We start from the raw sequence: 57,671 nt of genomic DNA, 5'->3' as shown, positions 1-57,671 counted from the left end.
GGCCATGACACCCTTGTCCTCGAAGGCGGCCCTTCGGGCCCAGAAACGCGGTCGCATTAAGAGGTTTTGAGGCGGGATGCAAGCTGCCCGATCCCATTGGCCTCCTGGGACGTCAAGAGAAGAAGCCCGCGCTAATTCTTCACCATCCAGCGCCCCCGGACGCGCTGCAGCAGGTAGGTGGTCACCGGATAGCCATCGCTCGACGTTCGAGCGATCCGGCGCAGGGCCGCGAGCGCCTCCGGATCGGCTCCATCACCGAAGGCGACGATATCGCGCGCCGGCACCGCGACGACCAGGCCGTCGGGGAGATTCGGGATCGCGGACCAGACCTCGGGGAGCAGCAGCAGCGCTGCATTGTAGTCCGCCTCAAAGGACAGGGTCCTGACGGGCCCATGCTCCTCGATCTGCAAGCGCGCGACCCTGCGCCTCAGGTTTTCCCGCCCAACATTCATCATATCCTGGTCGCTGAGCCCGAAACGCTTTCCTTCACCGCTCATGACGTAGCGAGACGTATTCTTACGATCTTCAACGACGACGACCGAGATATCGCCCCCTAGATCCGCATGAACGAGTCCCGGCATAGGCTGCGATTGCCCACGGGCCTTTTCAGCGACAGCCACGACGAAGCTTCGGTTCTTGACGGTGAGTAACAGCGAGTTCTTGAACGCGGCGGCGTCGCGGTGAGGTACGCCACACCCAGCACAATCCGCCGTTTCAGCGTTCGATGAAGCCGGCCACATCACGAATATGGCAAACACCAAAATCAGCAAGCGCATCATGTCGAGCCCCCCAGCCCGCAAGCATGATGGCGCGGCAAGAACATAATGGCAACATATTTCGCTGACGCAACGTCAGGAAACGCCGAACACCCGCCGGTAGCGCTTCACCGTTTCGGGATCGCCCGAGACCTTCTCGGGATTGTCCGAGAGCTTCACGGCCGGGCGCCCGTTCGCCTTGGTGACCTTGCAGACCAGCGAGATCGGATCGAGCGCGCGCGAGCCGTCCGGCGAGCAGCCGACGAGGTCGTTGGTCAGGTCCGTGCCCCAGCCGAAGGCCATGCGGACCTTGCCGTCGAAATGGTGGTAGACGCGTTCGATCGCCTCGACATCGAGCCCGTCGGAGAAGACCAGCATCTTGTCGCGCGGATCGCGTCCATGCTCGCGCCACCAGGCCATGATCGTCTCGCCGGCCGGGATCGGCGGCGCGCTGTCGGGGCGGAAACCGGTCCAGTCGGCGACCCAGTCGGGCGCATGGCGCAGGAAGCTCTGCGAGCCGAAGGCGTCGGGCAGCGCGATCAGCAGGTTGCCTCCATAGACCTGGCGCCACTCGTCGAGCACGCGATAGGGCGCACGCAGCAGGTCCTCGTCCGTTTCGGCCAGCGCCGCCAGCACCATCGGCAGTTCATGCGCGTTGGTGCCGATGGCCTCCAGATCGGCATCCATCGCCAGCAATACGTTCGAGGTGCCGGTGAAGGCTGAGCCCAGACCTTCCTTCAGCGCTTCGACGCACCAGCGCTGCCAGAGATGGCCGTGGCGCCGGCGCGTGCCGAAATCGGAAAGTTTGAGGTTCGGCAGCTTCTGCAGCCGCTCGACCTTGTCCCACATCTTGGCCTTGGCGCGGGCATAGAGCACGTCGAGCGAGAAGCGCTTCTGGCCGAGCATGACGCGGCGCGCCCGGAGCTCGTTGATGATCGCCAGCGCCGGCACCTCCCACATCGTGCTGTGGGTCCAGGGGCCCTCGAAATGCAGTTCGTACTGGCCGTCGACCTTGCGCAGGTCGTAATCGGGCAACTGAAAATCGGCGAGCCAAGCCATGAAATCCGGCGAGAACATCTGGGTCTTGCCGTAGAAGCTGTTGCCCGACAGCCAGATCAGTTCGTTTTTGGTGAAACGCAGCGAGCGGGCATGGTCGAGTTGCGCCCGAAGCTCACCCTCGTCGACGATGTCCGCGAGCCGGATATGCTTCGAGCGGTTGATCAGCGAGAAGGTGACCTGCACGTCCGGGTGGAAGGCCCGGATCATCTGCAGCATCAGGAGCTTGTAGAAATCGGTGTCGAGCAGGCTGCGGATGATAGGGTCGAGCCGCCAGCCGTGATTGTAGGTCCGCGTCGCGATGTCGGTGAAAATCATATCGGCATCAAGTCCGGGGCCGGCTCACGGCGAAGGCGATGGAACGGCGCGGGCGCCGGGCGAAGGAAGACGCATCAGAACAGCGCCTTGAGCCAAGGCGCAAGCGCGGGCCACGCAGCCATGCCCAGCGACAGCACCATGAGCGCCGCCAGCAGCACGCCGAGCAGCGGCAGGACGGCCCGGAAAACCGCGCCCGCCGGCACGCGCATGATGCCGCTGACGACATAGACGAGGATGCCAAGCGGCGGCGTCAGCCCATGAATCATCAGGTTGACGACCAGCACCACGCCGAACTGGATCGGATCGAGTCCCGCCGCCACCGCGACCGGCAGCAGCAGCGGCGCCAGCAGCAGGATCGCCGCGCCGATATCGAGGAAGAGTCCGGCGACCAGCAACACGAGATTGGCGAGCAGCATTACCGCATAGGGCCCGGCGCCGAACGCGGTCACGAGCCCGGCCATCTGCTCGGAGACGCGATCGACCGCGAGCAGGAAAGCGAAGGGCGCGGACGCACCGATCAGCAGGCCGATCGCAGCCGCCTCCGCCGCCGATTTGCGCAAGGCGGCCAGCACGCCGCGCGCATTCAGGCTGCGCAGCGCGAGGCAGGCGATCACGGCATAGGCGACGGCGAGCGCCGACGCCTCCGTGACCGTCACCACGCCGAAACGGATGCCGACGACCACGACGATGCCGAGCCCGATCGCCGGAATGGCGCCGATCAGCGCCCTGCCCCGCTCGGCCATGCTCGCCTTGGGCGCGGCATCGACGACGCCACGGACGCTGAGATGAATGCCGATCGCCAGGGCCAGTGCCAGCACGCCGCCCGCCACGAAGCCGCCCACAAGCAACGAGCCGACGGAGAGATTGGTTGCGCTCGCCAGGATCAGGAAGGCGATCGAGGGCGGGATGATGTTGTCGAGCATCGAGACGCCCGCGACGATCGCCGCCGCATTGGCCGGCGGATAGCCCCGCGCCACCAGCGTCGGCGCCATCACCTTGGCCCCGAAGGCGGCGTTCGCGACCGAGGAGCCCGACGCTCCCGAGAACAGCACGCTCGCGACCAGCGCCGTCTGCGCGAGCCCCGCCCGCCAATGCCCGACCAATGTCGCGGCAAAGCGGATCAGGCGCTCGGCGAGCCCGCCTGCGGTCAGCAGTTCGCCGGCCAGCAGGAAGAACGGAATCGCCAGCAGCAGGAACTTCCCGACGCCGCCGACCATGGTCTGGACGATCGCCGGCTCCGGCATCAACCCGCCGAACGGCCCGGTCAGCGATACACCGGCCAGAAGCGCGAAGGGCAAGGGAGCACCAAGCAGTAGCCCCGCCCCCGCGACGAGCGCCGCGACCAGGCTCGGCGTCGGAAACAGATCGAAGGAGAGCTGCGCCAACCCGTAGAGACAGCCGCCGAGCATCAGCGTCGCCAACGCACCGGCCCAGCCGCGTTCGATTCCAGCTCGCAGGAACAGCGCCAGAATCGTCAGCCCGCCACCGCAGGCGAAGACGGCGAAGCGCAAGGCCTCCGGCAGGCCGAGCACGGTCGAGTGTCCGCCAACGAGCGCCGCGACATTGGCTCCTCCGGCCGCCAGCACCAGCGCGCCATAGAAAGCGATGGCATCGGCGAGCACGGCCGCAATCCGTCGTGGAATCGTCGGCAACAGTCGTACCAGCACATCGAGCCGCATCGCCAGCGTGCCGGTGACCGCGAGCGACGCACCGACCGCGATCAGCGCCAGATGCAGCCAGATCGCGAGTTCGTCCGACCAGACGAAGCCGCCGCCGAACAGATAACGCTGCAGGACGGCTGCCATGACCACGAGGAACAGCGCTGCCAGGATCGCCGCGCCGACGCATTCCAGCACCGTGCGGAAGGCAGCCTCCGCCCGTTCCGGGAAACGCCTCCCGCGCTCGCGATCCACCGGTTGGCTCATCCTGCCGTCATGCCCTGCCCGTATGCCCTGTTCCGGCCTCGTGCCCTTCCCGTCAAGCCGCACGAATTGACATCACCCTTGAATTGACCGCAGGAGCGGGGCTTGCCGCGTCGTCCCGGCCGGGATTGGATGGCGCCATCGATCAGCCTTTCCAGCCTTCCAGAAGATGCGCATGGCTTCCGAAACGACCTCTCCTTTAGCCGGCTTCGGCACCGCCCCCGCCACTCCCTACGACCTCGCCGTGATCGGCGGCGGCATCAATGGCGCAGGTATCGCCCGCGACGCAGCCGGGCGCGGCGCCTCGGTCGTCCTATTCGAGAAGGATGATCTCGCCAGCGCCACCTCCTCGCGTTCGACCAAGCTGATCCATGGTGGCCTGCGCTATCTCGAGCACTACAAGTTCCGGCTGGTGCGCGAGGCGCTGATGGAGCGCGAGCGGCTCTGGGCCATCGCGCCGCATATCATCCGCCCGCTCCGCTTCGTGCTGCCGCATCACAAGGGCCTGCGCCCCGCATGGCTGCTCCGGCTCGGCCTGTTCCTCTACGACCATATCGGCGGCCGCAAGCTCCTGCCGGCGACGCGCACGCTCGACCTTGCCCATGACGCCGTCGGCAAGCCACTCAAGGACGACAAGGCAAAGGCCTTCGAATATTCCGATTGCTGGGTCGAGGACGCGCGTCTCGTCGTGCTGAACGCGATGGATGCCGCCGTGCGTGGCGCCGCGATCCACACCCGCACCCGCGTCACCGCGGCGCGGCGCGAGAACGGCCTCTGGCAGCTCGACACGGACGGCCCCCACGGCCGCCAGATGACCTGGGCACGCACGCTCGTCAATGCCGCCGGCCCCTGGGTCGGCGATGTCCTGAACGGCGTGATCCACACCAATGCCAGGGCCGGCGTCCGCATGGTCCAGGGCAGCCATATCGTCGTGCCGAAACTGTACGAGCACGATCGCTGCTACATCTTCCAGAACGCCGACGGGCGCATCATCTTCGCGATTCCCTATGAGCAGGACTTCACGCTGATCGGCACGACCGACCGCGACTATCACGGCGACCCCGCCGAGGTCGTCGCGACACCGGACGAGATCGCCTATCTCTGTGCCGCCGCGAGCGAGTATTTCCGCCAGCCCGTCACGCCGGACTCGGTGGTCTGGACCTATTCGGGCGTGCGCCCGCTCTACGATGATGGCGCCTCGAAGGCGCAGGAAGCGACGCGCGACTACGTGCTGACGCTCGATGCGCCCGAGGGCGAAGCGCCGCTGCTCTCCGTCTTCGGCGGCAAGATCACGACCTATCGCCGCCTCGCCGAGGCCGCGATCGCCAGGCTCGCGCCGCTCGTGCCCTGGGCCGCCCGCGCCGAATGGACCGTTGCCGGCGCCCTGCCCGGCGGCGATTTCCCGGTTGGCGGCTTCGACAAGCTGGTCGGCGAGATCGCCGCCGCCCGTCCCTGGCTCGAACTTCGCACCGCAAAACGGCTCGCCCGCGCCTATGGCACCCGCGCCCGCGACATCCTCGGCGGTGCGAGGAACCTGACCGACCTCGGTCGGCATTTCGGCGCCGATCTCTACGAGCGCGAGGTTCGCTATCTGATGAAGGCGGAATGGGCGCGCCGGGCGCAGGACGTGCTCTGGCGCCGCGGCAAGCTGGGGCTACGGCTTTCCAAACCCGAGAGCGAGGCACTCGACGATTTCATGCAGCGAGAGGCGATAGCGGAGGCGGTCTAGCTCCGCTCAGGCGATCCAGGCCGGCGGCCGCACGACGATGATCTTGCCGGTGCCATCGACCTGTATGTACTTGCCGTTGCCGCCGCTCTTGACCTCGTCCCAACCGAGCCGGCCGTGCTTCGGGCCAAAATGGCCGGAGCCGTCATTGGCGCCGTTCGAATGGGCAATCAGCAACGCGTCCGGAATGACGTTGGTGTAGGACACCAGTGCGATATGGCCGGGCTTGCGGGTTTCCAGCATCTTGTCGGTCATCCAGACGACCATGTCGCCGGTCCTGACCTCGTCGAAATCCCAGATCAGGGCACTGGGCAGCCCGGGCGGCTTGCCCTTCTTGGCTGCGCCGACGAGGAACGGGCAGCTCGCCCCGCCAGAATACTTGTCGAGGCTGATCCGGCTCAGCTCGCTGTAATAGGCGACGACGAAGCCCGTGCAGTCGACGCCGAGGCTCTGGTCGGCCCAGGCCTGGATCGTGCTTTCCGTCGCCTTGCCGGTATCGAGCGCGAGATTGAGGATGTGCCCGCAATCGTCGGGACTGACCTTGCCCATGCTGGCGCGGTTGAACGCCTTCTTGTCGACGGAAAGCTTTCGCTTCGCCGCCTCCTGCATGACGAGGTTGCGCTTGGTCGCCCCGGCATCGGCATTGTGGATGCCGATCATGTATTTGTTGATCGACACCGTGGTGTCGCCCACCGGGACATTCCAGTAGCGGTCGACCCAATCCGCCGGCGATGGCGAGGCGTTGGCGACATCGGTCGGGTTGCTCGGATCCGGCACCATGGGCGTCTTCCTCGCTCGTGCATCGGCCCGAAAAGTGGAACGCGGTTTTCGGGAGAAGCCGATGCCAACTTAAGGATCGGGCAGGCGGCTCACGCCACCTGGTAGGCGAACTGACCGTCCTCAACCGCGACCTTCGCCTCTGTCAGCGGCTTCTTCTCCAGTTGCAGGTTAAGGATCGCACGCGAGAGCGCCGGCAGCATCGAGTTGGTGATGATGTTGTCGATCATGCGCCCGCCCGAATCCGGGTCGTTGCACTGGCCGACGATGTGCTCGACCACCGCGTCGTCATAGACGAACGCCGCCTTGTGGTTCTCGGCCAGGCGCTTGCCGATGCGCCCGAGCTGGAGCCTGACGATTCCCGCCAGCATGTCCGAGGACAGCGGATAATACGGGATCGTCACGAGCCGCCCGATCAGCGCCGGCGGGAAGACCTTGAGCAGTGCCGGCCGGAGCGACACCGCCATCGCCTCCGGATCAGGCTTGGCGGCGCCGTTCGCCGACATGCTCATGATCTCGTCGGTGCCGACATTCGAGGTCAGGATAATCAGCGTGTTCTTGAAATCGATGCGCCGGCCGGTGCCGTCCTCCATCTGGCCCTTGTCGAAAACCTGGAAGAACAGCTCATGGACATCCGGGTGCGCCTTCTCGACCTCGTCGAGCAGCACCACCGAATAGGGCTTGCGCCTGACCGCTTCGGTCAAGCGCCCGCCCTCGCCATAGCCGACATAGCCGGGAGGCGCCCCCTTCAGCGTCGAGACGGTATGCGCCTCCTGGAACTCGCTCATGTTGATGGTGATGACGTTCTGCTCGCCGCCATAGAGGGATTCCGCCAAGGCCAACGCCGTCTCGGTCTTGCCGACGCCGGACGGGCCGCAGAGCATGAACACGCCGATCGGCTTGTTGGGATTGTCGAGCCTGGCGCGGTTGGTCTCGATGCGCTTGGCGATCATGCCGATGCCGTGGCCCTGCCCGACGACGCGCTTGTTCAGCGTCTCGGCTAGGTTGAGCACGGTCTCGATCTCGTCCTTGACCATTCGGCCGACCGGGATGCCGGTCCAGTCCGAGACGACCGAGGCGACGGATTGCTCGTCGACATGGGCGTAGATCATCCGGTTGGCCGGATCGATCTCGCTCAGTGCCGCGAATTTGGCATTGAGTGCCGCGCGCGATTCTTCGGGATCTGCAGCGGACTCGGATGCAGGAGCCTCCGCTTCGGCCGGAGCCTCCTCCGTGCTCGCATCAGGCTGGGCGGCTGCTGCCTTCCCCTCCCCACCCGTCGCCTTCTCGCTGAGCTTCGTCCGCAGCGCCTTGATCTCCTCGACGATCGCGAGCTCGCCCGCCCAGGCGCCTTCGAGGCCTGAAAGCTTCTCCTGACGGTCACTGATTTCGGCTTCGATCTCGCCGAGGCGCTTGGTAGCGTCCGTGCCGAGATCGGCATCCGCCGTCAGCGCCGCCTTTTCCTGCTCCAGCGACGAGATGGCGACGCGGGCATCCTCGATCGCGGCCGGCGTCGCGCTCTGGCTGATGGCGACACGGGCGCAGGCCGTGTCGAGCAGGCTCACCGCCTTGTCGGGCAATTGCCGCGCCGGGATATAGCGATGCGACAGCGAGACCGCCGCAACGATCGCCGCGTCCGAGATGCGGACCTTGTGGTGCTTCTCCATCGGGCCGATCAGCCCGCGCAGCATGGTGCAGCAGCGCGCCACATCGGGCTCGTCGACCTGCACCGGCTGGAAGCGCCGGGTCAGCGCCGGGTCCTTCTCGAAATACTGGCGGTATTCCGACCAGGTCGTCGCCGCGATCGTGCGCAGCGTGCCGCGTGCCAGCGCCGGCTTCAGCAGGTTCGCGGCATCGCCCGTGCCGGCCTGCCCGCCGGCGCCGATCAGCGTATGCGCTTCGTCGATGAACAGGATCACCGGCGTCGGCGAGGACTGCACCTCGTCGATCACCGAGCGCAGTCGCTGCTCGAACTCACCCTTCATCGAGGCGCCCGCCTGCATCAGGCCGATATCGAGCGCGCAGACGCGTACACCCCGGAGCGGCGGCGGCACGTCGCCGGAAGCGACGCGCTGGGCGAAACCCTCCGCGATCGCGGTCTTGCCGACGCCGGCCTCGCCGGTGAGGATCGGGTTGTTCTGACGCCGGCGCATCAGCACGTCGATGACCTGCCGGATCTCGTCATCGCGGCCGAGGATCGGGTCCATCGTGCCGGAGCGGGCCTTGACGGTGAGGTCCTGCGAGAAGCGGTCGAGTGCGGTCGTGCCCTTCGCGCCCTCGGCCTGTTCGGCACCGGGCGTGCCTGCCGCACGCAGGCCCGAGCCGTCCATCGGCCGGAGGTTTTCTTCCTCGGAGCTTTCCCAGATCTTGCCGTAGCCTGCGGCCAGTTCCTCGACCGAGATCTTGGAGAATTCCTTGGAGAGCCCGGTCAGCACGCGGCGGAGTTCCGTCGATTTCAGTGCCGCGACCAGCAGGTGGCCGGTCCTGATCTGCGTCTCCCCGAAGAACAGGGTCGCGTAGTGCCAGCCACGGTCGAGGATATCGACGATGTGGTTGGCGATGCCCGGCATCTCCGTCTCGTTGCGGCGGAAGCCCTCGACCACGCCGCCGAGCTCCATCAGCATCTTGGCGCGGTCGAGCTTGTAATGGTCCGCGGTCAGGGTCAGGTCGTTCGACGTGCCCTGCAGGATCTGCAGCAGCCAATGCGCCAGTTCGACATTGCGGTTCCCCGCCCCCTTCGCCTGCCGGAGCGCCTGCAGGAAGGTGTCGTAGCCGACCCGGTTGAGCTTGCCTGTGACGGCTTCGAGGCTGATATCGGCCATGGTCGTCCCCTTCAATATCCGGTGGCCGCAGCGCGGCTTCGTTTCAGTCGCAGGCTTTCGGCGGGATGGAATCGGGCGTCGCGGCGTAGCGCGCCCTCCTCGACATTCCAGTTCGGCGCCATCCAGCTCGTCCAGCCGAGATGGCCGGACTGGCCGAGCCGGACCGGCTTGACCTCGCCGACCGGCAAGGCGAGTTCGACATCCCACTCGAACTGCTCGCCGAGATGGAAGAACACCGCATCGGCCAGAGGCTCGCAGCGGTCGCCATCCGGCAGGAAGCGCTCGAACTGTTCGAGATCGCGGGCGACGATCTTGACGCGGAACTTGTCCTCGACGCTGTAGACGCTGCCGCCCAGCAGAGCGTCGCTGCCGAGCGAGCAATGCGAGCCGCCGAGCCGTGTCCGGTCGGCCGGATCGAAGACCAGCCACATGCCGGTGAACTGCTCGATCTCGATGTCGGCCTTGAACAGGCCGGAGAGGAAGCGCCGCAGCCGCGAGGCCGATTTCGCCTGCGCGCCGATCAGGCCGGCATGGGCGAGCTTCTCGGCATCAGGCACCGAGTCGCGCTTGAGATAGGGCTTCGAGCCCACCCCGATCATGCTGCCGATATAGGCGGCGAAGCGGTCGAGATCGGGCCGGTCATGCTGCGCGACCGGCCGCGAATCCGCCCAGGCCCGGTAGAACAGTTGCAGGAAGCGGTGGTTGAAGATGTCGAGGAAGCGCGGGAACGCGTCGTCGCGCACCAGTGTCCAGTGATAGCTCTCCTCGGTCGTCGCCAGCGGCAGCGGCCCCTGCGGCCCGAGCAGGCCGAGGAACTTGACGAAGAGCCGCATCCGCCCCTGCCCGTCGCGATCGGCTGCCGCGATGCTCGATGCCGGGAAGTCGAGATAGGGCTGCTCGCCCAGCGCGACATATTCGTCGCGCCGGGAGGCGACGTCGCCGACGCGCGGTCGATCCAGGAAGCTGCGCTCCAGTCGGCGCATCGCCGCATAGAAATCGAAGCGCCAGGGCTCGGCCTCGAGCTGCGCCTGATAGTTCGGCGCCTTCTCCAGCGGGGTGGCGGCGTCCTCGCTCACAGGATGCGCCTCGCACCGGCGCGCGGCGGAAAGCGCATGACCTCGCCGCGCTCGACGGTGCGGATCACCGTCTGGGTGAAATGGTTCATCGCCGCGTATTCGGCGAAGAAGCGGTCGAGCACCGCCCCAAGCAGGAAGACGCCGGAGCCCTCGAAGGCCTTCTCGTCGAGCAGCACGGTGATTTCGAGCCCGCGCGCCGCGCCCGTCCCCGCCCGCTGCGGGAATCGGCGCACGACGGCGCGGCTGTCGACGCCCTTGATGCCACGGATGCGCCGCTCCGTAGCACTGTCGGCGAGATCGGCGAACAGCGACAGCAGCTCCCGCAGCGCCTCGCCGTTCTCGCCCGCGCCGCGCTGGACGAGGCCGAGATGGTTGAGGCTGATCAGGTTGACCAGCCGCCAGGTCACGACGCCGGTGCTCGCGGTCTCCGAACGCAGCTTGAGCTGGGAGACGACCGGCTCGCGCGGCGGCGTCGGCCCGGCCAGGCAGGCGATGTCGAGCGAAACATTGTCGATGAGGCGGAAATCGGCGCCGCCCTGCCCGGTCGGCAGATGCTCGGTCAGGTGCCGGTTCGAGCAGAGCGCCCGCACGCTGAGCTCGGCCACAGAGGCGGTATCCGAGACGCCCGCCGGCTCGACCAGCGAGATGAACATCTCCGTGCCCGTATAGTCGGAGGCCCTGCCCTGCCGGCGCTCGGCCGAGGAGCGGCGCCGCGGCAGACGGCGCTGCGTATAGTGCAGCCCCTGCGTCGGCGAGGCGCCCTCTGGCGAGGAATAGAGCGGGTGGACCGGCTGCTTCTCGCGTCCGCCGACATAATGCGCATGGACCGACAGGATGCTGTGCGGCTCGTAGTCGAGCGCGCGGCTGCGGTCCGGCACGACATGGAACTCGTGCTGGTTCGTCTTGACCGGAATACGGTCCGTCGTCTTCTCGAACAGGTTGATCGCCGGCGCCGCATAGAGCGCGAACATCTCCTTACGCACTGCGGCAGGGAGCCGCGTGTTCGACTCGTCGAAGACGAAGATGATGTCGACCGACTTGGCCTTGAGCTTCGGCATGATGCGGCCAAGCCCCTCCAGCCGGAAGCCGAGGAACTTGCGCGGAAACCAGAACAGTTCGCGCAGCAGGTCGAAGCCGCGGAAGACGCGGGTATCGGCCGGCAGCAGCGCCTCGTCCTCCTCGAACCCGATCTGTTCGATGCGGCAGTCATCCCCCGGCGTCACCACGGGATCGCCGAATTCGTCGAGATGGCGGAAATGGATGCCGACGCAGTTCGAGAACAATTGCTCGTAGAGCGCGACCGCGTCGGCTTCGCTGCCGAGCAGATGGAACGGCAACTCGCGGGTGCGGCAGCCGGCGAACCAGCTCGCCGGGTTCTTCAATGCTTGCGCCGCGGAAGGCTCCTGCTCCCGGTCGGCCATCATCCGATGCGTGAGCGAGATGCGCAGCCCGGACAACGCCCGCGGGCCGGTGCGCAGGCCGAGCGCCTGCAACGGCCCCGGCGCCGGGATATATTCGGCGGCGGTGATCTCGAAGGGCCAGAGCGTGACGTCGCCGCCGAGGCGATAGCGGCAGGCGACCCGGCGCTCGCGCTCCAGATAGGTCGCGTCGATATAGGAACCGCGCGCGATCCGCATGCCCTCGCGCAGCGCCGGATCGGAATAGGTCGGCACTATGCCGGCGAGCAACGCCGAGGGCGTCGGCGCCAGGTAATTCGGCAGCAGTTGCTCGATCAGGTTGTTGGTGAATTCCGGGAACTCGTGCTTGAGCTTGAGCTGGACGCGGGCGGCGAGGAAGGCCGCGCCCTCCAGCAAACCGCCGACCATCGGATCCATGCGCTCGCCGGCAAGCCCGCCGAGCCGCTCGGCGATGCCCGGATATTCCTCCGCGAACTCCTTGCTGTGCTCCATGAAGAGCCGGAGTTCCTGGTTGTAGAGGTCGAGAAACTCCTGGTTCATCGCGTCAGCGCCCCTTGATCGCGATCTTGCCGGTATCGAGTTCGAGATCGGCGACGAATTGGACCGGAATATTCAGCGGTTCGCAATTCAGATCGGCGCGCACGAGAAAACGGACCTTCAGCTCGGCCGGATCGAGGCTGTCGTCGCGCTCGACCGCGACCGACTTGCGGATCAGGCGCGGCTCATAGCCGACCAGCACATCGGCGAGATCCTCGCGGATGGCGTCGACGCGATGCTCGTCGATCGAGAGCCGCGTGAGATCCGGAAAGCCGTGATTGAGCACCGAGCGGCGCACATGCTCGAGCCCCGAGAGATCGAGGCAGGAGCCGAGATTGATGGTGTTGACGAGAGCATCGAGGTCGAGCGCGATCTCGCGGCGCAACTTCTGTTCGGTGATGGCTGCGCGGGGCGCGGCACGGCGGGGCGCGATCACGCGTTCACCGCCCTCGTCCCTCAGGTCGAGCGCGGTCTTCGCATCCTTCTCCAGATGCGCCTCCCGGAATGCGAACATCAAGGGCGGCCTGAGCCGCTTCTTCGAGACGGGATCGACCATGGTCTGCCACGCTGCCGGCAAGGTATCGGCTCCGGCGCGGTGCCGGAGCCGATACGCTTCGTCTTACTTGGCTTCCTTGGTCTTGATGTCATACGACATGGTCAGCGCCGCATCGAGCGAGCCATCGGCCTTCTGCGGCTTGTACTCGTATTTGATCTTGGCGTAGTTCAGCGAGAACTGGTCGGTCGGGATGCTCGACCCGCCGGCGGCATCGCCGGACTGGTAGCTCGACACCAGCAGGTCCTCCAGCGTCAGCGTGTAGTAGTCCTGCTGCTTGTCGCCCTGCTTGCGGACGAAGAGCACGGCCTTCTTGATGTGCTTGCCGGTGGCGCAGAACAGCGCCAGATTGGTCGAGGCCTTGCCGACCGAGGACGTGAAGTGGATGTCCTGGAAGCTCGCCTTGCCCGCGCCGCCGCCGGCGTTGGACGCATGCGAGCCCGCATTGTTGACGCCCCAGGAAAAGGAATCGACCTCGATCGTATCCTTGTGCTTGGAATCCTTGCTTTCGCCCTTGATACCGTCGATCTCGAGCAGGAAGTCGCTAGCCATTTTTACCTCCAGGGTAGGGATTGCTGGGGCGCGCGGATGCGGGCCCGCTGTGGACGCACTTCTTCTTTCGCGCCGCCCTCACACGGCCGGCGCGTCGAAGATCCTCGTTGTCGCCGTCACCTGCGGGTCAGGTGACGGTTACTGCTTGGGAGCTGGTAGTCGCGAGACCAGGCTCAGGCCGATATCCATGCCTTCGAGCTGGAAGTGCGGCCGCAGATAGAACTTGGCCGAGTAGTAGCCAGGGTTCTCCTCGTCCTCGAAGACATCGATGCGCGCATCGGAGAGCGGGCGCCGCGCCTTCGTCTCTTCGCTGGAATTGAGTGGATCGCCGTCGACATAGTCGGTGATCCACTCCTGCAGCCAGCGGCGCAGCGGCTCCTTTTCCTTGTAGGAGCCGATCTTGTCGCGAACCATGCACTTCAGGTAATGCGCGAAGCGCGAGACCGCGAACATGTAGGGCAGCCGCGACGACAGGTTGTCCGATGCGGTGGCTGCCACGCCGTCCGGCCCCGAGAAGGCCTTGGGCTTGTAGAGCGACTGGGCGCCGATGAAGGCAGCCTTGTCGGTGTTCTTGCGATGGATCAGCGGGATCAGGCCGGATTTCGCCAGCTCCGCCTCGCGCCGGTCGCTGATCGCGATCTCGGTCGGGCATTTCAGATCGACGCCGCCATCATCCGTCGGGAAGGTGTGGGTCGGCAGGTTCAGCACCTCGCCGCCCGACTGGACGCCGCGGATACGTGTGCACCAGCCATATTCCTTGAAGGCGCGGTTGATGTTGACCGCCATCGCATAGGCCGCGTTCATCCAGGCGTATTTCTCGCCCTTGTGCCCGTCGGTATCCTCCTCGAAGGCGAATTCCTCGACCGGCTCGGACTTGGCGCCATAGGGCACCCGGGCCAGGACGCGCGGCAGGCACAGGCCGACATAGCGGGAGTCGGCGGCGTCGCGCAGGCCCTTCCAGGCCGCGTAATCCGGCGTGTCGAAGACCTTGCCGAGATCGCGCGGGTTCGACAGCTCCGTCCAGGTATCCATGCCCATCAGCGTCGGATCGGCCCCGGCGAAGAAGGGCGCATGCGCCGCCGCCGCCACCTTCGACAGGTCGCGCAGGAGCTGCACGTCGGTCGGGACATGGCTGAAATGATAGTCGCCGACCAGGCAGCCGAAGGGCTGGCCGCCGAGCTGGCCGAATTCCTGCTCGTAGACCTGCTTGAACAGCGGGCTCTGGTCCCAGCGCGCGCCGGGATAGGTCTTGAGATTGCGGTAAAGCTCGCCCTTGGAGACATTCATCACCTTGATCTTCAACTGCGCATCCGTCTCCGAGTTGAAGACGAGATAGTTGAGACCGCGCCAGGCGCTTTCGATCTTCTGGTATTCGGGTGCGTGCAGCACCTCGTTCATCTGCTCGGTCAGCTTGGCGTCGAGCCGGGCGATCATCTCCTCGATCGTGTCGATGACGTCGCCCTTGATCAGGGTCTGGTCCGCCAGCGCCTGATTGACCAGGGTCGCGACCGCGTTCTCGACCTCTGTCGCCGCGCGTTCCGTCTTCGGCTTGAAACTCTGCTTCAGGATCGACGAGAAATCGTCGACTTCGCGCGTCTCGACTGCTGCCCCGCCGGGCTGTTGGGTTTGTGCTTCCGCTGCCATTGCCGCCTCGCTCGCTTAACCGCCTGCAGGCCCTGCCCCGTCCCAGGTGGACGGGATCGCTTTCGGATCGTCCGGAGCTTCGCTCCTGCGAAAGAGCGGCCTGCGCTCCTTCGCCTGCTGCTCCGGGAGCCGGGCCTGCGCCCTGCCCTCAGTTCGCCGTCTTGTCTTCGGAAGGCTCGGCCTTGCCGAGCTTGTCCTTCAGCGCCGCCATAAGCTGGGGGTCGGCCAGCAGCGCCTTGATCTGATCGCTGGCGGCCATCTTGCCGTCCATGTAGCGCAGGAGGTTGGCGAGCTGTTCGCGCGCCTCCAGGAGCTTCGCCGTCGCCGGAATCTGGCGGGCGATGGCGGCCGGATTGAAATCCTCGAATTTCGAGAACTTCAACGCCACCGAGAGCTTCTCGTTGCTGTCCTCGCCCAGCTTGTTGGGCACGTTGAAGGACACGGCCGGCTCGATCGCGGCCATGCGCTGATCGAAATTGTCCATGTCGAAGTCGAGGAACTTGCGCTGCGATATCTCGGACTTCTCGATCGCCGAGGCATTGCCCGAAAGATCGGCCATGACGCCCATGACGAAGGGCAACTCGACCTTCTGCTCCGCGTTGTACGGGTCCTCATAGGTGATGTGGACCCGAGGCGGCCTGTTGCGGCGGATGAACTTCTGTCCAGAATCTCCGGCCATGTGACGTGCCCCTCTGCATTCGTGCCACGCCGACGTAACGTGACATCCTATCCGTTTTCACCCGTCATCGATATAGTCGCGTGAGTGTGACGGGAGGTTCAAGGCGATGACGAAAAACTTCCCTAGCTGTCGCTCCCCGGCTCCGGCACGACATCTGGCAGGATGTTGCCGAGAAGCGACATGAAATCATGCTGCGCCAGCGCACAGGCCTTGTCCATCAGGAGCGGCGTCGGGTGCGACGGCTCGGCCTGGCGATAGAAGGCGGCGACCGCCCTCATCGCGTTGACCGCATCCGTGCGGCTGCCGATCACGATCGTCGAGGACACGGGGCTCGGCGCGGAAACGGCCTCTTCAGCGGCCTTCGCCACAACCTCCTCGCCATCGCTTCCGTCGGAAGCGTCCTCGCTCGCCTCGGCATCGCCGTCGTAGCCGTCCCCGGCCTCGTCCGTGCTGTCGCCGTAGCTGTCATCCGCGTCGCTCTCGGCTTCGTATTCGCTCTCCGCCTCGTAGCCGTCAGGCGCCGGCAGCCGCTCGAGCGGCAAACGGAACCGGCGCTGGTCGCCGATCTCGAAGACCGCCCTGTCGACCTGGTCGGGGAACATGATCTGGATGACCTCGATCAACGACTTTCCGATCAACTGCTGCGCCTGCCCGATCAGCAGGACGGCCGGGCTCGAAGGCTCGGTTTTGCGAAAGTAGCCGAGGCAGGCAGCCAGCGTATCCTTCACATGGAGGATGCTCGAAAGGCTGCCGGGACTGAAGGTTGCGGTGTTCGCTGCCGGGCCCTGCGGGCCGGTCGCAGCCGGCTCGGGCCCCGACGCCTGATGGCCGGGGACACGCCGCGCGACCGCGGCATCGAGGAAGGTGGCGATCTGGTCCAGCAATGTCGCCAGGCGCGGAAAGCCGAGGGGATGATCGACACCCACCTTCTCCAGCCAGATCGTCCGCAGGCGTGCGAGCGCATCGCGCGCCGCGTTCACCCGGCCGAGCACCGCGACCAGGTCGTCGGCCTCGACATCGCCCAGGGCCGCCTGGATCGCGCTCGCATCGGGATGCTGCTCGCCCTCGACCAGCTTGGTCTCACCGCTCGCAACAAGCTGGCTGCGGAACATGAACGGCCCGATGCGGCGGCTCACGAAGAGCGGCGCATGCTGCAGCGGCAGCACGACCGTCGCCAGTTCATCGAGCCCCTGCAGGGCGACTTCGCGCATCACGAAATCGCCATCCATCGCGCGGGGATGCATCTCCTCCCAATGGGCACCGAGGAGATCGGCCATGGCTGAGAGGCTGGCAGTGAATCCGGGGACGTCGCGATTGAGGATCGTCAGCTTCGCCGCGAGCACGAAGAGCCGGAGATCGCGCGAGCGCTCCAGCAGCTTGCCGAGTTCGGCGAAGGCGGCGGGAAATTCGATGCTCGTCCGGTCGAAGGCGATCTGCCGCCCGTCGTCGTCGCGGCGGAAATACGAGGCCGGCAGCGCGACCTCGAGCCGCGCCGTCGCATTCATGAAATCGAGATCGTCTTCGAGATCCGGCCCGCAGGGCTCGTCAGCCGAGACCGGCTTCGTCAGTTCGGCGAAATTCAGGTCCGCCATCGCTATCCCCGCTAGAGCATTTCCACGCTTCTTCGCAGCGCTGGAATGCTCCAAATCTCTGCATCATCGCATTTTCTTCACGCGAACCGGCATCCACTTCGCTCGAAAATGCTCAGACAGAAGCGGCGGCCCGGCCACGGCCGGGGTCGCCTCGGCCGTTTCTTGCTACGCGTCACTCGGTGCGCAGGCGGGTCTCGACCCGGCGGTTGTCGCCGGACAAGGGATCGGCCGCGATCGGCTTGCTCTGCCCATAGCCCTTGGCCACCAGATTGGAAGCCTTGACGCCATGCCCGCCGAGGTAGCGCACCACGGCCTGGGCACGACGCTGCGACAGGTTGAGATTGTAGGCGGCGCTGCCGGCGGCGTCCGTATGCCCCTCGACCATGAAGGTCTGCTTGGCGAGCTGCGGCGTCTTCAGGGCCTTGGCGAACTCGTCGAGATTGAGCCTGGCCTCGGGCTCCAGCTCGTCGGAATTGTACTTGAACTTCACGACGAGGTCGAAGGCGCTGACCGGCTTGGCCGGCTCGACCACCTGCCCGGCCTTGGCGCATTCGGCTTCCGTGCCGACGCACAACCCGCGCGTGATGGCGGGCTTGGGCGCAACCGCCGGCCCGAAATGCTTGACGATGTCGTCCGCCTTGTAGGTCTGCGCCCCTGCCCCGTTCGCCATGGTGAGAACCAAAGCGCCGGTCAGGGCGACAAAGGCAGTGAGGCCGGGCTGCTTGCGCATGGTAACACTCCCACTGGGTTTCGCCGTCTGGCAATTGATGACTTAGGGATGAAAGGATGACTCCAGAAATCACCTACGTCAAGATAAAAATAGCAGCACGAATCGAAAGGTTCAGTTGATGCCATCCGCTCTTAGGCAAGACAATAGCACTGCGTCTTTCTCTACACCAAAGGGGAAAGACGAATTTACTATTATAAAGTTCGAAGCCAGCGAAGCTTTGAGTGAATTATTTACTTATAATATCGAGGCAGCCAGCAAGACTGAGAATGCCGATCTGCAAAGCATCATGAGCGAGAAATGCGCGATCAAGTTCACGCTCAAGAACAAGAGCGAGCGCGTCTTGAACGGCACGCTGGTCGACGCGCAATGGCTCGGCAAGCAGGACGATCTCTATATCTATCGCTTCACGCTCAAGCCCTGGCTCTGGCTGCTCTCGCAGCGCGCCGACTGCCGGATCTTCAAGAACAAGACCGCCTTGGACATCATCAAGGAGATCTTCAAGAAGGAGGGCTCTGCGAGTTTCGACGACCGCACCAGCGAGACGCTTCAGCCGATCGACTACTGCGTCCAGTACCGCGAGACAGATCTCGATTTCGTGCTGCGGCTGATGGAGCAATACGGCATCTACTACTATTTCAAGCACAGCGACGGCGACCACAAGCTCGTGCTCTGCGATTCCCGCTCCGCCCATGATCAGGTCCAGGCCGCGGCCGAGCCGAGCTTCCAGGGCGACGCCTCGGGCTATGCCTTCGTGCCCCAGGGCAACCGCTTTCCGCGCAGCGCCGTCGAGCACCTGACCCACTGGTCGACGATCCGCCGCCTGCGCACCGGCAAGTTCGAGCTCAAGGATTATGATTTCGAGAAATCGGAATCCGATCTCACCGCCCGGGCCGAGGAAGGCTTCCCGAAAGCGAAATCCTACGAGGCCTACGACTACCCCGCCGCCTACACCAAGCGCGACCAGGGGGAGCATTTCGCCCGCGTCATGGCGCAGGCCGAGCAGGCGCAGGACGACCGCCGCTATGCCGGCGGCGATGCCGCGAGCCTCTATCCCGGCGCGCTGATGAAGCTGATCGACCATCCGACCGGCGCCGAGAACAGCGAGTACATCGTCGTCCGCGCGACCCATGCCTACGGCATCCAGAGCTATCGCTCGTCCGGGCGCCGGGACGAGGCGCTCTATCACGGCTCCTACGAGCTCCAGAAAAGCGACAAGCGCTTCCGTGCGCCCCTCGTGACGCCCCGCCCCACCGTCTACGGGCCGCACACCGCCAAGGTCGTCGGCGAGAAGAACAAGGGCGAGGAAGGCGATATCGACGTCGACGAGTACGGCCGCATCTGGCTGCGCTTTCACTGGGACCGCGAGGACGGCTCGACCTCCTGCCGCACCCGCGTCGCGCAGATGTGGGCCGGCAAGGGCTGGGGCGGACAGATCATTCCCCGCATCGGCCAGGAGGTGATCGTCGAGTACATCGAGGGCAATCCGGACCTGCCGCTCGTCGTCGGCGCCGTCGTCAACGACCAGCACAAGCCGCCCTACGACTTGCCGGCGAACAAGACCCAGTCCGGCCTCAAATCGGAATCGACGGATGGAGCCGGCTTTTCCGACACCTATAACGAGATCAAGTTCGAGGATCGCAAGGACCAGGAGGTCCTGGAGATCCGGACCGAGAAGGACCACAAGATCACCGTCAACAACATCGAGACCCGCGATATCGGCGAGCGCTACGACGGGGCGGGCTATTCGCGCGAGACCACGCTGAAGAAGGGCGACGACAAGCTCGACGTCCAGAACGGCAAGCTCGATATCGAGGCACTCCGGGAGATCAATCTCAAGGTCGGCGAGAGCACGATCAAGATGACGCCCGGCAGCATCGAGATCAAATCGCCGAAGATCACGATCCATAGCCAGGCGCTGACGGAGGTGAAGAGCGATGGCATCCTCACCATCAAGGCGTCGATGGTGAACATCAACTGACCACATAGACCGATCACGACCGAACGGCCGGAGCCTCCATGTCACGCCTGCGCTTCAGCACCGCCCGCGAAGTGTTCGAGACCTATCCAGCGGCCCATCAGGCCGTGACGATGGCGCCGACCACCGAACCGCCGCTGGCTTTTCTCGGCCGCCTCGTCAGGGGCCCGGCGCCGATGGAAGCGGCCGGCTTCTGTGCCTTTCTCCTGCCGCGGCGCGAGACGGTGTGGTGGGCGCTGCAGGCGGTGCGCGCGACGCAGCCGCCCGGCACGCAGGACCCCGGCCTCGATGCCGCAGAAGCCTGGGTGCGCGAGCCCGGCGACAAGACCCGCTTCGCGGCGCTGCGGCTGGCTCAGGTCGGCGACAGCGCAAGGCCCGGCACCTTCGTCGCCTGGGCGGCCGGGTATTCCGGCGGCAGCATGTCGGAGAGCCATCCCATACCGACGCCGCCGGACCTCACCGCCAAGATGGCCCGCATCGCCGTGCTCAATGCGATCAACCGCCTGCCGGCCCGCGAGCGCGACGGCGCATTGCGCGCCTGCGTCGAAGCATGCATTCGTTTGGCTGAAGACGATGCTGGCAAGCGCTGATCCTCGCCTGCGAACCGGAACGGGACGTCCGCGATGGCGCTGACACTGACGATCGAGAACGAAACCTCGCTGCCCGATGGCGGCCCGCTCAGCGTGACCGCCAGCGGCGGGCGTGGCCTCGATATCGGCCGCGACCAGCATCTCGACTGGGCCTTGCCCGATCCCTCGCGCGCCGTCTCCGGCCGGCATTGCGAGATCCGCTTCCGCGACGGCGGCTGGTGGCTGCGCGACATCTCGACCAACGGCACCTTCGTCAATGGTGGCGAGCATCGCGTGCAATCGCCCTACCGGCTCCAGAACGGCGACCGGCTCGAGATCGGCCATTACATCATCGCCGTCGCCATCGACGACGAAGCCGGTCAAGCTTCCGGCGCAGCCGCCGCGCCGCCGCCCTACGCCGCGCAGCCGGACTCGCTCTGGGCACCGAGCGAGGAGGCCGCGCCGCCGATTCCGCGCCGCGACCTGATGCCGCCGAACCATGCCAGGCCGGTCCATGCCGGCTTCATCGACTGGGCGGCCGATATCCCCGCGCCGAACGCGTCACCGGCACCGCCGCCTGCGCAAGACTGGTCGACACCTGCCGCACGGACTGACGAATTCGCCTGGGCGCCGTTGCAGCCACAGCCACTTCCGCCGGAGGAGCCGGTCGCGCCGATTCCGACCCCGCGCCGCCCGTCGGCGAGCAGCCCGGCCAGCGCCAGCCCGTGGGACGAGCCCGCCGCCGAACCAATCGCGCCTGAACTTCCGGAGGAATCTCCCATCACACCGGCGCCGGCCTTCACGCCGCCACCGGCCCCGCCCTTTCCGGCTGAGCCCGCGCCTCAAGCCGCCGCACCCGCGCCGATCTCGATGGGCGAGTTCATGCAGCGCTTCGCCAAGGGCGCCGGCGTCTCGCCGCAGGCGCTGGCGACGCAGGACCCCGGTGCCTTCGCCGAGCAGCTTGGCGGGCTGATGCGGCTGATCGCCGAGGAGCTGAAAGGGCTGCTCGCCGCCCGCGCGGAGACCAAGCGCATCGCCCGCAGCACCAGCCAGACGATGATCCAGGCGCAGGACAACAACCCGCTGAAATTCTCGCCGACGGTCGACGATGCCCTGCAACTGATCTTCGGCCAGCCGCGCAGCGGCTATCTCGATGCCAGGCGCGCCTTCGACGAAAGTTTTCGCGACCTCAAGGCGCACCAGATCAAGACCTATTCGGCCATGCAACATGCGCTGAAGATGCTGGTCGAGGATCTCGATCCGCAGGCGATCAACGAGGCGACGGCGCAGGATGGCGGCATCAGTGGCCTGATCGGCTCGCGCAAGGCGAAGATGTGGGAGGCCTATGTCGCGCGCTGGGACGCCAAGACCGCCCCTTACGAGAACGGCCTCGTCGACGCCTTCATGATCTATTTCGCCGAATGCTACGACCGCGGCGGGAAGTGACGGCGCGTCGCGGTCATGCCCGGGCTTGACCCGGGCATCTCAGGACGAGAGGGCACCCAATTCTGCACGAGATTCTCGGGTCTACGCTTCGTTCCGCCCGAGAATGAGGTGCTGGCCGTCAACCCTTCGCGGCCACCGCCGTGATCTCGATGGCGTAGCCGGGCGAAGCGAGCTTCGCCTCGACGGTCGCCCGCGCCGGCGAATGGCCCTTCGCCACCCACTTGTCCCAGACCGCGTTCATCTCGCCGATCTTGCCGATGTCGGTGAGGAAGATCTGGACGCTGAGGATGCGCTCCTTGCGGCTGCCGGCCTGCGCCAGCGTATCCTCCAATAGCGCCAGCACCTCCTCGGTCTGCTCGGTCAGCGAGGCGCCCTCGGTCTTCTCCGCGACATGGCCGGCGAGGAAGACGATGCCGTTGAAGATGGCGGCGTCGCAATAGCGGGCGGCCAGTCCGATACGTTCGATGGTCATGGGCTTGCATCCTGTCGCGGGAGAAATGGAAGGGCCGACTTGGCCCGCCCTTCCCGCCCGGTCAAGCCGGCGGCAGCGTCAGTATCTCTCGGATCGCACGCGGCTCGAGCTGTCGCGGCGTCTCGTCCATCGCAGCCTTGTAATAGCCGAGGATGCTGAGCTGTTCGTAGGTCGCCCATATCGATTCGTCCTCGAAGGCGGCCATCCGCTCCTCGAAATTCAGGATCATGCCGTATTCCATGCCGACGCCGCGCTCGATCGGCGGCGGGGTCGGCTTGCTGCGCTTCTGCGCCTCGGCTGCAGCAAAGGCGGCGAGCGCACCCGGCTGCCAGACCTGCTCATAGGCCGCGACGATATCGGCAGCAGGTTCGCCCTTGCTGGTCAGCACTCTCCGGCAGGCATCGGCGAAGGCATCGGTCAGCCCGTTCGCCTCAGCGGCGGAATCGGCCTTGTTGTAGTCGGCCCGCAGCGGCTCGACATAGCCGAAGAGGTTTTCGAGCTGCCGCGCCGCCGGCCCGGCCAGGAACAGCCAGGGAAAGGCGCCGTCGATCGAGATCTGGCCGGGCAGGAGATGCGCCGCCTGCTCGCCATCGTCGGCCCGGAAGAACTGGCGCACCGCCGCCGTGCAGCTCACGTTCGGCACCGGCAGGATCGGCCGCCTGCGCCGCGCCGGATCGCGGATCAGCGCCATGAAGCACAGCGTTTCCGCCACACGCCCGTTGCGGGCGAGCCCATGGTTCTTCGCCCGCCTCTGATCCGAGGACAGGCGCTGCACCATCTTGTGGCGGAAGCGCTCGATCTTCGCCTCCGCCCGATCCGGGACCGTCCGCCTGCTCTTCGCCATCATACCCCGCAGCGAGAAAAACGATTCCGCGTCAGCGGCTTCCGTCGGTTTCCTGAATCAACTTGCGATCAGCCGCCGATGATCACGGTCGGCAGGCCCATCGCGATCTTGTTGGGCGGACCGAGCGCCTCCAGGATCGTGTCGCCCATCCGGCAGGCCGGCAAGTTGTTGATCAGCACGGTCTGCGAGCCGTCGATGACGACACCGGGCCCATGTGTCGGCAGCGGCAACGGCCCGAGCGGCGTCAGGCAGATATGGATATCGGCGCCGCCTGCCGCGCCTGTGATCATCGAGCCCATGCTGGCGGCAGCCGCGTTCTTGGCGGTTTCCTCGGCGGCGATGGCGGCCGGTGCTCCCGGCGTGCCGGCCGCGGCGACGGTGGCGGCCTGAGCCACTTGCAGCGCGGCATCGGAGACCTGCTTCGCCGCCTGCATGGCGGCCGCGGCCGCGGCAGGCACTCCGCGCCAGGCCATGAGGGTGCCGATCAGCACGTTCGGGCTGCCCGGTCCCGGTTGCAGGATCGGCGGCAGCGGATGGATTACGGGGTCAGTCACGCGTGCGGCCGGTCCCTTGGGCATGCGGGCCTCCCCTGCTCGAACGGACTCGTTCTTCTCAGGACTGCCGCGAAAATCATCCCGCCGCATCCTTCAAGTCAATGATGGCGGCGCGCGCGGAGAGCGCTAGCATTCGTTTGGTGACGCTTGGGGAGGACCCGTATAAGCTCGCCCAGCCTGCCTTCGAGTGAGCGAGACCGGAATGTCGTGGTACAGCAAGGTCGTCTGGTCGGAAGGACTGTTTCTCAGGCCGCATCATTTCCAGCAGAGCGACCGCTATCTCGAAAACCTGCTGGAAAGCCGCGTCCGCAACGTCACGCCCTATCCATGGGGCTTCTCGGTGCTGGAGATCGATCGCGATCTCGCCCAGCAGAGCCGCATCGGCCTGCGCCGCGCCGTCGGCGTGATGCCGGACGGCACGCCTTTCGCACTGCCCGACAACAGCCCCCTGCCCGCCGCGATCGAGGTACCGGAGAACGCCGCGGGCCAGATCGTCTGGCTCTCGCTGCCGCTTGCCGCCGCCAATACGCGGGAGGTCGAGGACACGCTGAACGGCTCGGCCAGCCGCTATGTCCCGGCGAACGAGATGCTGATCGATTCCACCGCCTCGCTGCGGACGGAAGAAGAGATCGACGTCGCCCATCCGCGCCTGACGCTTGAGCTGCGCAAGACCTCGAAGGCCGGCTATGTGGGCTTAGCTCTGGGCCGCATCCTCGAAGTACGCGATCGCGCCATCCTGTTCGACGAGAAATTCGCGCCGCCGGTGCTGGTCTGCTCGGCCTATCCGGTGATCGAGGGCTGGCTCGACCGCGTCATCGGCTGGATCGACAACAAGCTGGAGGAGCTCGCCCGCTACGCCGCCGATCCGACGGCTGGCGGCGGCCTGCAGAGCGCTGATTATTTCGTGCTACAGCTCCTCAACCGCAATATTCCCGTGCTCAAGCACATGCGCCGCTCGCGCTTCGTCCATCCCGAGCGGCTGTTCACGGCCTTCCTGGCGCTCGCCGGCGAGCTTGCGACCTTCACCACGGCCGAGCGCCGCGCCCGCGACTACCCGGCCTATGACCATGACGACCTGGAGAACTGCTTCGCCCCGGTGGTGCGCGACATCCAGGACTTCCTCTCGGCCAATCTCGGCCGCCGGGCGATCCGGCTGGAGATCGTCGAGCGGGCGCAGAACGCCTTCATGTCGACGATCCGCGACCGCAGCCTCGTGCGCAACGCGACGCTGGTGCTGGAAGTCGCGGCGCGCCGCCCGCTGACCGAGATCCAGGCGCAGTTCCCGCAGCTTTTCAAGATCGGCCCCAACACCAAGATGAACGAGATCGTCCATGCCCATCTGCCGGGCATCAATCTCGTCCACCTGCCGACGCCGCCGCCGCAGATCCGCGCGCTCACGGATCATGTATACTTCTATCTCGACCGCACCTCGCCGCTCTGGCCGGAATTCTCGACGGCGAGTTCGATCGGCATGCATTTTTCCGGTGACTGGCCCGATCTCGAACTCGAGCTCTGGGCCGTTCTGGAGGGCAGGCGATGAGCAACGACGGTTCGTCCGATCCGTTCGGCCGCTCCGAGCGGACGATCATCAGGCCGAACCCCGGCGGGCGCCGCGCGCCCCTGCCACCCGCTCCCGCTGCCCCGACTCCGGCCGCGCCACAGGCGCCCCAGCCCTATCAGCCGCCGCAAGTGCCCTCGCCCGGCGTGCCCGGCACCGGCGACGAATGGATGTCTCAGCCAGCGCCGATCCCGCAGCGCCAGCAGGCTCCGCCACCACCGGCCGGTGGTGGCCAGTCCCTGCCGCGTCGCGACCAGCTCCTGACGCCGAACGCCAATCCGCTGCTGCGCGCGGCCGGCCCGCTCCTGCTGCTGCTCGGGCGGATGCGCGCCAATCTCTCAAACGCCCCCTTCGCGCAGCTCCTCGGCCAGGTTGGCGAGACGATCGAGGCCTTCGAGCATGAGGTCCGTGCTGCCGGCGTCTCGGCCGAGACCGCGCAGACCGCGAAATACGTCATCGCCGCCACGGCGGACGATATCGTCCAGAACATCCCCGGCGACGACCGCCATGTCTGGACGCAGTACAGCATGCTCTCGCGCTTCTTCGGCGAGCGCATCGGCGGTGTCCGCTTCTTCGAGATGCTCGACAAGGCCAAGGCCGATCCATCGGTCAATTACGACCTGCTCGAACTGATGCATGCCTGTCTGGCGCTGGGCTTCCAGGGCATCCACCGCACCTCGGCCGGCGGCGCCAACAATCTCCAGATGATCCAGCGCAATCTGTTCGAGACGCTGCGCCGGGTGAAGCAGCCCGATCCCGAGCTTTCGCCGCGCTGGCGCGGACAGGCGATCGCGCAGGCTGTCGCCGGCTTCAAGCTGCCTGTCTGGTCGGTGGCGGCGATCGCGGCGGTCGCGCTGCTCGGCGTCTATTTCGTCTTCCGCGCGCTGCTCGCCGGCAATGCCGAGGCAGCCTCGACAGCCCTGCTCTCGGTTCATCCCAAGGGCGAGATCGGCATCATGCGCAAGGTCTTTTCCGCCCCGCCGCCGCCGCTCCCGCCGCCGCCCCAGCCGCCCAAGGTCTGCGCCGCCGTGCAGCCGCCGATCGTGTGTCTGGTGACGCCGAACGTCGTCATCGTCCGCCTCGTCGGCATCACCCTGTTCGAGCCCGGCCAGGCAGCCGTGCGTGCCGAGTTCCAGCCCCTGATCGAGCGCATCGCCGCGGTGCTGGAACAGGAGGGCGGCGCCATCAAGGTTGTCGGCCACAGCGACAACGTGCCGATCCGCACCGCCCGCTTCCCGTCCAACCTCGCCTTGTCGCAGGCGCGCGCTAAGGCCGTCGGCGACGTGCTCCAGACCAAGCTCAGCAAGCCGGACCGGATCGCCACCGAGGGCAAGGGCGCCGATGCCCCGATCGCGCCCAACAACACCGCCGATGGACGCGCCCAGAACCGGCGCGTCGAGATCCTGATCCAGCGTCAGAACTAGGAGGGCGAAGCCATGAATCTCGCCACCTGGCTCCGCATCGTCGCGATCCTGATCGGCGCGCTCGCGCTCGCCGCGCTGATCTGGTTCGGCGGCCCCTTCGTCGCCTTCGGCGAGGTCCGGCCGTTCGAATCGGTCTGGATCCGCCTGCCCATCGCCGTGCTGCTCCTGCTCGGCGCGTTCACCTGGATCGCCGTCATCGTCATCCGCCGCCGCAAGGCGACCGCGGCACTCACCGAAGCGCTGGAGAAGGAGGAGACGACCGGCGACGGCGCCGCGCTGTCCAGCGCGATGAAGGATGCACTCTCAACGTTGAAGAGCGCGCGCGGCAAGGGCGGCGACTATCTCTACGACCTGCCCTGGTATGTCATCATCGGCCCGCCCGGCGCGGGCAAGACCACCGCTCTGGTCAATTCCGGGCTGAAATTCCCGCTGGCGCGCGGCGCGACGCCGGCCGCCGTCGCCGGCTCAGGCGGCACGCGCTATTGCGACTGGTGGTTTGCCGAGGATGCGGTGCTGATCGACACCGCCGGCCGCTACACCACGCAGGACACCGACACCAAGGCCGAGAAGTCGAGCTGGTTTTCCTTCCTCGACCTGCTCAAGACCAACCGTCCGCGCCAGCCGATCAACGGCGTGCTCGTCGCGATCAGCGTCGAGGACCTGCTGACCTCCTCGCCCGAAGAGATCGCCGCCCATGCCGACGCGATCCGCGCCCGCCTGCTCGAACTGCACGAGCGGCTGAAGGTCGATTTCCCGGTCTATGCCGTCTTCACCAAGGCCGACCTGATCGCCGGCTTCAACGAGTTCTTCGGCCAGTTGACCGAGCCGCAGCGGCGCATGGTCTGGGGCCATACCTTTCAAACCGCCGACAAGACTCGCAACATGATCGGCGACGTGCCGCCGGAATATGACGCGCTGATCGAGCGATTGAACGAGCGCCTGCCCGACCGTTTGCAGGACGAGCATAACCCGACGGCGCGCGCCCAGATCTTCGGCTTCCCCAGCCAGATGGCGACGCTGAAGCGCTCCATCGTCGATTTCCTGACCCGCGTCTTCGAGCCGACGCGCTACCACGCCAATGCGACGCTGCGCGGCTTCTACTTCACCTCGGGCACTCAGGAAGGCACCCCGATCGACCAGTTGATCGGCGCGCTCTCGCGCAATTTCGGCTCGGATCATGCCGGCGCGGCCTCCTTCTCCGGCAAGGGCAAGAGCTATTTCCTGACCGAGCTGGTCCAGAAGGTGGTGATCGGCGAATCCGGCTGGGTCTCGACCGATCTTGGTGCCGCCCGCCGCACGACCGCGCTCCGTATCGCCGGCTTCGCTACGGTAGGCCTCCTGTCACTCGCCGCGCTCGGCCTGTGGTGGACGAGCTTCTCGCGCAACAGCGACCTGATCACCGCGACCAATTACGGGCTCTCGGATTATCGCAGCGCCGCCGCACCCGTCTTACAGGAGACCACGATCTCCGATCGAAACTTCAGCCGCGTGCTGCCGCTGCTGCACAAGCTCCGCAACATGCCGGCGGGCTACGCGACGAAGACCGAGCCGACGCCGACGCTTGCCACCTTCGGGCTCAGCCAGCGCGACCGTCTGCAGAACGCGACCGAGATTACCTACCAGCAGGCATTGGAGCGGATGCTGCGTTCGCGCATCATCTTCCGGCTGGAAGAGCAGCTCGAGGCCAACGCCAACAACCCCGGCTTCGTCTACGAGGCGCTGAAGGTCTACATGATGGTCGGTGGCCAGGCGAAGCTGGACCGCGAGCTCGTGACCTCCTGGATGCGGTTGGACTGGGCCGAGAACCTCTTTCCCGGCCCGGCCAATGCCAAGGGCCGCGAGGCGCTGGAAGAGCACCTCGCCGCGATGCTCGACCTCGACGACGGAACGGGCGAGCCTATCGTCAAGCTCAATCAGTCGCTGATCGAGCAGAGCCAGCGCACCTTGCGCCGCCTCAGCATCGCCGAGCGCGCCTATGAACTCCTGCGCACGCAATCCCGCAGCGAGAGCCAGAAGGACTGGGTCATCTCGCAGCGCGGCGGCTCCGACGTGCGCCTCGTCTTCGAGGGCGTGACAGGCGAGGATCTCGACCAGATCCGCGTGCCTTATTTCTACACCTATGACGGCTTCCAGAACGCCTTCATCGCCAAGCTCGGCGATATCGGCGACCAGATCGAGCGCGAACGCTGGGTGCTCGGCGAAAACCTCGACCAGCAGGCGATCACGGCCCAATACGCCACGCTCTTTCCGGACCTGATGAAGCTCTACAGCCGCGACTATGCCGCGAGCTGGCAGCGCATGCTGAAGCGCCTGAAGCTTCGCCCGCTCAATGCCGACAAGCCGCGCTATGTCGCGCTCAGCGCGATCAGCGCTGCCACCTCGCCCTTCAAGCAGGTGCTGGAGGCGCTCCGCGACGAGACCCAACTCACCAAGGAACGCCCCGACGCCAGAAAGGCGGTCGCCCAGGCAGCAACGCAAGCCGCCGCCGATACGCTGGCCCGGCGCGCCAGCAATGCGCTGAGCCGTCTCGGCACCAACCTCCCGCTCGCGGCTCCGGGCGTCGACCGCATCCTCGCAGGCGGCGGGGCCGATACCGCGCTCGGCGCCGATATCGAGAGCCAGTTCAAGCCCTTCCACGTCCTCGTCGACGGCGATCTCGGCCGCCGGCCCGTCGACCAGCTCCTCCAGACCTTCTCGGAGATCAACCAGAACCTCGCGACGGCCGCGACCAATCCGGCGCAATCGGCTGCGGCGAATGCCGCGCTCGTGCCCTTGATCGCGACCTTGCGCGCCAATTCCTCGCGCTATCCCGCGCCTTTCGACGGCATGGTGATCCAGGCGGTCAACGATTTCGAGGGCGATGCCACCGGCGCGACCGTCGCCCTGTTGCGGCAGGCTTTGGCCGAGCAGGTCACGCGCGTCTGCACCGAGGTGATGAACAACCGCTACCCCTTCACCAAGGCCAGCACCCGCGACGTGCCGCTCGCCGATTTCGCCCGGCTCTTCGCGCCCGGCCAGATCATGGACAAGTTCTACAAGGAGCGGCTGGAACCCTTCGTCGACACCTCCAAGCCGCAATGGAACTGGCGCGTCGACAGCCGCGTGGCGCGCGCGCTCTCGCCGACGACGCTGCGCGAATTCCAGCGCGCCAACGAGATCAAGGAAGCCTTCTTCCCGACCGGCGGCAACCTGCCCTCCTTCCAGATGGTGGTGACGCCGACCGCACTCTCCGCCGATGCCGCCAATGCCAAGCTGGAGATCAACGGCTTCACCGTGACGAGCCAGCAGGGCGTCAACACGCCGACCCCGGTGATGTGGCCGGGCGGCGGCGTCGGCAAGACGGCGGTGACGCTGACGCTCGGCGGTGGCGGCGGCAACTCTTCCGGCGGCATGTTCAGCGGCGGCTTCTTCTCCTCCGGCCAACAAGGCGGCGGAGGACAGGGCGGCGAGGCCAAGCTCTTCGAGAAGGACGGCACCTGGTCCTTCTTCCGCCTGCTCGATGCCGGCTCGGTGCTGAAGCAGGGCGACAATGTCGGCTTCAACCTGAATGCCGGCGGCCGGCAGGTCGGCTATTCCTTCGGCGTCGGCTCGCTCAAGAACCCCTTGATCCTGCCGGCGCTGCGGGAAATCCGCTGCCCCACCGGGATCTGAGCCTTGAGCTGCGGCCTCTTCGGCAAGCTCCCCGCCAAGCGCGACTTCATCGCGCTGAACGCTCCCTCCGGCTTCCTCGGGGCTTACGAGAAATGGCTGCAGGGCGGCCTGACGGCGAGCCGGCTGGAACTCGGCAACCGCTGGCAGGAGGCCTATCTCAACGCCCCGATCTGGCGCTTCTGGCTGGGCGGCGCCCATGGCGGGCAGACGGTGGCCGGCGCCTTCATGCCCTCCGTCGACGGCGTCGGCCGCTATTTCCCGCTGACCGTCTTCGCAGCAGCAAGCCCGGGCGCCGCGATCCCGCCGCCGGAGCTCGACCCGCAGGACAATTGGTTCGAGGCGATCGAGGACTTCCTGCTGCAGGCGCTGGAGCCGCAGGCGAGCTACGAGGCTGTGGCGCAGCGCCTGGGCGCCCTGCCCGTCCCGAACGACCATCACCTCGCCGCGCCGCCACAGGACATGGTCCGCCTCTCGGACGGCACCATCGTCAGCGCGGCGATCGCCTCCGGTTTCCCGGAACGGCTGGCGGCCCTGCGCGTCGAAGACCATGCCCGCGCCTATGCCCATGCGTGCTATCTCTGGACGGTCGGTGGCCCGAATTTCGAGCCGCTGGCCCTGACCGGCCACGCCTTGCCCGATCCCTATCTCTTTGCCGGCCTGCTCACCGGTCGTTTCGACGGCCATCTCGCGCCCGAGCGCGCCGGACCATGAGGGCGATGCCATGAACGACGCCCCGCGCAAGAGCCCGGATTTCGAGACCGGCTGCATCAGCCATACCGGCAAGGTCCGCACGGCCAACGAGGACAATTTCATCCTGCGGCCGGAGATCGGCCTCTGGGCCGTCGCCGACGGCATGGGCGGGCACGAGAACGGCGCGCTCGCCAGCGCGACCGTGGTCGCCGCGCTGGAGGCGGTAGGTGCTGCAGGCTCCGCGCCCGATCTGCTCGCCATGCTCGAAGCCGGGGTGCTCAAGGCCAATGACGATCTGCGCGCCGAGATCGACAAGCGCGGCGCGACCATGGGCGCGACATTGGTCTGCCTGCTGATCCACCAGCGCCATTTCGCCTGCCTCTGGTCGGGCGACAGCCGCATCTACCTGATCCGCAGCGGCCGGATCGCGCAGGTCTCGCGCGACCATACCGAGGTCCAGGACATGGTCGATCGCGGCCTCCTCACGGCCGAGGAGGCGAAGCGCTCGCCGCGCCGGCACGTCATCACCCACGCGATCGGCGTCCACGAGACGCCCGAACTCGACCTCGAAAACGGCGAGATCGCCGATGGTGACACCTTCCTGCTCTGCTCTGACGGGCTGACCGAACACATCGCCGACACCGAAATCCTGGCGGCCGTCGAAACCGGTGGCGCGCAGGAGGCTTGCGACGCCCTGCTGGCGCTGACGCTGGAGCGCGGCGCGCGCGACAACGTCACCGTCGTCATCGTGCGCTATCGACAGGGGACGAGCGAAAGGACACGCTGGATGCCGAACCGGTCCATGCGAGGAAGCACAACGCCATGAGCGACGACTCCGAGCGCACCGTCTTCGCGCCCCGCGCCAATGCCCGCATCGGCACGAAGCTCAACGGCATCTACGAGATCGAGAGCCTGATTGCCGTCGGCGGCATGGGCGAGGTCTACAAGGGCCGCGCAATCCAGACCGGCGACGCCGTGGCGATCAAGATGATCCGCCCCGACATGGCCCGCGACGACGCCGTGCTCGCCCTGTTCCGGCGCGAGGCGGCGGCGCTGCACAATCTCTATAACGAGGCCATCGTCCGCTACTACGTCTTCGCCATCGATCCGGTGAGCGAGACGCCCTATCTCGCGATGGAATTCGTCGATGGCCAGCCGCTGTCCGAGCGCATCCAGCAGGGGCCGCTCAGCGTCGGGGAGGCCGATATCCTGCGCCAGCGCGTGGGACCGGGCCTCCATGCCGCGCACCGGCTCGGCATCATCCATCGCGACATCTCGCCCGACAACATCATCCTGCCGGGCGGCGACCCCTCCCGCGCCAAGATCATCGATTTCGGCATCGCCCGCTCCAGTATCCTCGGCGAAGGCACGGTGATCGGCTCCGGCTTCGCGGGGAAATACAACTACGTCTCGCCCGAGCAGCTCGGCCTCTATGGCGGCGAGGTCTCCGGCCGCTCGGACATGTATTCCTTCGCGCTGGTGCTGGCCCAGGCCCTGACCGGCCGCGCCATCGACATGGGCGGCTCTCAGGTCGACATCATCGACAAGCGCCGCCGCCTGCCCGATCTTTCCGGCGTCGATGCGCGCGTCCGGCCTCTGCTTGCGCGCATGCTGGCGCCCGATCCGAAGGACCGCCCAGCCGATATGGCAGAGGTCGCCACCTGGACAGCGCCAGCGTCGGGCAAGAAGGCTGCCGCCAAGGCACCGACCGGCCATATGACGGCGGACAAGCCGACCCGCTCGCCCCTGCCGCTCGTCGCCGGCATCGCCGTGCTTGCCCTGCTGGCAGGCGGCGGCTTCTATGCCTGGACAACGCTCGGCGGCGGCCAGACGACCCGGGTGGCGAACAATACTCCACCGCCGCTCTCGGAGTCGCCGTCGGCTGGCTCATCCGGGACCTCGGCAAGCGCGCCGCCCGCGCTGGCCGAGGCACCTGCGGCACAGCCGCCTGCGGCGAGCGTCCCGCCCGCCCTCTCGGAAGCCCCGGCGCAGCCATCCGTGCCCGCGACGCCGGCAGCCGAAAAGCCCGCTCCCGCTCCGCCGATTCAGCCTGAAGCGGCGCAACCTCCGGTCGCACAACCGCAAACGCCTCCACCCCAGACGCCGCGGCCGCTGCGCCCCGCGCCCGGCTCGCAGGTCGCCGTCAATGTCGAGCCGCCCCAGCAGGCGCCGGCACGCCCGCCTGCTTCCGAACCCGTCAAGCCGCCCCCGGCCGTCGAGGTCAAGCCGCCCGAGCCGCCGCCGGTCGCCGTCGTCATCCCGACGCCTCCGGTCAGCCAGAGCGTCCCGCCGCCGCAGAGCACGGCCATCGTCCCGGAACCCGAGCCGCGCACGCCGGTCGAGCGGATCGAGCGCTATGTCCGCGACTATGACGGCGGCTCCTGCTTCTTCCTCTGGCCGCTGGAGATCGGCGACCGCAAGGCGACGCTGGAAGGCTTCGGCAGTTCGTCGGCGCCCTTCGTCGCCTTCGACTCCGCCTTCAAGGCGGCGCAGGGCTTCGAGGCGCAGATCCATCTGCGGCCGATGACCGATGCGCAATGCCGGATGGTCGATTTCCTGCGCCGGCCCGGCATCGGCATCGACCGCAGCCCGAAGATCCAGATCGGCGCCTTCAACATGAAGAGCGGCGAGATCCTCAACGGTTCGGTCGAGGCCGGCGGCGGCCAGAATCTCGACGTCGTGCTGATCGGCGACGACGGGCTCGTCTACAACCTCGCGAGCTTCATGAAACGGGAGGGCGGCAAGGTGACCTTCAACCTCAAGCTCGAATCGACCGGCGGCGCCGCGCGCCCGCAGATCGTGCTCGCGCTGGTCACCAAGGAAGCCCTGCCAGCGCTTTCGGGACCGAATCCTTCGCCTGCGAGCGAGTTCTTCGCCAATCTCAAGCTCGACCTCGCTCGCCAGAGCGGTAAGCTCGGCCTGGGGATCAAGTATTTCCGGATCGAGTGAGACTTATGCCTCGGGCGTAAGCGCTTCGAGCCATACCGTTGTCATTTCGGGCTTCGCGCAGCGAAGAACCCGGAACCCACGACCGGGTGAGTCACCCAAACCGGGAGAGAAGGTCCGGCCAAGCCGTGGGTTCCGGGTTCGCGCCTGCGGCGCGCGCCGGAATGACAACGTGCGGAGGAGATGCTCAGGTGGTGTCCGATCACGACGGCATTGGCGCCCCTCAATCCTCGCGATACAGCACGCCCCATTCGTCCTGCCAGATCCCGGCCTTGTCCTCGACCACGATCGGCGCCCGGATCTCGTTGGCGAGGCGGATCGCGGTCCGGAAGGCATCCTTCGCCGCGAGTTCGTCGCTGACGAAATCATTGACCAGTTGCCCGCCGGCAAGATCGGCCGGGCAGAGCACATGCCCGAAAGCCTCCCCGCCGCGCTCCGACAGCCTGAGCGTGATCGCATCGGTCGGCGGTTCGTCGACCTGTTCGAAACGGTTGGCCGGCATGGGCTTTCTCCTTTCGTTGCTCTCGAAGAGCGGATGCCGCGCGCGGGTTCGCGCACCGCGTCAGAACGTCATTTCTTCGGTTGTGGCCGAGCGATGCCGGCCCCTTGTCCCGGCCTGACCGCGCTGTAGCGGTCGAGCCTGACCTTGATCATGTCGTTGAACTTCTTGTGGACCTCGGAGACCGTGAGCACCTTGGTTTCGTCGCCGGAACCCGCGTAGAAGATCGGCCGGTTGGCTTGCGCGGGCCTGGGCAGGAGTTCCGCCGCCTTGACGCCCGGCGTCTCTTCCATCGTCTCGATGAAGGTCTGCGCCGCATCGGGCCCAAGGAAATGGATCAGGTAGATCTCGCCGCCGGTGAGATGGCGGCCCAGCGCTCGTTCAAGCCGGAGTGTGTCGCGCTTCAGCATCTCCGCCGCGAGCAGCGCCGAGATGTAGGGCTCGCGCCGCATGTCGAGGATGCGCTGGCGCTGCGAAGCATCGGTCACGACGAATTGTCGCCCGGACCGGCCGATCAGCTTCACATCGGCAGCGAGCCCATGCTTCGTCCCGAACTCGTAGATCACGCCGAGCCAGGTCTGCTCGATGAACTGGTACAGCCCGGTCGCCGAGGAGGTCTGCGCCTTCACCGCCGTCGAGAACGAGGATTCCTTGTCGGCCACAGCCATCAGCAGGGTCGGGTCGGCCCCGACGACCTTGCTCGCCCGTACGATCAGGTCGACGAGATGGCGGCGGATCTTGATCGGCCCGAAGGTCAGGATCTGGTCGGGATCGCCGCTGGAGATTTGCGGCGGCGGCTGCGGCGCGCCACTGGCTGAGACCGGTCCCGGCGGCGGCCCACCCTGCATCTTCGGCGGCACCAGCAGGATGTTGGACGGCAACTGCAACTGGTTGACCGGCACCTGCTGGGTCGGCGCGTCTTCCTGCGGCTTGATCGCTGCCAGTGTGGGGTCGTTGTCGAGGGCAAACTGGGCCGCCTGCCGCGCGCCCTCCAGATCCTGCTCGACCGAGGACAGGATCAGCGAGGGTCGGGCCGGTGCGTCCCTCAGCGCCGGTGCCTCGACGGCCGCAATCTCGATGCCCCGCTCCGGCTGCGGGCGCTCCTGCTGCTGAAGCCGGGCATAGGCGAGACCGAGCACGGCGGCCGTCAGACAGGCCACGCCGACCGCCACTGCCGCGATCGCCTTGCGGCCGGAAGCGGTCTTCTTCGGCCGCGCATCAACCGAGCCGGCCGCATCCGCAGGCTTCGCGGAAAGCGCTTGCGGGCCGGTCGCCGGAGTAAACGCCAGAGGTGCAACCCGCGGCGGAGGAGTGGAAACAGCAGGCTGGACCGGAGCAGCGCGTGGCGGCTCCACCGGCGGCCTTCGCACGGGAGCGGACGCCTGCGGCGCCTGAGCAGGCGATGCCGCCGGAGGCAGCGGTGCGGCAGCCGCCGGCGCCGCAGCTTCCTCCTGCTTGCCCGTCACCAGACTCCGCAACCTGTCCAGCCAGCCGGCATCGCCCTTCCCCGCAAGCGCCGTCAGATCATCGGCAAGACGCTGAGCCATCATCTGCGGCACGCTCGCGTCGCGCGCGATCGCGCTGACGGCGGCCTTGCCGGGTTGCTCCGACACCGCCTTCAACGCGTAGAACCAGAGCTGAAGTGGGGTGCGCCGGCTTTCGAGCGGCGTCCCGGCCGCAGGATGGATCATGTAGTTGCAGTGTTGGCAGGCGAAGCCGCGCAGCTTGGGGCGCGGCTCGAACTGCGCCGGCCGGCCGCAGGCGGAGCACGTCATGCGCGTCCCGCCATGGCGCAGGCGCATCAGCGCTGCGAGGCAATCCTCCTCCGGAAACAGCACCTGGAATTGCCGGAAGCGCTCGCTCATTCCGCTGGCCCGCGCTCCATCGCCCCCTGCCGCAAGGTTACGCCGGGCACGGGCGCTTCACAATCGTCACGCCCGCAGCAGCCCGAGGCGCGCGACATCTTGCAGGTGCATCGCCACCTCCTCCGCCGTCGCCCGCTCCGGCAGTCCGGGCACGGTGATGCCGGCGGCGCGGGTCTGGTCGAGGAAGGCGTTCATCGCGTCGAGCAGCATGCGCTGGTCGCGCGAGCCATCGAGCAGGCTGACGAATTTGCGCACGACAACGCCGTCGAGCTGCACCGTTCGGTGACGCAGATCGGTGACCTCGGCGGAAGTCGAGGCCTGCCAGCGCGCGATCTCGCTGGCGGCGGGCTTCTCGCTGATCGCCGTCGTCAGCGGCGGTGCCTCCAGGCGAATGTCGAGCAACCCGGCCTTGAAGATCGCGATCAGGGCTTCATCCAGCCGGGCGATCTCATGCGCCCGGTCCGGCCCCAGCTCACCCGCCGCGTCCCGGCACGAACGTTCGACCAGCTCGTCCCAGGGGATGCTCGCCGGCCAGAGCGTGCTGAGAATGGCGAGCGCCGCCTTGCCGAGCGGCAAATCGACGGCGAGCTGCACGCCCTCGTCGAAGCTGAAGCGCTGCACTCCGGGCTTCTCGCCGCTCATGGCCGGCGCCAGTCGCGCGTTGGCCGCGAGATGATAGGGCCTGAGCGAGCCCGACCGCACGCCACGGCTGAGCGGGATATCCGCCCGGCACAAAAGCGTCTCGCGGAAGGCCCGGCCGATCAGCAGGTCGAGCGTCTGCTCGCGCAGGGCCATCTGTTCCAATGGCATCCTGTCGAGCATCTGCTGGGCCGGCCCCTTGGCGGCGCCATACAAATTCGGAAACGAGGCCTCGGCCAGGAACTGCAGGCCGTTTTGCTTGGCGACCGCGAGCACCTCGTGCAACGCGAAGGCGCGCGCACTTGGATTGAGATCGTCGTGATAGAGGACGTTGTCGGGCAGTTCGTCGACCTGCTTGAGGCGCTGCCGCAGCGCCGCACCATGGAAGCTGTCGGGATCGCTGCCCTCGGCGATCTCTTTCAGAGACGCGCGGGCGACCCGGACCCGCTCACGCGGGTCTTCGATATCCTTGACGGCGAAGAGCATGACGTCGCGGGCGAGATCGCGCAGGCGGCAGCCGGGAAGCGCGTTGTAGCTGACATAGGCGACGCCGTGGGGCGCCAGCAACTGCCCAAACAGCTCGATGATCCGCTCGCGCACGACATCCGGCACCCAGGAATAGACGCCGTGGACGATGATGTAGTCGAAGGTGCCGATCTCCTCCCCCACCGTGAGGATGTCGCGCTGCTCGAAGGCAAGATTGGCGAGGCCGAGCTCGGCGGCGTTGGCGCTCGCCTGGCGGATCGAGTCGCCGCTGAGGTCGATGCCGAGGAAACGACTGCCGGGATATTGCGCCGCCATCGGGATGAGATTGCCGCCGCGCCCGCAGCCCAGTTCGAGCACGCGCATCGCGCTCGGCAGCGCCGGCGCCATGCCGTGGAAATGGGCGATGGTCGCCAGCCGCGAGGGATGGGTCTGCGAGAAGGAATGGCCGGGATAGGCCACGGCATCATAGGGATTGATGGCAGGATCGCTCGTCATGGCCGCTTCCGCCCCACTCCGTCCGCATCATTCCAGCCGAAGCGCCGCCCGAACGCCTCATTCATTTGAAGGAGCGGTTCCCGAGAGTGCCCTTCGGTGCGTGCCGGGAAAAGCCCGGATGCGCTGGCAATTAAGTCACACCCGCCCGATTATACTTGAATCATCGCTGTGGCTGCCGCGGCTAACCCAGCGCAGAATCTGGAGAATCAAGTCTTCACCAGCCCAGCCCGAGCGTGGCTTTTCCATGTCGATTTGATGTTGCTTCCACCAGCGGCTTTCTGGGAACCTCCATCATATGGCGGATGCCCGTTCGAATCGCGGGCGTCAGACAAGGTCGAGCGAGTCGTTCTTCTCGCACAGGGGAAGCAGCATGCGTTTACATGCCCGGGCCTATGCGTATCTCATCGCCGCCTGGACGGTGGCCCTGGCAGCGCTGAGCATTGGTGCCACGCCCGCCCTTGCCCAGAAGCGCTTCGCCTTCGTCGTCGGCAATGGCGCCTATGCCAATGTCACCAAGCTGCCCAATGCGCTGAACGACGCCAATGCCACGCGCGCCATGCTGCAGGAGGCCGGCTTCGATATCACGCCGGCCCTCGACATGTCGCTCGCCGGCCTGCGCGGCGCGCTCGACGTCTTCGTCGACAAGGTCCGCCGCAGCGGCCCAGACACCACGGCGCTGGTCTATTATGCCGGCCATGCCGTGCAGCTCGACGGCGCCAACTACATCCTGCCGACCGATATCCGCCCACAGATCGCAACCAGCATTGCCGATCAATCCCTCTCGCTGAGCGATATCCTGAGGCGGCTCGACGGCGCCGGCGCCAAGTCCAAGATCGCGATCATCGACGCCTGCCGCAACAACCCCTTTGCGGACCGCACGACCGCCCGTGGTCTCGCCCTGCAGATCGTCGACGGCGCCAATGAAGGTATCAACAGCGAAGCCGGTCTGGCCCGCATCGACTCCAACAGCGGCACCTTCGTCGCCTTCGCGACCTCCCCAGGCTCCACCGCGGCGGACGGTACCGGTGTCAACAGCCCCTTCACCACCGCCTTCCTGCGCGAGGCACGCGAGCCGGGTCTCGCCGTCGAGCAGATCTTCCGGCGCATCCGGCTCGCCGTCTACGATTCCACCAACGGCGCCCAGATCCCCTGGGACACCTCCTCGCTGATCACCGAGTTCAGCTTCTTCCAGCGCCCGGCCGGCGCCCCCGCGGCGCAGTCCGCGACCGCCGGCAACGTGCCCCTGTCGGCGCGCCCGACGCTCGCCTCCTTGCGCAGCATGACGCCGGCCGATGCGGCCCGCACCGCGATCGCCTGGGACCGCAGCGACATCTACGGCAACGCGCTCAGCCTCAACCCCGAGGACCAGAATGCGCTGCGTCTGAACCGTATCCTCGCCCAGCGCACCGACGAGCGGGCCTGGGCCGAGGCGGTACTCGCCGGTGATGCCGAATCCTTCAGGCTCTATGCTCGCCTCTATCCGGTGTCGGATCATACCGCCGCGGCCCTGCGGCTGGCTGCGACCGCGCCCAGCCGCAACCGCATCCAGGTCGCGCAGACCTGCCCGGTCTGCCCGGCCGTCCAGCAGCCCCGCTCGCGCCGCGCCGACTATACGCCGCGCGGCGTCTCTCCGGCCCAGTCGGGTATGCCGCGGCAGACCCAGGCGATGCCGGCTGCGCCTGCTCCTCGGACCAGCGCCGCGGAGCCGCAGCCTGCGCCGGAGCCGGTCCTGCCGGTGGGGTGGCCGGATCGTCCGCGCTGGACCGGCTTCTATGTTGGCGGCTCGATCGGCGCTGGCCGGCAAAGCAGCCGCACGATCGTCGACGGCTACGGCCCCACGAACTCGATCCGCACCTCGATTGGCGCCGGCAACGTGGCCCCCCGTCTCTCGCCCGACGGAAACGGTGCCGTCGGCGGCGCGCAGTTCGGATTCAACTATCAGATCGGCCCGGTCGTGATCGGCGCGGAAACCGATCTTTCTGCCACGCGCCTCGGCGGCAGGGACATCTCGTCCGTGAATCCGTTCGGCGTGCAGGTCACGACGCAAAGCGAAAACAGGCTTTCGATGCTCGGCACGGTGCGGGCGCGCGCCGGCCTCGCCTTCGGCAACCTGCTGGTCTACGGGACCGGCGGCTATGCCTATGGCCGCGTCGAGCAGAGCGGCTCGATCACGCCCATCCCCGCCAACAACCCGACATATCTGGCGTCGCGTTCGGAGATGGCCGGTGGCTGGGCCTTGGGCGGCGGCGTCGAATACGCGATCACACCAGGCATCTCGGTCAGACTGGACTATATGCGCTACGACCTCGGGCGCGCGCAACTGACGCTCGGGGAAGTCACCCGGCAGGCCCCCGGAGAATTTGCCACGATGCGCGCGCGCACCTCTGGCGATATCCTCAAGGCCGGCGTGAACTTCGGCTTCTGACGGAGCGGCAATGCCGCTCTGACGGCTCGCCCGTCACGTCAACGGCCACATCAGGCGAACAACCTGATCGCGCCCCTTGACACCAGTGGGTCCGATGGGGAATTTGGCGCCCGATGCGGGTGTAGCTCAATGGTAGAGCAGCAGCCTTCCAAGCTGAATACCCGGGTTCGATTCCCGGTACCCGCTCCACTTCTTCCCTCCTGAATGTACGACTTTCCCGTCGATCATGCCGGGCGTGGCTGCGTGGGCCTGCCCGGCACGCGCCCGAAGGCTACAGCGTGTCGGACGAATCGAGCGCACGCCCGCCCCGCGGCCCGCCGCGGCTCCGGCTGGAGCGCCTGAACAGGGTCGTGTGGACCGCCTGCAGGATCGGCTGCGGTTTTCCCAGGAGATAGCCCTGGGCTTCCGTGCAGCCGGCGCGATCGACGGCGTCGAGCTGGTCCTGGGTCTCGATGCCCTCCGCCGTGGTCGCCATGCCGAGCTCGGCCGCGAGAGCCGCAACCGCCGTGACGATGGCAGCGCTGTCGGAATGGGCGGTCATGTCGCGCACGAAGGAGCGGTCGATCTTGACCTTGTCGAGCGGGAAGAGCCTGAGATGGCTGAGGCTGGAATAGCCGGTGCCGAAATCGTCGAGGACGATGCGGACCCCGAGTTCCTTGAGGCTCCTCAGCGTTCCGAGACTACGGTTGTCGTTGGCGAGCAGCGCCGTCTCGGTGATTTCCAGCTCGAGGCGCGCCGGATCGAGCCCGGTCACGGCGAGGATATCGCGCACGGCCGCGACCGTGTCGCCGAAGATCAGTTGCACCGGCGACAGATTGACGGCGATGCGCAGATCGCCCGGCAACCGGGCCGCATCTGTGCAAGCCTGCCGAATGACCCATTCGCCGAGATCGACGATCAATCGCGTCTCCTCGGCGAGCGGCACGAAATCCGCCGGCTTGACCAGCCCCCGCTCGGGATGGTGCCAGCGCAGCAACGCCTCGAAGCCGCAGAGCTTGCTGGATTTCAGGTCGAAGATCGGCTGGTAGGACAATTCGAACTGCCGCTCCTCGATCGCCTTGCGCAAATCCACCTCCAGGGCGAGGCGGGCGCGCAATTGCTCGTCCATCGCAGCGGTGAACACGCAGCAGACGCCGCGGCCCTGCGCCTTGGCCTCGTAGAGCGCGAGGTCCGCCTGTTTCAGCAGCAGGTCCGCGTCGAAATCCGGCCCTTCCGCGACGGCGATGCCGATGCTCGCCGAGATCGAGATCGTTCGCTCCTGGATGAAATAGGGCTGGCTCAGGACCTCGATAATGCGCGCGGCCAGCGCCTCGGCCTGCCTCGGCTGCTCCTGGCCGAGGCTGAGGACCGCGAACTCGTCCCCGCCCAGCCGGGCGACGCAGTCGCTATCCCGCACGCAGGTCGCCAGGCGTTCCGCGACCGAGAGCAGCAGCAAGTCGCCGACGGGGTGCCCGAGCGTGTCGTTGACGTCCTTGAAGTGATCGAGATCGAGGAAGAGCAGCGCGACCGATGCCGGCTCGTCGCCCTTCCGCAACAGCGACTTCGCGATCTGGCCACGAAAGGCGAAGCGGTTCTGCAGGCTCGTCAGGTCGTCGTGATGCGCCAGGAAGCGGATGCGGCTTTCCTGTTCGAGCAGGGCCACGTTCTGCTGTCGCGCCTCTTCGGCCGCTTCGTTCGCGCGCGTGTTGGCGGTGGCGAGATCCGCGAGCGCCCCCTTGAGCGCCGTGATATCCGTACGAATTCCGACGATGCCGCCATCCCGCATTCGCCTCTCGGTGATGAGCAGCCAGCGGCCATCCGGCAGCAGGCGCTCGATCGAGCCGCGGCCTTGCCGATGCCAGGCGGCGACGTCCTTCACGAACGCGTCGACATCGCCGGTCGCCTGGGGATATTGGCCGAGCTCGGCGCCCTTGCGGATGATGTCCTCGAAATGCGCCCCGGCGGCCATGAAGGGAGCGCTCAGGGCATAGAGCTCGCGATAGCGCTGGTTGCACGTCACCAGCCGGTCGTCCCTGTCCCACATCACGAAGCCGTCCGACATGGCCTCGATCGCGTCGTCGAGGACCGCCGAGGACCGCGTCCGCTCGGCATCCGCCCGTTCGCGCTGGTGGATGGCCAGCAGGATGGCTCCGGCAAAGGCGCTCAGCAGCATCACGGCGATGCCGGCCGCCGTCAGCGTCCTGTCGCGGTCATGGCGCCAATCCGCCAGGAGCACGCCGCTCTTAACGCTCAGGACGACCCGGATATCGCCATAGAGCGAGGTTCTGACCACGTTGAGGCTGCTGGCCTCGCTGTTTCGATCTCCGATCATGAAGGCCTTGCCGTTCACCGCCCGCTCGGGCAGCGCCACGGCGCGGGACTTGCCGATCAGCAATTCGTCATGCGGCAGCGTCGCGACGACCTGGCCGTTGGCACGTTCGAGAGAAATCTGCGTTCCGGGGCTGACACCCGCCTCCCCCAGCAGTTTCATCAACGTGTGCAGCGGAACCTCCGCAACGGGGACGATGCCGTGCCAGGCCGGGATCCGGCGTGCGACATAGAGCGCCCAGTCGCCGGTGACGGCGTTGCGGAGCGGTCCGATCAGGTTCGTCGGTGAACGCCCGACCATCGCCACGTCGAGCGGCAGCGGATGGCGCGCGCCGCTCGCCTTGGCGGAGGCCACGATGCTGCCGTCCGGCCCGACCAGCAGCAGATCCCGAAATGCCATCGTCTGGAAATTGAGGCCCCGCAACAGGCGGCTGGCGGCGTCGCGCTGCCCGGGCCCGATCTGCGCGACATCGAACAGGGTCGCAAAGCTCGCCAGCGCCCCATCGACCTGCAGCAATTGCCGGTCGAACGCATTCTCGACGGCGACTGCTGCACCTTCGAGGGACTGCTCGGCGGCACGCCAGGCGGCCTCCTCCCTCTGGCGAACCAGATTCGAGGCACCGAAAGCCGCCACCGCCAGGATGGCGACGGTCCCCGCGACCACCATGAGTTTGAGGCGCTTGATCATTGATCCTCATCGAGGGGACGGCGAGTCACGGCGACCGGGGCTCGATGGCGTGGAGCGGCTTGAGATAGGTGTTCCAGGCCGAGACGCAGTCCTGGCCGCAGCGCTCGAACCAGCGCGGGAGGACGACCTCGGCGAGGAGGCGCCGGCGCGTCGCGTCCGCCGGCAGGGCCGGCACCACCGTCATCGGCCGCTCGGGCTTGCCGGAGCAGGTTTCCGTACCGGCATTGCAGGCAAGGCCGCGCTGCGTATCGGCTTCCGCCTGCGACCAGATCCGCTCCTCGAGTCGGCCCACGCCTTGCCGGATGATGTCGCGCGCATCGGCGGGAAGCGCGTCCCAATAGGTCCCGTTCGCCCCGAAGATAGAGACGCCCCAACTCAGCGCGAAGGCATGGACGGCGACGGCCACGCGCGGCAGGCCGATCTCGTAGCCGCTCAACGTGCCGGTAATCGCGCAATCGGCGACACCGTCGCGCAGCGCCGCCACGATCTCGGCAAAGGGCAGGATCACCGGCACGGCTCCCATCGCCGCCATCAGCTCGGACTGCCCGACCGAAGAGGTTCGCACCTTCCGGCCGGCGAGGTCGTCGAGCCCCTTGAACGGCTTGGTGCAGAACAGAACCTGCGCCGGATAGGCGTAGATGCCGAGAAGCTCGATGTCGTAGCGCTCGCGCAGCACGCTGCGCAGATGCTCCCGGAACGCGGCGACCGTCCGCCGCAAGGTGGCGACATCGGGGTTCAGCACAGGCAGGTCGACGGCGCTCAGCTCCGGCTCGTCGCCGGCCACCGCGCTCAAGAGCGCCGTGCCGAACGACATCACCCCGAGCCGCATCAGTTGGAGCATTTCCTGGTTGCGCAGACCGCCGGCATCGAGCGGCCGGATCGTCGCGCTGACGCGCCCTTTCGACAGCGCCGCGATCTCCGATTGCCAGAAGGGCTGCTCGATCTTGGTGTATTGGGTGACGCCGGCGAGCCCGCCGATGATCTGCAGCTTGATCGGCTCTTCCGGGCGCGTCTGGGCCAGCGCGGCGCAGCCCGCGAATGCGAGCATGGCGGCGAGCGCTGCAATCACAGGCTGCACGCGGCGGCGCGAACGATATGCGGTGGCGATGTCGCAGGTCCTGACCATCTCCCCCTCGCGATAGCCCTGTCCGATCGGGGCGATCTTCCGCCGTGGCGGTTAACCGCGGTTGAATCGGAGGCCTGCGCTCAAGCCGAACGCGCATCTTTTCGCTGCACTCGACACGCAGGGCGCGCACCCGGCCGGACAGAGCCGTTCTTACTCTGGCCCTATGGCGCAAACGCCGCACGACGCCCGCTTATGGAAGAAGAGCCCATGAGAACCGGGCATTCTCGGCGCGGGCAAGCTACACAGCGGCACAATTGAGAACTATTCAAAATTACTTCTGTCTCTATATTGCAGAAGCGAGCTATCGTCGAAGCCATCGGCAACAACGCCTGGCGAAGGGATTTGAGTGTTGCCGTGCAGGCGAAGCTCGCTATGCTCGATGAACTACCGCTCCCTTCGCAGATGCACGACCGGACCTCCAGGGCCCTTTCCCGCCATGCGCGTCCGCGACAGCGCGAGATAAGGCGGGACGGGGCTGTCGAGCCAGAACCGGCGGACCTGAAAGATGGAGCGGCCGGGCGGCGGCGGAAACGGAACGGGGTGGGGAGATGATGCGTCTGGGGGCGTGGGCGGCGCTTTGGTTTCTGGCCGGTCCGGCAGCGGCGACGAGCGAAGTGCTTCGCCAGGGCGAATTCCTGCAGGATTACATCACCTGCGAAGCCTGGATGAAGCGCAGGAGCACCGATGCGGAGATGCACAACCTGATCGGCCGCTGGGTGGTCGACGCCATGCGCCAGACCTCCCCCTCCCGGCTGTCGAAATACGGAGATGGAGAAATCCTCGAGGTCGTCGAGCGCCAGTGCCAGGCCCAGCCGGAAGAAACCCTGACGGTCGTCACCTTCCTCGCCGGGCTGCGGCTTCCCGAGTGATCCGGTCGCCGCCCAAAGCGGCGGCCGTTCATGCGAGCGGCCCGGATGTCCTGCCGCCTCAGAAGGAAGGCAGCACGCTGCTGCCGAAGCTGTCGGAGCGCCCGGCAAAACTCGTCCCGCTGTCGCGCGCATAGCCGGGGCCGCTCAGGCGGGCGGGCGCCGGGCCGGGATCGAGATAGCTGCGCTGCTGCGGCTGGATGGTCATGCTCTGGACCACCGGCGCTTCCGAAAATTCAGCCGGCTCGCGGGATGCGCAGCCGCCCAGCGCCGCAAGGAGAATCGTGGCCGGGCCGAGATGGATAAGACGCATCGTTCCCTCATCGAGACAGCGCGGGAGGAAAGCGCGGGCCGCTGGAGCGAGTCGCGCCGCTGAAAGCGCATTATCGGGACGGTACCCGGAAATGTACATCAGCCCCCCGCCCGGCAGGCCCGCGCTCCGGACATGCCGCACCCGAACGGCGCTCGTTCAGATCCGTCCGCGGCGGCCGGGGGCGGGCAGGAAGTCCAGTTGTTCCTCGGCAACGCTTCCGTCGGGCAGCACGATGGCCTGCCAGCAGCGATTGCCGCAGCGCACGGAGAGGCGCCAGCGGCCTTCGTCGTCCGCCTCCCCGCGCTCGACCCGGCTCGTCACCAGTCCGCGGCGCATGAGGTCGCGCAATTCCTCCGCCGACCAGCCGAAGCGCTTCGCCAGGCGCGCTGCATCGAGCACGAAGGAGCCGTCCGCATCCCGGACGAAGGGCAGGTCGGGCGCGGCTTCACCGGCGGTCATGGCATTTCGCTCCGGAGCGTCGATCGTTCAGGCTCCTTCTGCACCGGAGAGCCTCCCGCATCCAGCCCATCCCCCTCGGGCAGAATGCGCTCGGCGCCGCCGCGATCGTGAATGCCGCGATCATCGCTCGTCCCACGCCGGGCGCGCAAACCCGGAACCTAAGACTGGTAAGCGATTCCCAGCCCGTTTGCAGGCCGCCCGCCCAGTCGGGGCTTCCGGGTTCTTCGCTGCGCGAAGCCCCGGAATGACAAAGACAGTTGCAGCCGGCAGCCCCTCACCGCGTCTCGATTTCGGCGAGATAGGTCCGCACTGCACGCTCCGGCCCGTGCCAGGAGGCGCTGCCCTTGCCCTGCAACTCCGGCGCATCCTTCCAGCCTGGCTCGATTCCGGTCATATCCGGCAACAGATGGGCGATGCCCTTGTGGCAGTCGATGCAGGTCTTCTCGCCGGTGGTCAGGAAGCGGCCATGGATCTCGGCAGCCCGGCGGGTCTGCTTGGTGAAGTCCATCGCCACCGAGGAATGGCAGTTGCGGCATTCCAGCGAGTCGTTCGCCTTCAATCGCGACCATTCGTGCTTGGCCAGTTCGAGCCGCATGTTGAGGAACTTCTCGCGCGTCGAGATCGTGCCGAAGATCTTGCCCCAGACCTCCTTCGACGCCTGCATCTTGCGGGCGATCTTGTCGGTCCAGTTATGTGGGACATGGCAATCCGGGCAGGTCGCGCGCACGCCCGAGCGATTCGAGAAATGGATCGTCGATTGCAGCTCCTGATAGACGTTGTCGCGCATCTCGTGACAGGAGGTGCAGAACTTCTCGGTGTTGGTGACCTCCAACGCCGTGTTGAAGCCGCCCCAGAACAGCACGCCGCCGACGAAGCCGCCGAGCGTCAGCACGCCGAGCGGCAGATAGGCGCTCGGGCGGCTGATGATGCGCCAGAAACTGACGGCGACGCCCCAGCACCAGAGAATGAAGGATTTGAGCCTGGCCATGATGCACGCGCCTCAGGGCTTCCGGCCGATGTCTTTGGCGTCCTGGAAGCGGTTCGGGACCAGGGGCGCGACATCGGTCTGCTGGACATGGCAGGCGGTGCAGAAATAGCGCCGCGGCGTCACGTCGGAGAGCACCTGCCCATCGCGGTCCTGGAAATGGGTCACGCTGATCATCGGCGCGCCCGAGCCTTCCGTGAATTCGCGCTTGTGGCAGTCCATGCAGCGGTTGGTGTTGAGGGTGAGCTGGTAGCCGTCGATCGCATGCGGGATCACCGGCGGCTGCTCCGGATAGTTCCGCATCCGCCTGACATCGTCGACGACCGGGCGGCCGAGCGCCGGCACGCGCTCGAGCGCCATCGGATCGGCGGTGCCGGTCAGGCGCGGCACGATCTTCACCGGCGCGCCCTCCTGCGAGACGGCGGCGCCGAAGGCGAGGACGAGACCGGCCGCAAGGACAGCCCCGAGCAAGGTCCGCGAGCGCATCAGCCCGAGACCGGAACGATCTTGACCGCGCATTTCTTGAAATCCGTCTGCTTGGAGATGGGATCGGTGGCGTCGAGCGTCGTCTTGTTGATGAGCTGGCTGGCGTCGAACCAGGGCACGAAGACCACTCCGGGCGGCATGCGGTTGCGGCCGCGCGTCTCGACGCGGGTGCGCATTTCGCCGCGGCGCGAGATCACGGTGATCTCGGCACCCTGGTTGAGCCCGCGCTTGCGGGCATCTTCCGGATGCATGAAGCAGCGCGCGCCGGGAAAGGCCTTGTAAAGCTCGGGCACGCGCATGGTCATCGAGCCGGAATGCCAGTGTTCCAGCACGCGGCCGGTGACGAGCCAGAGATCGTACTCGTTGTCGGGCGATTCCGCCGGCGGCTCGTAGGGCACCGCGATGATCCGGGCCTTGCCGTCCTTGTTGCCGTAGAACTCGACGCCCTTGCCCGGCTTCACATAGGGGTCGAGCCCCTCGCGATAGCGCCAGAGCGTCTCCTTGCCGTCGACCACCGGCCAGCGCAGTCCGCGCACCTGATGATAGAGATCGTAGGGTCCGAGATCATGGCCATGGCCGCGGCCGAAAGCGGCATACTCCTCGAAAAGCCCTTTCTGGACGTAGAAGCCGAAGGCCTTCGCCTCCCGGTTCTCATAGCTCGGATCGATTTCGGAGACATCGAACTTGTCGACATTGCCGTTGCGATAGAGCACGTCGAACAGGGTCTTGCCCTTGTAGTTCGGGTTGGCGTCGAGGATCTCCGCCGGCCAGACCTCGTCGGTGGTGAAGCGCTTCGAGAACTCCATGAGCTGCCAGAGATCGGAACGGGCGTCCCCCGGCGCATTGACGAGCTGGTGCCAGACATGGGTACGCCGCTCGGCATTGCCGTAGGCGCCCTCCTTCTCGACCCACATCGCGGCCGGCAGGATCAGGTCGGCCGCCATCGCCGTGACAGTCGGATAGGCATCCGAGACGACGATGAAATTGTCGGGGTTGCGATAGCCTGGATAGGCCTCGTTGGTGTTGTTCGGCGAGGCCTGCAGGTTGTTGTTGACCTGGATCCAGTAGAAATTGAGCTTGCCGTCCTTGAGCATCCGGTCCTGCTCGACGGCGTGGTAGCCGGGCTTTTCCGGGATGATCCCGTGCGGAATGCGCCAGATCTCCTCGGCATGCTTGCGGTGCTCGGGATTGGTCACCGTCATGTCGGCCGGCAGGCGGTGGGCGAAGGTGCCAACCTCGCGCGCCGTGCCGCAGGCCGAGGGCTGGCCGGTCAGCGAGAACGGGCTGTTGCCGGGCTCCGAGATCTTACCCGTCAGCAGATGCAGGTTGTAGACGAGCTGATTTGCCCAGACGCCACGCACATGCTGGTTGAAGCCCATCGTCCAGAACGATGTGACCTTGCGCTTGGGATCGGCATAGAGCTCGGCGAGCTGCTGCAGGAAGCCGGGCTCGACGCCGGTCAGGGCCGAGACCTTCTCCAGCGTGTAGTCCTTCACGAAGGCGGCATAGGCCTCGAAATCGATCGGCGTCGTCGCCGTGACATCCTCCGCCTTGCGCGCCTTGACCTCGCGCGGATCGTCGGGGCGCAGGCCGTAGCCGATATCGGTCGCGCCCTTCACGAAGGTGGTATGCTTGCCGACGAAGTCCTTGTTCACCCGCCCGGTCGTGATGATGTGGTTGGCGATGTAGTTGAGGATCGCGAGGTCCGTGCCCGGCTTGAACACGATCGGGATGTCGGCCAGGTCCGAGCTGCGGTGGGTATAGGTCGAGAGCACCGCGACCTTCACATGCGGCTGGCCGAGCCGGCGATCCGTCACCCGCGTCCACAGGATGGGGTGCATCTCCGCCATGTTCGAGCCCCAGAGCACGAAGGCGTCGGCATGCTCGAAATCGTCGTAGCAGCCCATCGGCTCGTCCATGCCGAAGGTCCGCATGAAGGCATAGGCAGCCGAGGCCATGCAGTGGCGGGCGTTCGGATCGAGATTGTTGGAGCGGAAACCGGCCCGCATCAGCTTGGTCGCGGCATAGCCCTCGAAGATCGTCCACTGGCCGGAGCCGAACATGCCGAGCGCGGTCGGCCCCTTCGCCTTGAGCGTCGCCTTGGCCTTGGCGGCCATGGTGTCGAAGGCCTCGTCCCAGGAGACCGGCGTGAACTCGCCGTCCTTGGCGTAGACGCCGTTCTTCTTGCGCAGCAGCGGCTGGGTCAGCCGGTCGTTGCCGTACATGATCTTGGAGAGGAAATAGCCCTTGATGCAGTTCAGGCCGCGATTGACGTCGGCCTTCATGTCGCCATGGGTGGCGATGACCTTGCCTTCCTTGACGCCGACCATGACGCCGCAGCCGGTGCCGCAGAAGCGGCACGGCGCCTTCGACCACTTGATCTGCAGGCTGTCGACGCCTCCCATCACAGGCTGGGCCTCGGCTGGCACGCTCATATTGGCGGCGAGCGCAGCGACGCCGGCCGCCTGCGCCTTCAACATCTCGCGACGGGACAGGGTCATGGGATTACTCCGGGGTCGTCGAGGGTTTCGAGGTCTTCGATCTGCTCGAACACCATGTTGGCCGAGAGCACGCCGTCGATCAGGCTGATGGCGGCGAGCCGGTCGCCGATCACGCCGGTGCTGGAACCTTCCAACACGATCACGATCTTGCCGTTCTCGACCCGATGGATCTCGGTCTCGGGAAGCTCCGCGATGCTGGCGAGTACGGCCTCGACCTTGGCCGGCAGGGCCGAGACGACGGCGCTCGATATATGGTGGAAGCGCGGGCGGGAACGCTCAGGCATGGGCAGCCTCCGCCGGGCGCGCGCCGACCGCGATAGCCTGCGCCGGGCAGGCGGCGATGCAGGCGCCGCAGCCATTGCAGCGGTCGCTTGCAATCTCCGGCAGGGCCGGGCCGCCGAGGCGGGCCCGGAAGCGGATCGCGCTTTCCGGGCAGGCATCGCCGCAGCTCTGGCAGACGATGCCGCGCCTGGCGAAGCAATCGGAGCCAACCGCCGCGACATGCGCGAAGGCCGGCAGCAGACGATCGAAGACCTGCTCGGGGCAGGCTTCCGCGCAGGCGCCGCAGAAGCTGCACTCGCTTGCGGCGAAGCTCAGAGCCGGCCGGCCCCCGGCGTCGAGCGCGATGATTTGCTGCGGACAGGCCGGCACGCAGTCGCCGCAGCCGGTGCAGGCCGCTGCGACCGAAGCCGCGCGCGACCATGGCGGCCGCACGCCTTCCGGCTGCGGCTGCACCGGGCGGCCGGTCAGGAAGCGGCGTCGTCCGAAATCGATGGCATTCTCGCCCATGCCTGCCTCCTCAACGTGGAGGCCCGGGCGGGCCGAGGACGAGCTGGGACATCCAGACAAGGAAGCCGTAGCCGCCGACGATACCGACCGACAGGACCGGCCAGATCAGCACGGCCAGGATGAGGAAGGCGGTGAGCTCGGCGCGCCTCGTCGGCTTCTCGGTCGCGGCCTCCGGGCCGCCGGTCTTCGCGGTCTCGGTCGTCATCTCCTACCCCTTCAGCCGAGCGCATATCGCACCGGCCCCTGTTGAGAGATCGACTGATGAGAATATGGATTGCCGGGTGCTGTCCATGTCAGGGACCGCATTGCACCGCCATTCCGCGACCGTCTTTGACATAACGCAAACACGACGCAGCAAATGCGATCGATCCCCCGGATGGTCCCCTTATTGCTTGCCGGACATGCCGCCCGGCCCGCGCCGCGCGGCAGCCCGCTCTTCGCGGCGGTGAGCGACGCCCGGGACGCCTGCTTGGGCGCGCGAGCGGATTTCTTCCAGCGCGTGTCGCCATGGTGGCGCTTCCGCCTCCGGCCAGCGCGATCTTTGAAAAGCTGTTTCATTGACCGCGAAGCATCAGCCGGAAAGAATGGACAGTATCGGGCGGTGTTCGCATCGCTCCTTCGCGGGATTTGCTGGAGCAGCTTGCACCGCGTCAACAATGCTAAAAGCACCACGACGAAATTCGTGGGCTCCGAGATACGGAGACGCGTCGGTGACGACATGCACGAATTCAGAAAACCCTGTTCCGGTTCTTTGGGACCGATGTTCCTGACAGGATATCGGGCGTCCTGAGCGCCTGAAATCTTTCCAACGCGACTGCACGCAACGCCGGTTCTTCCGGCGATGGAGGACGCTTGCCTCGTCCCCCTCGCGGCAGCCTGCGGCGCGCCACCGGTCGGCGCCCCGTCCTCACGAATCCGAACGGCCTGAATCAGAGGTTCCCATGGCGGTCCTGTCCCTTGCATCCTCGACTTCGCCCCGCGCCCCCGCCGGTCCGGCCACGCGCGGCGATTTCCGCACAGCCTTGCGCCACCTCGCCGGCGGCGTCTCCGTGATCACCACCGGAGGCGACGAGGATCGCACCGGCCTGACCGTGACCTCGCTCTCCGCACTCTCGGCCGAGCCTCCGACCGTGATGTTCGGGCTCAACCTCTCCTCCTCGACCTATCCCGTTCTCGCGCGCCATCGCAGCTTCGGCGTGAACTTCCTCAGCGCCACGCAGAAGCAGGTCGCGGACCGCTTTGCCGGACGCGGCGGCGAGAAGGGCCCGGCCCGTTATGCCGAGGCGGAATGGAGCGAGGGCCGCACCGGGACGCCTCTCCTGGAAGGCGCGCTGGCCGCGCTCGACTGCGAGCTGGAAGAGCTGATCGAGCGGCACTCTCACGCCATCGTCATCGGCCGGGTGCGCGAGATCCGGCTCGGCAGCAACGACGCCGCCCTCCTCTACTGGCGCGGCGATTACGAGCGACTCGGCTGGATGGCCGAGGAGGCGACGACCGCGCTCGGCCTCCGCTCCGCCTGACATCTCCAACGGCAGCAAAACCCATGACCTACGCACTGAGCCTTCTCGACAAGACCCCGCTCATCGAGGGCGAAACCGCCGGCGCCGCATTGCAGCGCACGGTGAGCCTCGCCCAGGCGGCGGAGCGCCTCGGCTACCACCGCTTCTGGCTGGCCGAACACCATGACTTCCCCGGCCTCGTCAGCCCCGCACCGGAAGTGTTCGCCGCCTATCTGCTGGCCCGCACGCAGCGCATCCGCATCGGCTCAGGCGGCGTCCTCTTGCCGCATCACAGCCCCTACAAGGTCGCAGAGACCTTCAACCTGCTGGCCTCGCTCGCGCCCGGCCGCGTCGATCTCGGCATCGGCAAGGCGCCCGGCGGCCTGCCACTCTCGACCAAGGCGCTGCGCGTATTGCACGATCCGGCCCGCGCGCCGTCCTTCGAGGCTTTGCTGGACGAGCTCGACGGCTTCCTCGTGCCGCCGGCAGTGACGGACGGCCCGCGGGACAAGGCCCGCGCCCTGCCCGTTCCGCCTGTGACGCCGGAGCGCTTCCTGCTCGGCGCGAGCCCGGACAGCGCCCGGCAGGCGGGCGAGCGCGGCTGGCACTTCGTCTTTGCCGGCCATCACAACGGCGATCCCAAGGCGATCGACGAGAGCCTGAACGCCTATGCCAAGGCCGGCGGCACGGCGCCCCTGCTGCTTGCGGTGGCCGCCTTCGCCGCCGAGACGGCCGAAGAGGCGCAGAACCTGACGGAGGACCACCGCGTCGTCCGTCTGACCCTCGACAACGGCCAGAACCTCAATCTCGGCAGCGAGGAGCAGGCGGCCGAGTATGCCCGCCAGGCCGGCGCGGCCTCCTACAGCACCGAGATCCGCAAGCCGCACATCCTTGCCGGGACGCCCGAGCAGGTCCGGCGCGAACTCGACGGGCTGCATGCCCGCTTCGGCATCGCCGAATTCGTCATCGACACGCCGACCGCCCTGACCAGCCGGCGCCTCGCCTCCCTGACGCTGCTCGCCGGCGAGAGGCCGGCGCTGGCGGCCTGATCTCCTCTGTCGAAAGGACTTGATCCCATGTCCCGCACCCGCCTCACCTTCGGCCTGATGCTCCAGGGCGCCGGCAGCCACATGAACGCCTGGCGCCACCCGAGCAACCCGGCCGATGCCAGCGTCAATCTCGATTTCTTCATCCGCAACGCCCGCAAGGCCGAGGAGAACGGCATCGCCTTCGCCTTCGTCGCGGACGGGCTCTATATCAACGAGAAGTCGATCCCGCATTTCCTCAACCGCTTCGAGCCGCTGACCATCCTCTCGGCGCTCGCGACAGTGACGAAGAAGCTCGGCCTCGTCGGCACGGTCTCGACCTCCTATAGCGACCCCTACACGATCGCCCGTCAATTCGCCTCGCTCGACCTGATCTCGGGCGGCCGGGCGGGCTGGAACGCTGTGACCTCGCCGCTGGAAGGCTCCGGCCGCAACTACAGCCGCCCGCATCCCGAGCATTCGCTCCGCTACGAGATCGCGCAGGAATATCTCGATATCGCCAAGGGCCTCTGGGATTCCTGGGACGACGATGCCTTCATCCGCGACCGCGAGGCCAGCCGCTTCTTCGATCGCGACAAGCTGCATACGCTGAACCACAAGGGCCGCTTCTTCCAGGTCGAAGGCCCGCTCAACATCCAGCGCTCGCAGCAGGGCCAGCCGGTGCTGTTCCAGGCCGGCGCCTCGGAAGCGGGCATCGGGCTCGCCGGCCGCCATGCCGACGCGGTCTTCGCCAATCATGTCCCTCTGGAAGAGGCGCAGGCGCTCTACCGCGCGATCAAGACCAGCGCCGTCGCCCATGGCCGCAGCGTCGACGACGTGAAGCTCTTTCCCGGAGCCGGGCCGATCGTCGGGCGCACCGCGGCCGAGGCCGAGGAGAAGTATCAGGCGATCCGCAACCTCGTCTCGATCGAGGACGCGCTGGCCTATATCGGCCGCTATTTCGACCACCACGACTTCAGCGCCTATCCGCTCGATGCGCCTTTCCCCGACCTCGGCGACATCGGCAAGAACAGCTTCCGCTCGACCACCGACCGTATCAAGCGCAACGCCGTCCTGAAGCGCCAGACGCTGCGCGAGGCGGCACTGGAAGCCGCGACGCCCCGCACCGACCTCATCGGCTCGGCCGAGGAGATCGCCGGCAGGCTGATCGAGCGCGTCGAGGCGCAGGCGGCCGACGGCTTCGTGCTCGGCTTCCCGGTGATCGGCCAGGGCCTCGACGATTTCGTCGAGCTGGTGATCCCGGTGCTGGAGGAGCGCGGCGTCTACGACCGCAACCTGCCGGGCACGACCCTGCGCGACCATCTCGGCCTCCCCCGCCGCGAGAGCCGCTACGCGACCGCACCGGATGCCGCCCCGGCCCGCCGCGCGAGCTGAGCCCGCGCCCCGCAATTCCCGCACGGAAAGGCTCACGCCATGGCCGACGAATTCTTCTACACGACCCCGCTTCATCCCCTCGCCCAGCCCCTGGTCGAGCAACTCACCTGGGAATACGCCACGCGCTATGGCAGCCAGTTCGGCGAGCCGCCCGGCGCCGAGATGAGCCGCTATCCGGCCGAGCTTTTCGCCCCGCCGGACGGCAATTTCGTGCTGTTGCTGCGCGACGGCCGGCCCATCGCCGGCGGCGCCTTCAAGCGCTTCGACGAACGCACGGCCGAGATGAAGCGCATCTGGACCCATAGCGATTTCCGTCGTCAGGGCCTTGCCCGCCGCATCGTCGCCGAGGTCGAGGCGCAGGCCGTCCGGCAGGGCTATGGCAAGATCTACCTGACCACCGGCTTCCGCCAGCCCGAGGCCAGGGGGCTCTATCTGGAGACCGGCTACACGCCGCTCTTCGACGTCTCGGCCGATCCAGAGTTCTATCGGAAGCTGCCCTTCGAGAAGGAGCTCTCCGCGCTCCCGGCCTCGCTGCCGCGCCCGCCGGACAGCCACGCCGCCCGCAGCGCCGCCTGACCGGGCCGCTTCTCCCTCTCCCATAACAAGAAGAGCCAGCCATGACCCTCGCCAGCGATTTCGCGGGCTTGCCCACGCACGCCCAGAATCCAGCCCCGCACCGCGATTTCAGCCGCTATCGCATCGTCCCCGCCCGCTATCCGGGACGGACCATCGGCACCGTCTTCGCCGCCGTCGTGATCTTCGCGGTCCTGAATTCGGTGCTCTCCAACCCGCGCTGGGGCTGGGACGTCTTCGCGGAGTGGTTCTTCGCCGAGCCTGTGCTGGTCGGGCTCGGCCGCACGTTGTTCCTGACCCTGCTCGGCACGGTCTTCGGCTTCCTGCTCGGCACGGTGCTGGCGCTGGCGCGAGTTTCCGGCTCGCCACTGCTCGCCTCGCTGTCCTGGGGCTATGTCTGGCTCTTCCGCTCGATCCCGCTGATCGTGCTGCTGCTGATCCTGAACAATCTCGGCTATCTCTACAGCACGATCTGGCTCGGCATCCCCTTCACCGATATCAGCCTCGGCTCCTGGCAGACGACGCAGCTCATCACGCCCTTCCTCGCCGCCGTGCTGGGCCTGACACTGAACGCCGCCGCCTTCTCCTCCGAGATCGTGCGTGGCGGCATCCTCGCCGTCGACCAGGGCCAGCATGAGGCCGCGGCCGCGCTCGGGCTGCCGAAGCACCGCCAGGTCTCGCGGATCGTGCTGCCGCAGGCGATGCGCTCGATTCTGCCGACCGCCTTCAACGAGATCATCAGCCTCGCGAAGGGCACAAGCCAGGTCTACATCCTGGCCCTGCCGGAGCTGTTCTACACCATCCAGGTCATCTACCGGCGCAATCTCGAGGTGATCCCGCTGCTGATGGTGGCGACGGTCTGGTACCTCGTCATTCTCAGCGTCCTCTCCTTCTTCCAGCGCCATATCGAGCGTCACTATGCCCGGGGCGCCCTGCGCAACCCGCCGCCCTCGGCGATCGACACGGCCCGGCGCTGGCTCGGCCGGAACCGCGTCGGCTTCACCGCCCCTACACATGCCCCCACCGCACCGCGCACGGCCTCGCTCGCCACGCTCTCGCCACGCAGCGGCGGCGAGATCCGGATCAGCCATGTCTCGAAGAGTTTTGGCCCGCTCAAGGTGCTCGACGATGTCAGCCTGTCGCTGCGCCCCGGCGGCGTCACCGCGATCATCGGCCAGTCCGGCTCCGGCAAGTCGACCCTGCTGCGCTCGATCAATCATCTGGAGCGCGTCGACGAAGGCTTCATCGCCATCGACGGCGAGCTGATCGGCTACCGGCAGGACGGCGAGACGCTCTACGAGCTGAAGGAGAAGGATATTCTGGCCCGGCGCGTCGATGTCGGCATGGTCTTCCAGAACTTCAATCTCTTCCCGCACCTGACCGCGATCGAGAACATCGCCGAGGCGCCGGTGACCGTGCGCGGCCTCTCTCGCGAGCAGGCTTTTGCCGAGGCGCAGGAACTGCTCGCCCGCGTCGGCCTGGCCGAGAAGGCGAACGCCTATCCGCGCCAGCTCTCCGGCGGCCAGCAGCAGCGCGTCGCCATCGCCCGAGCGCTCGCCCTCAAACCAAAAGTCCTGCTCTTCGACGAGCCGACCTCGGCGCTCGACCCCGAGCTCGTCGGCGAAGTCCTCGACGTCATCAAGGAGCTCGCCCGCTCGGGCACGACGCTGGTCATCGTCACCCATGAGATCGGCTTCGCCCGCGAAGTCGCCGACCAGGTCGTCTTCATGGAGGCAGGCAGCATCGTCGAAAGCGGCGCCCCGGCCGACGTGCTCGGCAATCCCAGTCACAGCCGCACCCGCGAATTCCTCGCCAAGGTGCTCTGAATTCCCCGCCACGCTTCACAAGGAAATCGACCATGATCACGCGACGCAATTCGCTCAGCCTCCTCGCCGGCGCCGCCTCGGCCGCCATCCTGCCCGGCCGCGTCTTTGCCCAGCAGGGCATCGACCTCTCGCCCGAGC

46 protein-coding genes, 1 tRNA gene and 2 pseudogenes (2 of these 49 cut by a window edge) are annotated in these 57,671 nt (G+C 66.9%); 19 read left to right on the top strand and 30 right to left on the bottom strand.

Annotation, left to right across the window (positions count from 1 at the left end):
• From Q9235_RS16915 to Q9235_RS16900, 4 genes and pseudogenes are all read right to left on the bottom strand, one after another.
• Positions 1-6: pseudogene (locus tag Q9235_RS16915) on the bottom strand (GTP-binding protein) (its annotated part extends 237 nt beyond the left edge of the window); the annotation flags it as partial.
• A 125-nt stretch (positions 7-131) separates the two neighbouring features.
• Complete coding sequence (locus Q9235_RS16910) at positions 132-779, bottom strand: DUF1444 domain-containing protein (protein WP_306222977.1); 648 nt, start codon at positions 777-779, stop codon at positions 132-134.
• A gap of 72 nt (positions 780-851) precedes the next feature.
• Positions 852-2,129: a nicotinate phosphoribosyltransferase gene (gene pncB / locus Q9235_RS16905; protein ID WP_306222976.1), complete on the bottom strand. Its 1,278-nt coding sequence runs from the start codon at positions 2,127-2,129 to the stop codon at positions 852-854.
• Between the two features lie 74 nt (positions 2,130-2,203).
• Positions 2,204-4,054, bottom strand: a complete 1,851-nt coding sequence (locus Q9235_RS16900) for a TRAP transporter large permease (protein WP_306222975.1) — start codon at positions 4,052-4,054, stop codon at positions 2,204-2,206.
• A gap of 172 nt (positions 4,055-4,226) precedes the next feature.
• Here Q9235_RS16900 and glpD point away from each other — a divergent pair, with 172 nt between their 5' ends.
• Positions 4,227-5,780: a glycerol-3-phosphate dehydrogenase gene (gene glpD, locus Q9235_RS16895; RefSeq protein WP_306222974.1), complete on the top strand. Its 1,554-nt coding sequence runs from the start codon at positions 4,227-4,229 to the stop codon at positions 5,778-5,780.
• A 6-nt stretch (positions 5,781-5,786) separates the two neighbouring features.
• Here glpD and Q9235_RS16890 read toward each other — a convergent pair whose 3' ends face one another.
• The 10 genes from Q9235_RS16890 to Q9235_RS16845 form a co-directional block, all read right to left on the bottom strand.
• Complete coding sequence (locus tag Q9235_RS16890) at positions 5,787-6,557, bottom strand: hypothetical protein (protein ID WP_306222973.1); 771 nt, start codon at positions 6,555-6,557, stop codon at positions 5,787-5,789.
• Positions 6,558-6,646: 89 nt separating this feature from the next.
• Positions 6,647-9,376: a type VI secretion system ATPase TssH gene (tssH, locus tag Q9235_RS16885; RefSeq protein WP_306222972.1), complete on the bottom strand. Its 2,730-nt coding sequence runs from the start codon at positions 9,374-9,376 to the stop codon at positions 6,647-6,649.
• An 11-nt stretch (positions 9,377-9,387) separates the two neighbouring features.
• Positions 9,388-10,452, bottom strand: coding sequence for a type VI secretion system baseplate subunit TssG (gene tssG, locus Q9235_RS16880; protein WP_422678205.1), 1,065 nt, complete (start codon positions 10,450-10,452; stop codon positions 9,388-9,390).
• Positions 10,449-12,410, bottom strand: a complete 1,962-nt coding sequence (gene tssF, locus Q9235_RS16875) for a type VI secretion system baseplate subunit TssF (RefSeq protein WP_306222971.1) — start codon at positions 12,408-12,410, stop codon at positions 10,449-10,451. The genes tssG and tssF overlap by 4 nt, the downstream gene beginning before the upstream one ends.
• Before the next feature lie 4 nt (positions 12,411-12,414).
• The gene (locus Q9235_RS16870; RefSeq protein WP_306222970.1) at positions 12,415-12,984 is read right to left on the bottom strand and encodes a type VI secretion system baseplate subunit TssE; all 570 of its coding nucleotides are present in this window, start codon (positions 12,982-12,984) and stop codon (positions 12,415-12,417) included.
• 42 nt (positions 12,985-13,026) lie between these two features.
• Positions 13,027-13,512: an Hcp family type VI secretion system effector gene (locus Q9235_RS16865; protein ID WP_306222969.1), complete on the bottom strand. Its 486-nt coding sequence runs from the start codon at positions 13,510-13,512 to the stop codon at positions 13,027-13,029.
• Between the two features lie 138 nt (positions 13,513-13,650).
• Positions 13,651-15,156, bottom strand: a complete 1,506-nt coding sequence (gene tssC, locus Q9235_RS16860; protein WP_306222968.1) for a type VI secretion system contractile sheath large subunit — start codon at positions 15,154-15,156, stop codon at positions 13,651-13,653.
• A 148-nt stretch (positions 15,157-15,304) separates the two neighbouring features.
• Positions 15,305-15,835: a type VI secretion system contractile sheath small subunit gene (tssB, locus tag Q9235_RS16855; RefSeq protein ID WP_306222967.1), complete on the bottom strand. Its 531-nt coding sequence runs from the start codon at positions 15,833-15,835 to the stop codon at positions 15,305-15,307.
• 122 nt (positions 15,836-15,957) lie between these two features.
• Positions 15,958-17,427: a type VI secretion system protein TssA gene (locus Q9235_RS16850; RefSeq protein WP_306222966.1), complete on the bottom strand. Its 1,470-nt coding sequence runs from the start codon at positions 17,425-17,427 to the stop codon at positions 15,958-15,960.
• 172 nt (positions 17,428-17,599) lie between these two features.
• A complete protein-coding gene (locus tag Q9235_RS16845) occupies positions 17,600-18,157 on the bottom strand; it encodes an OmpA family protein (RefSeq protein ID WP_306222965.1) in 558 nt (185 codons plus the stop codon).
• Between the two features lie 118 nt (positions 18,158-18,275).
• On the opposite strand from Q9235_RS16845, the gene Q9235_RS16840 reads away from it, so the two are divergent.
• The 3 genes from Q9235_RS16840 to tagH are packed head-to-tail and all read left to right on the top strand — an operon-like array spanning position 18,276 to position 22,147.
• Positions 18,276-20,135, top strand: a complete 1,860-nt coding sequence (locus tag Q9235_RS16840) for a type VI secretion system Vgr family protein (protein WP_306222964.1) — start codon at positions 18,276-18,278, stop codon at positions 20,133-20,135.
• A 38-nt stretch (positions 20,136-20,173) separates the two neighbouring features.
• Positions 20,174-20,722 carry a DUF6931 family protein gene (locus Q9235_RS16835; protein WP_306222963.1) on the top strand — a complete coding sequence of 183 codons (549 nt, stop codon included), beginning with the start codon at positions 20,174-20,176 and terminating at the stop codon, positions 20,720-20,722.
• A gap of 33 nt (positions 20,723-20,755) precedes the next feature.
• Positions 20,756-22,147, top strand: coding sequence for a type VI secretion system-associated FHA domain protein TagH (gene tagH, locus Q9235_RS16830; RefSeq protein ID WP_306222962.1), 1,392 nt, complete (start codon positions 20,756-20,758; stop codon positions 22,145-22,147).
• A 118-nt stretch (positions 22,148-22,265) separates the two neighbouring features.
• On the opposite strand, the gene Q9235_RS16825 is transcribed toward tagH, so the two are convergent.
• The 3 genes from Q9235_RS16825 to Q9235_RS16815 all read right to left on the bottom strand — a co-directional run bounded on the left by Q9235_RS16825 (position 22,266) and on the right by Q9235_RS16815 (position 24,041).
• Positions 22,266-22,619 (bottom strand): RidA family protein, encoded by a 354-nt coding sequence (locus tag Q9235_RS16825; RefSeq protein WP_306222961.1) that lies wholly within the window; start codon positions 22,617-22,619, stop codon positions 22,266-22,268.
• 61 nt (positions 22,620-22,680) lie between these two features.
• Entirely contained in the window at positions 22,681-23,463 is a 783-nt protein-coding gene (locus Q9235_RS16820; RefSeq protein ID WP_306222960.1) for a hypothetical protein, read from the bottom strand.
• A 68-nt stretch (positions 23,464-23,531) separates the two neighbouring features.
• Complete coding sequence (locus tag Q9235_RS16815; RefSeq protein ID WP_306222959.1) at positions 23,532-24,041, bottom strand: PAAR domain-containing protein; 510 nt, start codon at positions 24,039-24,041, stop codon at positions 23,532-23,534.
• Positions 24,042-24,219: 178 nt separating this feature from the next.
• Between Q9235_RS16815 and tssK the strand changes: the two genes are divergently transcribed.
• Genes tssK through Q9235_RS16785 form a run of 6 tightly spaced genes read left to right on the top strand, consistent with a single transcriptional unit; the run spans position 24,220 to position 34,289 of the window.
• Entirely contained in the window at positions 24,220-25,557 is a 1,338-nt protein-coding gene (gene tssK, locus Q9235_RS16810) for a type VI secretion system baseplate subunit TssK (protein ID WP_306222958.1), read from the top strand.
• Positions 25,554-26,999, top strand: a complete 1,446-nt coding sequence (gene tssL, locus Q9235_RS16805) for a type VI secretion system protein TssL, long form (protein WP_306222957.1) — start codon at positions 25,554-25,556, stop codon at positions 26,997-26,999. The genes tssK and tssL overlap by 4 nt, the downstream gene beginning before the upstream one ends.
• A gap of 12 nt (positions 27,000-27,011) precedes the next feature.
• A complete protein-coding gene (gene tssM, locus Q9235_RS16800; protein WP_306222956.1) occupies positions 27,012-30,650 on the top strand; it encodes a type VI secretion system membrane subunit TssM in 3,639 nt (1,212 codons plus the stop codon).
• Positions 30,651-30,653: 3 nt separating this feature from the next.
• Positions 30,654-31,361: a type VI secretion system-associated protein TagF gene (gene tagF, locus Q9235_RS16795; protein ID WP_306222955.1), complete on the top strand. Its 708-nt coding sequence runs from the start codon at positions 30,654-30,656 to the stop codon at positions 31,359-31,361.
• A gap of 10 nt (positions 31,362-31,371) precedes the next feature.
• Positions 31,372-32,166: a PP2C family protein-serine/threonine phosphatase gene (locus Q9235_RS16790; RefSeq protein ID WP_306222954.1), complete on the top strand. Its 795-nt coding sequence runs from the start codon at positions 31,372-31,374 to the stop codon at positions 32,164-32,166.
• On the top strand, positions 32,163-34,289 hold the full coding sequence (locus Q9235_RS16785; RefSeq protein WP_306222953.1) for a serine/threonine-protein kinase: 2,127 nt from the start codon (positions 32,163-32,165) through the stop codon (positions 34,287-34,289). Before Q9235_RS16790 ends, Q9235_RS16785 begins: the two co-directional genes overlap by 4 nt.
• Positions 34,290-34,509: 220 nt before the next feature.
• On the opposite strand, the gene Q9235_RS16780 is transcribed toward Q9235_RS16785, so the two are convergent.
• From Q9235_RS16780 to Q9235_RS16770, 3 genes are all read right to left on the bottom strand, one after another.
• Positions 34,510-34,788, bottom strand: a complete 279-nt coding sequence (locus tag Q9235_RS16780) for a hypothetical protein (protein WP_306222952.1) — start codon at positions 34,786-34,788, stop codon at positions 34,510-34,512.
• A gap of 68 nt (positions 34,789-34,856) precedes the next feature.
• Positions 34,857-36,650: a transglycosylase SLT domain-containing protein gene (locus Q9235_RS16775; RefSeq protein ID WP_306222951.1), complete on the bottom strand. Its 1,794-nt coding sequence runs from the start codon at positions 36,648-36,650 to the stop codon at positions 34,857-34,859.
• A 66-nt stretch (positions 36,651-36,716) separates the two neighbouring features.
• Positions 36,717-38,270 carry a methyltransferase domain-containing protein gene (locus Q9235_RS16770; RefSeq protein ID WP_306222950.1) on the bottom strand — a complete coding sequence of 518 codons (1,554 nt, stop codon included), beginning with the start codon at positions 38,268-38,270 and terminating at the stop codon, positions 36,717-36,719.
• A 295-nt stretch (positions 38,271-38,565) separates the two neighbouring features.
• On the opposite strand from Q9235_RS16770, the gene Q9235_RS16765 reads away from it, so the two are divergent.
• Both Q9235_RS16765 and Q9235_RS16760 read left to right on the top strand, forming a co-directional pair.
• Positions 38,566-40,695, top strand: coding sequence for a caspase family protein (locus tag Q9235_RS16765; protein WP_306222949.1), 2,130 nt, complete (start codon positions 38,566-38,568; stop codon positions 40,693-40,695).
• Between the two features lie 115 nt (positions 40,696-40,810).
• Positions 40,811-40,884, top strand: a tRNA-Gly gene (locus tag Q9235_RS16760).
• 82 nt (positions 40,885-40,966) lie between these two features.
• On the opposite strand, the gene Q9235_RS16755 is transcribed toward Q9235_RS16760, so the two are convergent.
• Together Q9235_RS16755 and Q9235_RS16750 are read right to left on the bottom strand one after the other, a co-directional pair.
• The gene (locus Q9235_RS16755) at positions 40,967-43,690 is read right to left on the bottom strand and encodes a bifunctional diguanylate cyclase/phosphodiesterase (protein ID WP_306222948.1); all 2,724 of its coding nucleotides are present in this window, start codon (positions 43,688-43,690) and stop codon (positions 40,967-40,969) included.
• A 25-nt stretch (positions 43,691-43,715) separates the two neighbouring features.
• On the bottom strand, positions 43,716-44,816 hold the full coding sequence (locus Q9235_RS16750; RefSeq protein ID WP_306222947.1) for a TRAP transporter substrate-binding protein: 1,101 nt from the start codon (positions 44,814-44,816) through the stop codon (positions 43,716-43,718).
• Positions 44,817-45,364: 548 nt separating this feature from the next.
• Here Q9235_RS16750 and Q9235_RS16745 point away from each other — a divergent pair.
• Entirely contained in the window at positions 45,365-45,685 is a 321-nt protein-coding gene (locus Q9235_RS16745) for a hypothetical protein (RefSeq protein WP_306222946.1), read from the top strand.
• Positions 45,686-45,743: 58 nt separating this feature from the next.
• On the opposite strand, the gene Q9235_RS16740 is transcribed toward Q9235_RS16745, so the two are convergent.
• The 8 genes from Q9235_RS16740 to napE form a co-directional block, all read right to left on the bottom strand.
• Positions 45,744-45,995: a hypothetical protein gene (locus Q9235_RS16740; protein WP_306222945.1), complete on the bottom strand. Its 252-nt coding sequence runs from the start codon at positions 45,993-45,995 to the stop codon at positions 45,744-45,746.
• Between the two features lie 156 nt (positions 45,996-46,151).
• Positions 46,152-46,454: a DUF6522 family protein gene (locus tag Q9235_RS16735; RefSeq protein WP_306222944.1), complete on the bottom strand. Its 303-nt coding sequence runs from the start codon at positions 46,452-46,454 to the stop codon at positions 46,152-46,154.
• Positions 46,455-46,728: 274 nt separating this feature from the next.
• Positions 46,729-47,442 carry a cytochrome c3 family protein gene (locus Q9235_RS16730; RefSeq protein ID WP_306222943.1) on the bottom strand — a complete coding sequence of 238 codons (714 nt, stop codon included), beginning with the start codon at positions 47,440-47,442 and terminating at the stop codon, positions 46,729-46,731.
• 12 nt (positions 47,443-47,454) lie between these two features.
• Positions 47,455-47,958 carry a nitrate reductase cytochrome c-type subunit gene (locus Q9235_RS16725; protein WP_306222942.1) on the bottom strand — a complete coding sequence of 168 codons (504 nt, stop codon included), beginning with the start codon at positions 47,956-47,958 and terminating at the stop codon, positions 47,455-47,457.
• Entirely contained in the window at positions 47,925-50,426 is a 2,502-nt protein-coding gene (gene napA / locus Q9235_RS16720) for a periplasmic nitrate reductase subunit alpha (protein WP_306222940.1), read from the bottom strand. Before napA ends, Q9235_RS16725 begins: the two co-directional genes overlap by 34 nt.
• Complete coding sequence (locus tag Q9235_RS16715; RefSeq protein WP_306222938.1) at positions 50,423-50,710, bottom strand: chaperone NapD; 288 nt, start codon at positions 50,708-50,710, stop codon at positions 50,423-50,425. The genes napA and Q9235_RS16715 overlap by 4 nt, the downstream gene beginning before the upstream one ends.
• Positions 50,703-51,215, bottom strand: coding sequence for a ferredoxin-type protein NapF (napF, locus tag Q9235_RS16710; RefSeq protein ID WP_306222936.1), 513 nt, complete (start codon positions 51,213-51,215; stop codon positions 50,703-50,705). The genes Q9235_RS16715 and napF overlap by 8 nt, the downstream gene beginning before the upstream one ends.
• Positions 51,216-51,225: 10 nt before the next feature.
• A complete protein-coding gene (gene napE / locus Q9235_RS16705; RefSeq protein WP_306222934.1) occupies positions 51,226-51,420 on the bottom strand; it encodes a periplasmic nitrate reductase, NapE protein in 195 nt (64 codons plus the stop codon).
• A gap of 736 nt (positions 51,421-52,156) precedes the next feature.
• On the opposite strand from napE, the gene Q9235_RS16700 reads away from it, so the two are divergent.
• From Q9235_RS16700 to Q9235_RS16675, 6 genes and pseudogenes are all read left to right on the top strand, one after another.
• Positions 52,157-52,735, top strand: a complete 579-nt coding sequence (locus Q9235_RS16700; RefSeq protein WP_306222933.1) for a flavin reductase family protein — start codon at positions 52,157-52,159, stop codon at positions 52,733-52,735.
• Positions 52,736-52,758: 23 nt separating this feature from the next.
• On the top strand, positions 52,759-53,763 hold the full coding sequence (locus tag Q9235_RS16695) for an MsnO8 family LLM class oxidoreductase (RefSeq protein WP_306222932.1): 1,005 nt from the start codon (positions 52,759-52,761) through the stop codon (positions 53,761-53,763).
• Between the two features lie 27 nt (positions 53,764-53,790).
• Positions 53,791-55,134, top strand: a complete 1,344-nt coding sequence (locus tag Q9235_RS16690) for an LLM class flavin-dependent oxidoreductase (RefSeq protein ID WP_306222931.1) — start codon at positions 53,791-53,793, stop codon at positions 55,132-55,134.
• A gap of 39 nt (positions 55,135-55,173) precedes the next feature.
• Positions 55,174-55,710, top strand: a complete 537-nt coding sequence (locus Q9235_RS16685) for a GNAT family N-acetyltransferase (protein ID WP_306222930.1) — start codon at positions 55,174-55,176, stop codon at positions 55,708-55,710.
• 41 nt (positions 55,711-55,751) lie between these two features.
• Positions 55,752-57,533 (top strand): amino acid ABC transporter permease/ATP-binding protein, encoded by a 1,782-nt coding sequence (locus tag Q9235_RS16680; protein WP_306222928.1) that lies wholly within the window; start codon positions 55,752-55,754, stop codon positions 57,531-57,533.
• Positions 57,534-57,565: 32 nt separating this feature from the next.
• Positions 57,566-57,671 (top strand): annotated as a pseudogene (locus tag Q9235_RS16675) (ABC transporter substrate-binding protein); it runs 820 nt beyond the window's last position.

This window comes from Bosea beijingensis (genome assembly GCF_030758975.1).
Classification (GTDB): Bacteria; Pseudomonadota; Alphaproteobacteria; order Rhizobiales; family Beijerinckiaceae; genus Allobosea; species Allobosea beijingensis.
This window is presented reverse-complemented; position numbering and strand designations above follow the sequence as displayed.

Coding starts and splice junctions, on each gene's coding strand:
- Q9235_RS16910 (WP_306222977.1), bottom strand. CDS start 779: ATGATGCGCTTGCTGATTTTGGTGTTTGCCATATTCGTGATGTGGCCG.
- pncB (WP_306222976.1), bottom strand. CDS start 2,129: ATGATTTTCACCGACATCGCGACGCGGACCTACAATCACGGCTGGCGG.
- Q9235_RS16900 (WP_306222975.1), bottom strand. CDS start 4,054: ATGAGCCAACCGGTGGATCGCGAGCGCGGGAGGCGTTTCCCGGAACGG.
- glpD (WP_306222974.1), top strand. CDS start 4,227: ATGGCTTCCGAAACGACCTCTCCTTTAGCCGGCTTCGGCACCGCCCCC.
- Q9235_RS16890 (WP_306222973.1), bottom strand. CDS start 6,557: ATGGTGCCGGATCCGAGCAACCCGACCGATGTCGCCAACGCCTCGCCA.
- tssH (WP_306222972.1), bottom strand. CDS start 9,376: ATGGCCGATATCAGCCTCGAAGCCGTCACAGGCAAGCTCAACCGGGTC.
- tssF (WP_306222971.1), bottom strand. CDS start 12,410: ATGAACCAGGAGTTTCTCGACCTCTACAACCAGGAACTCCGGCTCTTC.
- Q9235_RS16865 (WP_306222969.1), bottom strand. CDS start 13,512: ATGGCTAGCGACTTCCTGCTCGAGATCGACGGTATCAAGGGCGAAAGC.
- tssC (WP_306222968.1), bottom strand. CDS start 15,156: ATGGCAGCGGAAGCACAAACCCAACAGCCCGGCGGGGCAGCAGTCGAG.
- tssB (WP_306222967.1), bottom strand. CDS start 15,835: ATGGCCGGAGATTCTGGACAGAAGTTCATCCGCCGCAACAGGCCGCCT.
- Q9235_RS16850 (WP_306222966.1), bottom strand. CDS start 17,427: ATGGCGGACCTGAATTTCGCCGAACTGACGAAGCCGGTCTCGGCTGAC.
- Q9235_RS16845 (WP_306222965.1), bottom strand. CDS start 18,157: ATGCGCAAGCAGCCCGGCCTCACTGCCTTTGTCGCCCTGACCGGCGCT.
- Q9235_RS16840 (WP_306222964.1), top strand. CDS start 18,276: ATGCCATCCGCTCTTAGGCAAGACAATAGCACTGCGTCTTTCTCTACA.
- Q9235_RS16835 (WP_306222963.1), top strand. CDS start 20,174: ATGTCACGCCTGCGCTTCAGCACCGCCCGCGAAGTGTTCGAGACCTAT.
- tagH (WP_306222962.1), top strand. CDS start 20,756: ATGGCGCTGACACTGACGATCGAGAACGAAACCTCGCTGCCCGATGGC.
- Q9235_RS16825 (WP_306222961.1), bottom strand. CDS start 22,619: ATGACCATCGAACGTATCGGACTGGCCGCCCGCTATTGCGACGCCGCC.
- Q9235_RS16820 (WP_306222960.1), bottom strand. CDS start 23,463: ATGGCGAAGAGCAGGCGGACGGTCCCGGATCGGGCGGAGGCGAAGATC.
- Q9235_RS16815 (WP_306222959.1), bottom strand. CDS start 24,041: ATGCCCAAGGGACCGGCCGCACGCGTGACTGACCCCGTAATCCATCCG.
- tssK (WP_306222958.1), top strand. CDS start 24,220: ATGTCGTGGTACAGCAAGGTCGTCTGGTCGGAAGGACTGTTTCTCAGG.
- tssL (WP_306222957.1), top strand. CDS start 25,554: ATGAGCAACGACGGTTCGTCCGATCCGTTCGGCCGCTCCGAGCGGACG.
- tssM (WP_306222956.1), top strand. CDS start 27,012: ATGAATCTCGCCACCTGGCTCCGCATCGTCGCGATCCTGATCGGCGCG.
- Q9235_RS16790 (WP_306222954.1), top strand. CDS start 31,372: ATGAACGACGCCCCGCGCAAGAGCCCGGATTTCGAGACCGGCTGCATC.
- Q9235_RS16785 (WP_306222953.1), top strand. CDS start 32,163: ATGAGCGACGACTCCGAGCGCACCGTCTTCGCGCCCCGCGCCAATGCC.
- Q9235_RS16780 (WP_306222952.1), bottom strand. CDS start 34,788: ATGCCGGCCAACCGTTTCGAACAGGTCGACGAACCGCCGACCGATGCG.
- Q9235_RS16775 (WP_306222951.1), bottom strand. CDS start 36,650: ATGAGCGAGCGCTTCCGGCAATTCCAGGTGCTGTTTCCGGAGGAGGAT.
- Q9235_RS16770 (WP_306222950.1), bottom strand. CDS start 38,270: ATGACGAGCGATCCTGCCATCAATCCCTATGATGCCGTGGCCTATCCC.
- Q9235_RS16765 (WP_306222949.1), top strand. CDS start 38,566: ATGGCGGATGCCCGTTCGAATCGCGGGCGTCAGACAAGGTCGAGCGAG.
- Q9235_RS16755 (WP_306222948.1), bottom strand. CDS start 43,690: ATGATCAAGCGCCTCAAACTCATGGTGGTCGCGGGGACCGTCGCCATC.
- Q9235_RS16750 (WP_306222947.1), bottom strand. CDS start 44,816: ATGGTCAGGACCTGCGACATCGCCACCGCATATCGTTCGCGCCGCCGC.
- Q9235_RS16745 (WP_306222946.1), top strand. CDS start 45,365: ATGATGCGTCTGGGGGCGTGGGCGGCGCTTTGGTTTCTGGCCGGTCCG.
- Q9235_RS16740 (WP_306222945.1), bottom strand. CDS start 45,995: ATGCGTCTTATCCATCTCGGCCCGGCCACGATTCTCCTTGCGGCGCTG.
- Q9235_RS16735 (WP_306222944.1), bottom strand. CDS start 46,454: ATGACCGCCGGTGAAGCCGCGCCCGACCTGCCCTTCGTCCGGGATGCG.
- Q9235_RS16730 (WP_306222943.1), bottom strand. CDS start 47,442: ATGGCCAGGCTCAAATCCTTCATTCTCTGGTGCTGGGGCGTCGCCGTC.
- Q9235_RS16725 (WP_306222942.1), bottom strand. CDS start 47,958: ATGCGCGGTCAAGATCGTTCCGGTCTCGGGCTGATGCGCTCGCGGACC.
- napA (WP_306222940.1), bottom strand. CDS start 50,426: ATGACCCTGTCCCGTCGCGAGATGTTGAAGGCGCAGGCGGCCGGCGTC.
- Q9235_RS16715 (WP_306222938.1), bottom strand. CDS start 50,710: ATGCCTGAGCGTTCCCGCCCGCGCTTCCACCATATATCGAGCGCCGTC.
- napF (WP_306222936.1), bottom strand. CDS start 51,215: ATGGGCGAGAATGCCATCGATTTCGGACGACGCCGCTTCCTGACCGGC.
- napE (WP_306222934.1), bottom strand. CDS start 51,420: ATGACGACCGAGACCGCGAAGACCGGCGGCCCGGAGGCCGCGACCGAG.
- Q9235_RS16700 (WP_306222933.1), top strand. CDS start 52,157: ATGGCGGTCCTGTCCCTTGCATCCTCGACTTCGCCCCGCGCCCCCGCC.
- Q9235_RS16695 (WP_306222932.1), top strand. CDS start 52,759: ATGACCTACGCACTGAGCCTTCTCGACAAGACCCCGCTCATCGAGGGC.
- Q9235_RS16690 (WP_306222931.1), top strand. CDS start 53,791: ATGTCCCGCACCCGCCTCACCTTCGGCCTGATGCTCCAGGGCGCCGGC.
- Q9235_RS16685 (WP_306222930.1), top strand. CDS start 55,174: ATGGCCGACGAATTCTTCTACACGACCCCGCTTCATCCCCTCGCCCAG.
- Q9235_RS16680 (WP_306222928.1), top strand. CDS start 55,752: ATGACCCTCGCCAGCGATTTCGCGGGCTTGCCCACGCACGCCCAGAAT.